This is a genomic window from Pseudomonas migulae NBRC 103157 (assembly GCF_002091715.1).
In the GTDB taxonomy this organism is placed as follows: domain Bacteria; phylum Pseudomonadota; class Gammaproteobacteria; order Pseudomonadales; family Pseudomonadaceae; genus Aquipseudomonas; species Aquipseudomonas migulae_A.
This window is the reverse complement of the sequence record NZ_BDAG01000019.1, coordinates 1-57,181: the sequence shown is the minus strand read 5'-3', so window position 1 is coordinate 57,181 and position 57,181 is coordinate 1. Positions and strand designations below refer to the sequence as shown.

Annotated in this window: 49 protein-coding genes, 1 pseudogene and 1 riboswitch (1 of these 51 cut by a window edge); of the genes and pseudogenes, 38 read left to right on the top strand and 12 right to left on the bottom strand. The window is 60.2% G+C overall.

Annotated elements, in window-relative coordinates:
* The 16 genes and pseudogenes from waaC to PMI01S_RS15955 all read left to right on the top strand — a co-directional run.
* Positions 1 to 909: the 3' portion of a lipopolysaccharide heptosyltransferase I gene (gene waaC, locus PMI01S_RS16030; protein WP_084320958.1), read on the top strand. It extends 153 nt beyond the left edge of the window; the window shows 909 of its 1,062 coding nt (coding positions 154–1,062); the start codon falls outside the window, past its left edge; it ends in the stop codon at positions 907 to 909.
* Complete coding sequence (locus PMI01S_RS16025; RefSeq protein ID WP_084320957.1) at positions 909 to 2,030, top strand: glycosyltransferase family 4 protein; 1,122 nt, start codon at positions 909 to 911, stop codon at positions 2,028 to 2,030. Before waaC ends, PMI01S_RS16025 begins: the two co-directional genes overlap by 1 nt.
* Positions 2,030 to 2,836, top strand: a complete 807-nt coding sequence (gene rfaP, locus PMI01S_RS16020) for a lipopolysaccharide core heptose(I) kinase RfaP (protein WP_084320956.1) — start codon at positions 2,030 to 2,032, stop codon at positions 2,834 to 2,836. Before PMI01S_RS16025 ends, rfaP begins: the two co-directional genes overlap by 1 nt.
* Complete coding sequence (locus PMI01S_RS16015) at positions 2,836 to 3,570, top strand: lipopolysaccharide kinase InaA family protein (protein ID WP_084320955.1); 735 nt, start codon at positions 2,836 to 2,838, stop codon at positions 3,568 to 3,570. The genes rfaP and PMI01S_RS16015 overlap by 1 nt, the downstream gene beginning before the upstream one ends.
* Positions 3,567 to 4,319: a lipopolysaccharide kinase InaA family protein gene (locus PMI01S_RS16010; RefSeq protein WP_084320954.1), complete on the top strand. Its 753-nt coding sequence runs from the start codon at positions 3,567 to 3,569 to the stop codon at positions 4,317 to 4,319. Before PMI01S_RS16015 ends, PMI01S_RS16010 begins: the two co-directional genes overlap by 4 nt.
* On the top strand, positions 4,319 to 5,770 hold the full coding sequence (locus PMI01S_RS16005) for a lipopolysaccharide kinase InaA family protein (RefSeq protein WP_084320953.1): 1,452 nt from the start codon (positions 4,319 to 4,321) through the stop codon (positions 5,768 to 5,770). The genes PMI01S_RS16010 and PMI01S_RS16005 overlap by 1 nt, the downstream gene beginning before the upstream one ends.
* A 237-nt stretch (positions 5,771 to 6,007) precedes the next feature.
* On the top strand, positions 6,008 to 6,343 hold the full coding sequence (locus PMI01S_RS16000) for a YceK/YidQ family lipoprotein (RefSeq protein WP_084321000.1): 336 nt from the start codon (positions 6,008 to 6,010) through the stop codon (positions 6,341 to 6,343).
* Positions 6,344 to 6,347: 4 nt separating this feature from the next.
* Positions 6,348 to 7,212, top strand: a pseudogene (locus PMI01S_RS15995) (DUF3800 domain-containing protein).
* A 227-nt stretch (positions 7,213 to 7,439) separates the two neighbouring features.
* Positions 7,440 to 9,197, top strand: a complete 1,758-nt coding sequence (locus PMI01S_RS15990; RefSeq protein ID WP_008027860.1) for a carbamoyltransferase family protein — start codon at positions 7,440 to 7,442, stop codon at positions 9,195 to 9,197.
* Positions 9,181 to 10,311: a glycosyltransferase gene (locus PMI01S_RS15985; RefSeq protein WP_084320952.1), complete on the top strand. Its 1,131-nt coding sequence runs from the start codon at positions 9,181 to 9,183 to the stop codon at positions 10,309 to 10,311. Before PMI01S_RS15990 ends, PMI01S_RS15985 begins: the two co-directional genes overlap by 17 nt.
* Positions 10,311 to 11,207, top strand: coding sequence for an antimicrobial resistance protein Mig-14 (locus PMI01S_RS15980; RefSeq protein WP_084320951.1), 897 nt, complete (start codon positions 10,311 to 10,313; stop codon positions 11,205 to 11,207). Before PMI01S_RS15985 ends, PMI01S_RS15980 begins: the two co-directional genes overlap by 1 nt.
* Positions 11,208 to 11,215: 8 nt before the next feature.
* Positions 11,216 to 12,649 (top strand): PIG-L deacetylase family protein, encoded by a 1,434-nt coding sequence (locus PMI01S_RS15975; protein WP_084320950.1) that lies wholly within the window; start codon positions 11,216 to 11,218, stop codon positions 12,647 to 12,649.
* 53 nt (positions 12,650 to 12,702) lie between these two features.
* Positions 12,703 to 13,587 (top strand): DUF6625 family protein, encoded by an 885-nt coding sequence (locus PMI01S_RS15970; protein ID WP_084320949.1) that lies wholly within the window; start codon positions 12,703 to 12,705, stop codon positions 13,585 to 13,587.
* Complete coding sequence (locus tag PMI01S_RS15965; RefSeq protein WP_084320948.1) at positions 13,584 to 14,738, top strand: glycosyltransferase family 4 protein; 1,155 nt, start codon at positions 13,584 to 13,586, stop codon at positions 14,736 to 14,738. The genes PMI01S_RS15970 and PMI01S_RS15965 overlap by 4 nt, the downstream gene beginning before the upstream one ends.
* Entirely contained in the window at positions 14,735 to 15,616 is an 882-nt protein-coding gene (locus tag PMI01S_RS15960) for a glycosyltransferase (RefSeq protein WP_084320947.1), read from the top strand. The genes PMI01S_RS15965 and PMI01S_RS15960 overlap by 4 nt, the downstream gene beginning before the upstream one ends.
* A gap of 3 nt (positions 15,617 to 15,619) precedes the next feature.
* Positions 15,620 to 16,243 carry a CatB-related O-acetyltransferase gene (locus PMI01S_RS15955; RefSeq protein ID WP_084320946.1) on the top strand — a complete coding sequence of 208 codons (624 nt, stop codon included), beginning with the start codon at positions 15,620 to 15,622 and terminating at the stop codon, positions 16,241 to 16,243.
* A 39-nt stretch (positions 16,244 to 16,282) separates the two neighbouring features.
* On the opposite strand, the gene PMI01S_RS15950 is transcribed toward PMI01S_RS15955, so the two are convergent.
* A complete protein-coding gene (locus PMI01S_RS15950) occupies positions 16,283 to 18,148 on the bottom strand; it encodes a bifunctional O-antigen ligase/aminoglycoside phosphotransferase family protein (RefSeq protein WP_084320945.1) in 1,866 nt (621 codons plus the stop codon).
* Between the two features lie 154 nt (positions 18,149 to 18,302).
* Between PMI01S_RS15950 and msbA the strand changes: the two genes are divergently transcribed.
* From msbA to PMI01S_RS15925, 5 genes are all read left to right on the top strand, one after another.
* On the top strand, positions 18,303 to 20,105 hold the full coding sequence (msbA, locus tag PMI01S_RS15945; RefSeq protein ID WP_084320944.1) for a lipid A export permease/ATP-binding protein MsbA: 1,803 nt from the start codon (positions 18,303 to 18,305) through the stop codon (positions 20,103 to 20,105).
* Between the two features lie 176 nt (positions 20,106 to 20,281).
* Positions 20,282 to 21,703 carry a bifunctional D-glycero-beta-D-manno-heptose-7-phosphate kinase/D-glycero-beta-D-manno-heptose 1-phosphate adenylyltransferase HldE gene (hldE, locus tag PMI01S_RS15940; RefSeq protein WP_084320943.1) on the top strand — a complete coding sequence of 474 codons (1,422 nt, stop codon included), beginning with the start codon at positions 20,282 to 20,284 and terminating at the stop codon, positions 21,701 to 21,703.
* Between the two features lie 127 nt (positions 21,704 to 21,830).
* Positions 21,831 to 22,805, top strand: a complete 975-nt coding sequence (locus PMI01S_RS15935; RefSeq protein ID WP_084320942.1) for a glycosyltransferase family protein — start codon at positions 21,831 to 21,833, stop codon at positions 22,803 to 22,805.
* The gene (locus PMI01S_RS15930) at positions 22,805 to 23,509 is read left to right on the top strand and encodes a hypothetical protein (RefSeq protein WP_084320941.1); all 705 of its coding nucleotides are present in this window, start codon (positions 22,805 to 22,807) and stop codon (positions 23,507 to 23,509) included. The genes PMI01S_RS15935 and PMI01S_RS15930 overlap by 1 nt, the downstream gene beginning before the upstream one ends.
* A 73-nt stretch (positions 23,510 to 23,582) precedes the next feature.
* Complete coding sequence (locus PMI01S_RS15925) at positions 23,583 to 24,389, top strand: hypothetical protein (protein WP_084320940.1); 807 nt, start codon at positions 23,583 to 23,585, stop codon at positions 24,387 to 24,389.
* A 12-nt stretch (positions 24,390 to 24,401) separates the two neighbouring features.
* Here PMI01S_RS15925 and PMI01S_RS15920 read toward each other — a convergent pair whose 3' ends face one another.
* The 4 genes from PMI01S_RS15920 to PMI01S_RS15905 form a co-directional block, all read right to left on the bottom strand.
* Positions 24,402 to 25,367 carry a metal ABC transporter ATPase gene (locus PMI01S_RS15920; protein WP_084320939.1) on the bottom strand — a complete coding sequence of 322 codons (966 nt, stop codon included), beginning with the start codon at positions 25,365 to 25,367 and terminating at the stop codon, positions 24,402 to 24,404.
* 32 nt (positions 25,368 to 25,399) lie between these two features.
* Positions 25,400 to 26,212: an aldo/keto reductase gene (locus tag PMI01S_RS15915; protein ID WP_084320938.1), complete on the bottom strand. Its 813-nt coding sequence runs from the start codon at positions 26,210 to 26,212 to the stop codon at positions 25,400 to 25,402.
* Entirely contained in the window at positions 26,209 to 27,384 is a 1,176-nt protein-coding gene (locus PMI01S_RS15910; protein WP_084320937.1) for an NAD(P)/FAD-dependent oxidoreductase, read from the bottom strand. The genes PMI01S_RS15915 and PMI01S_RS15910 overlap by 4 nt, the downstream gene beginning before the upstream one ends.
* A gap of 197 nt (positions 27,385 to 27,581) precedes the next feature.
* Positions 27,582 to 27,914: a DMT family transporter gene (locus PMI01S_RS15905; RefSeq protein ID WP_084320936.1), complete on the bottom strand. Its 333-nt coding sequence runs from the start codon at positions 27,912 to 27,914 to the stop codon at positions 27,582 to 27,584.
* Positions 27,915 to 28,016: 102 nt separating this feature from the next.
* On the opposite strand from PMI01S_RS15905, the gene PMI01S_RS15900 reads away from it, so the two are divergent.
* Entirely contained in the window at positions 28,017 to 28,919 is a 903-nt protein-coding gene (locus PMI01S_RS15900; protein WP_084320999.1) for a LysR family transcriptional regulator, read from the top strand.
* 11 nt (positions 28,920 to 28,930) lie between these two features.
* A complete protein-coding gene (gene waaA, locus PMI01S_RS15895; RefSeq protein ID WP_084320935.1) occupies positions 28,931 to 30,208 on the top strand; it encodes a lipid IV(A) 3-deoxy-D-manno-octulosonic acid transferase in 1,278 nt (425 codons plus the stop codon).
* Positions 30,209 to 30,396: 188 nt separating this feature from the next.
* Here the strand turns inward: waaA and PMI01S_RS15890 are convergent, their stop codons facing one another.
* Complete coding sequence (locus PMI01S_RS15890; RefSeq protein ID WP_084320934.1) at positions 30,397 to 31,830, bottom strand: TolC family outer membrane protein; 1,434 nt, start codon at positions 31,828 to 31,830, stop codon at positions 30,397 to 30,399.
* A gap of 191 nt (positions 31,831 to 32,021) precedes the next feature.
* A riboswitch (TPP riboswitch) is annotated at positions 32,022 to 32,127 on the top strand.
* A 168-nt stretch (positions 32,128 to 32,295) separates the two neighbouring features.
* Here PMI01S_RS15890 and thiC point away from each other — a divergent pair.
* Together thiC and cytX are read left to right on the top strand one after the other, a co-directional pair.
* Positions 32,296 to 34,185 (top strand): phosphomethylpyrimidine synthase ThiC, encoded by a 1,890-nt coding sequence (thiC, locus tag PMI01S_RS15885; protein ID WP_084320933.1) that lies wholly within the window; start codon positions 32,296 to 32,298, stop codon positions 34,183 to 34,185.
* Between the two features lie 169 nt (positions 34,186 to 34,354).
* Complete coding sequence (gene cytX / locus PMI01S_RS15880; protein ID WP_084320932.1) at positions 34,355 to 35,647, top strand: putative hydroxymethylpyrimidine transporter CytX; 1,293 nt, start codon at positions 34,355 to 34,357, stop codon at positions 35,645 to 35,647.
* Here the strand turns inward: cytX and PMI01S_RS15875 are convergent.
* Complete coding sequence (locus PMI01S_RS15875; RefSeq protein ID WP_084320931.1) at positions 35,616 to 36,362, bottom strand: RsiV family protein; 747 nt, start codon at positions 36,360 to 36,362, stop codon at positions 35,616 to 35,618. The two genes, cytX and PMI01S_RS15875, sit on opposite strands and share 32 nt — an antisense overlap.
* A gap of 206 nt (positions 36,363 to 36,568) precedes the next feature.
* Here PMI01S_RS15875 and PMI01S_RS15870 point away from each other — a divergent pair, with 206 nt between their 5' ends.
* The 9 genes from PMI01S_RS15870 to PMI01S_RS15830 all read left to right on the top strand — a co-directional run bounded on the left by PMI01S_RS15870 (position 36,569) and on the right by PMI01S_RS15830 (position 45,970).
* Entirely contained in the window at positions 36,569 to 37,186 is a 618-nt protein-coding gene (locus PMI01S_RS15870; protein WP_084320930.1) for an NUDIX domain-containing protein, read from the top strand.
* The gene (locus PMI01S_RS15865; RefSeq protein WP_084320929.1) at positions 37,177 to 37,629 is read left to right on the top strand and encodes a DUF1249 domain-containing protein; all 453 of its coding nucleotides are present in this window, start codon (positions 37,177 to 37,179) and stop codon (positions 37,627 to 37,629) included. The genes PMI01S_RS15870 and PMI01S_RS15865 overlap by 10 nt, the downstream gene beginning before the upstream one ends.
* A 98-nt stretch (positions 37,630 to 37,727) precedes the next feature.
* Positions 37,728 to 38,543: a 3',5'-cyclic-AMP phosphodiesterase gene (cpdA, locus tag PMI01S_RS15860; RefSeq protein WP_084320928.1), complete on the top strand. Its 816-nt coding sequence runs from the start codon at positions 37,728 to 37,730 to the stop codon at positions 38,541 to 38,543.
* 195 nt (positions 38,544 to 38,738) lie between these two features.
* Positions 38,739 to 39,347, top strand: a complete 609-nt coding sequence (locus tag PMI01S_RS15855) for a YqiA/YcfP family alpha/beta fold hydrolase (RefSeq protein ID WP_084320927.1) — start codon at positions 38,739 to 38,741, stop codon at positions 39,345 to 39,347.
* A gap of 42 nt (positions 39,348 to 39,389) precedes the next feature.
* Entirely contained in the window at positions 39,390 to 41,294 is a 1,905-nt protein-coding gene (gene parE, locus PMI01S_RS15850) for a DNA topoisomerase IV subunit B (RefSeq protein ID WP_084320926.1), read from the top strand.
* The gene (locus PMI01S_RS15845; RefSeq protein WP_084320925.1) at positions 41,294 to 42,283 is read left to right on the top strand and encodes an esterase-like activity of phytase family protein; all 990 of its coding nucleotides are present in this window, start codon (positions 41,294 to 41,296) and stop codon (positions 42,281 to 42,283) included. Before parE ends, PMI01S_RS15845 begins: the two co-directional genes overlap by 1 nt.
* Positions 42,280 to 42,804 carry a retropepsin-like aspartic protease family protein gene (locus PMI01S_RS15840; RefSeq protein WP_084320924.1) on the top strand — a complete coding sequence of 175 codons (525 nt, stop codon included), beginning with the start codon at positions 42,280 to 42,282 and terminating at the stop codon, positions 42,802 to 42,804. The genes PMI01S_RS15845 and PMI01S_RS15840 overlap by 4 nt, the downstream gene beginning before the upstream one ends.
* Positions 42,805 to 42,811: 7 nt before the next feature.
* Entirely contained in the window at positions 42,812 to 45,079 is a 2,268-nt protein-coding gene (gene parC, locus PMI01S_RS15835; RefSeq protein ID WP_084320923.1) for a DNA topoisomerase IV subunit A, read from the top strand.
* A 177-nt stretch (positions 45,080 to 45,256) separates the two neighbouring features.
* Positions 45,257 to 45,970, top strand: coding sequence for a PqiC family protein (locus PMI01S_RS15830; RefSeq protein WP_084320922.1), 714 nt, complete (start codon positions 45,257 to 45,259; stop codon positions 45,968 to 45,970).
* A gap of 250 nt (positions 45,971 to 46,220) precedes the next feature.
* On the opposite strand, the gene PMI01S_RS15825 is transcribed toward PMI01S_RS15830, so the two are convergent.
* Positions 46,221 to 47,750: an AhpA/YtjB family protein gene (locus tag PMI01S_RS15825; protein WP_084320921.1), complete on the bottom strand. Its 1,530-nt coding sequence runs from the start codon at positions 47,748 to 47,750 to the stop codon at positions 46,221 to 46,223.
* Between the two features lie 135 nt (positions 47,751 to 47,885).
* Between PMI01S_RS15825 and serB the strand changes: the two genes are divergently transcribed.
* On the top strand, positions 47,886 to 49,100 hold the full coding sequence (gene serB, locus PMI01S_RS15820; RefSeq protein WP_084320920.1) for a phosphoserine phosphatase SerB: 1,215 nt from the start codon (positions 47,886 to 47,888) through the stop codon (positions 49,098 to 49,100).
* 137 nt (positions 49,101 to 49,237) lie between these two features.
* Here the strand turns inward: serB and PMI01S_RS15815 are convergent, their stop codons facing one another.
* Positions 49,238 to 51,019, bottom strand: coding sequence for a cyclic-di-GMP receptor FimW-related protein (locus PMI01S_RS15815; protein WP_084320919.1), 1,782 nt, complete (start codon positions 51,017 to 51,019; stop codon positions 49,238 to 49,240).
* A 236-nt stretch (positions 51,020 to 51,255) separates the two neighbouring features.
* On the opposite strand from PMI01S_RS15815, the gene PMI01S_RS15810 reads away from it, so the two are divergent.
* Positions 51,256 to 51,657: a lectin OAA family protein gene (locus tag PMI01S_RS15810; protein WP_084320918.1), complete on the top strand. Its 402-nt coding sequence runs from the start codon at positions 51,256 to 51,258 to the stop codon at positions 51,655 to 51,657.
* A gap of 57 nt (positions 51,658 to 51,714) precedes the next feature.
* On the opposite strand, the gene asd is transcribed toward PMI01S_RS15810, so the two are convergent.
* Genes asd through PMI01S_RS15795 form a run of 3 tightly spaced genes read right to left on the bottom strand, consistent with a single transcriptional unit; the run spans position 51,715 to position 54,987 of the window.
* Positions 51,715 to 52,575 (bottom strand): archaetidylserine decarboxylase, encoded by an 861-nt coding sequence (gene asd / locus PMI01S_RS15805; RefSeq protein WP_008040415.1) that lies wholly within the window; start codon positions 52,573 to 52,575, stop codon positions 51,715 to 51,717.
* Between the two features lie 18 nt (positions 52,576 to 52,593).
* Positions 52,594 to 53,409: a rhodanese-like domain-containing protein gene (locus PMI01S_RS15800; RefSeq protein WP_084320917.1), complete on the bottom strand. Its 816-nt coding sequence runs from the start codon at positions 53,407 to 53,409 to the stop codon at positions 52,594 to 52,596.
* 39 nt (positions 53,410 to 53,448) lie between these two features.
* Positions 53,449 to 54,987 carry an HDOD domain-containing protein gene (locus PMI01S_RS15795; RefSeq protein ID WP_084320916.1) on the bottom strand — a complete coding sequence of 513 codons (1,539 nt, stop codon included), beginning with the start codon at positions 54,985 to 54,987 and terminating at the stop codon, positions 53,449 to 53,451.
* A gap of 166 nt (positions 54,988 to 55,153) precedes the next feature.
* Between PMI01S_RS15795 and motA the strand changes: the two genes are divergently transcribed.
* Entirely contained in the window at positions 55,154 to 56,005 is an 852-nt protein-coding gene (gene motA, locus PMI01S_RS15790; protein ID WP_017336243.1) for a flagellar motor stator protein MotA, read from the top strand.
* A gap of 3 nt (positions 56,006 to 56,008) precedes the next feature.
* A complete protein-coding gene (gene motB / locus PMI01S_RS15785) occupies positions 56,009 to 57,037 on the top strand; it encodes a flagellar motor protein MotB (protein ID WP_084320915.1) in 1,029 nt (342 codons plus the stop codon).
* Positions 57,038 to 57,181 lie beyond the last annotated feature (144 nt).

Genomic DNA, 57,181 nt, shown 5'->3' with positions numbered 1-57,181 from the left:
GGCAAAGTGATCCCGGTGGCGATCCGTCGCTGGCGCAAGAACATCTGGCAGACCATCAAGAGTGGCGAGTGGAAGCGCTTCAAGCAAAGCCTTCGCGCCACGAAATATGATCTGGTGATTGACGCACAGGGCCTGTTGAAAAGCGCCTTGCTGACCCGCTACGTCAAGGCGCCGGTGGCGGGCCTCGATAAAGGTTCGGCACGGGAGCCGATCGCCGCGCGTTTCTACGATCGACGGCTGGCGGTTGCCCGTGGCCAGCACGCGGTCGAGCGAGTGCGCCAGTTGTTCGCCATCGCGTTGGGCTACGACTTGCCCAAAGGCCTGGGCGACTACGGCCTGAACATCGAGCGCCTGGTGGAACTGCCGCGCAAGAACCCTTACGTGCTGTTCCTGCACGGCACCACGTGGGACACCAAACACTGGCCCGAAGCCTATTGGCGCGAGCTGGCCGAGCGTGTCGGCTATCTGGGCGTCGGCGTGAAACTGGCGTGGGGCAATCCGGCGGAGAAAGCCCGGGCCGAGCGCATCGCCAAGGACATGCGGCACGTCGAAGTGCTGCCCAAACTGAATCTGGCGGGCATCGGCAAAGTGCTGGCCGGCGCGCAGGCGTGCGTGGCGGTGGACACCGGTCTTGGTCACCTTGCCGCAGCACTCGACGTGCCGACGCTGTCGCTGTTCGGCCCGACCAACCCGGGCCTGACTGGCGCCTACGGTAAGGCGCAGATCCACATGGCCAGCGATTTCCCCTGTGCACCGTGCCTGCAGAAGAAATGCACCTATCAACCGACGGCCGAAGATGCCCGTCGGTTCGACCTGAAACGCGAGTGGCCGCTGTGCTTCACGCGTCTGAATCCCGAGCGTGTCGCGACCCGACTGAGCACGTTGTTACTGGCTGAGGAGCTGCGCTGATGCAATTGGCATTCGTCTTGTACAAGTACTTTCCATTCGGGGGCTTGCAGCGCGATTTCATGCGCATCGCCCTGGAATGTCAGCGGCGCGGCCATCAGATTCGCGTCTACACGCTGATCTGGGAGGGCGATATTCCGCCGGGTTTCGAAGTGTTGGTGGCGCCGGTCAAGGCGTTCTTCAATCATCGCCGCAACGAGAAGCTCAGCGAGTGGATGGAAGCCGATCTGGCCAAGCGCCCGGTGGATCGTCTGATCGGCTTCAACAAGATGCCGGGTCTGGACGTCTACTACGCTGCTGACGGCTGTTTCGAAGACAAGGCGCAAAACCTGCGCAACTCGCTGTACCGCCGCTGGGGCCGCTACCGCCACTTCGCCGAGTACGAGCGCGCGGTGTTCGCCAGGGACGCCAAGACTGAAGTGTTGATGATCTCCGAAGTCCAGCAGCCGCTGTTCATCAAGCATTACGACACGCCGCTGGAGCGCTTCCATTTGCTGCCTCCGGGCATCTCTCAGGACCGTCGCGCGCCGGCCAATGCCGCCGAGATTCGTGCCGAATTCCGACGTGAGTTCAACCTGAAAGACGATGACCTGTTGCTGGTACAGATCGGCTCCGGGTTCAAGACCAAGGGTGTGGATCGCAGTCTCAAGGCGCTGGCCGCGTTGCCCGCCGATCTGAAGAAACGCACCCGGCTGTTTGTAATTGGCCAGGATGACCCCAAATTGTTCCAGATGCAGAGCGCCACGCTGGGGCTCGGCGATAACGTGACGTTCCTCAAGGGGCGTAGCGATATCCCGCGTTTTCTGCTCGGGGCCGATCTGTTGATCCACCCGGCGTACAACGAAAACACCGGGACCGTGTTGCTCGAAGCGCTGGTGGCCGGGTTGCCGGTGCTGGTGAGCGCGGTCTGCGGTTATGCCCATTACATCGCTGAGGCCGACGCTGGCCTGGTGCTGGATGAACCCTTCGATCAGGCGCAACTGACGCAATACCTGACCGGTATGTTGAACGACGCTCAAGCACGGGCGGCCTGGAGCCGCAACGGTCTGGCCTTCGCCGAGACGGCCGACCTCTACAGCATGCCGCAACACGCGGCCGATGTGATTCTGGCGGAGCACGCTTAATGAAGTTGATGCTGGCTGAACCGTTCAAGAGCCTTTGGGCCGGACGCGATCCATTCGCCGAGGTCGAAGGGCTTCAAGGCGAGGTGTACCGCGAGCTGGAAGCTCGTCGCACGTTGCGCACCGAGGTGAACGGCAACGGGTTTTTCGTGAAGATCCACCGTGGCATTGGCTGGGGCGAGATCTTCAAGAACCTGCTGACCGCCAAGCTGCCGGTGCTTGGCGCGGGTCAGGAATGGAAAGCCATTCAACGCCTGCAGGAAGTCGGCGTGCCGACCATGACGGCGGTGGCCTACGGCGAGAAGGGCAGCAACCCGGCGGACCAGCATTCGTTCATCGTCACCGAAGAACTGGCGCCGACCGTCAGCCTCGAAGACTTCAGCATCGACTGGGTCAAGAATCCGCCGGAACCAACACTCAAGCGTGCGCTGATCGCCGAAGTCGCGCGCATGACCGGCATGATGCACCGCGCCGGGGTCAACCACCGCGACTGCTACATCTGCCACTTTCTGCTGCACACCGACAAGCCGGTGACGGCTGATGACTTCAAGCTCTCGGTGATCGACCTGCACCGCGCCCAGACCCGCCCGGCGATCACCCGTCGCTGGCGCAACAAGGATCTGGCGGCGCTGTACTTTTCGGCGCTGGACATCGGCCTGACCCGACGCGACAAGCTGCGTTTCCTCAAGGGTTATTTCCAGCAACCCCTGCGCCAGATCCTCGGCGAAGAAGCCGGGTTGCTCGCCTGGCTCGAGGGCAAGGCCAACAAACTCTACGACCGTAAACAGCGATACGGGGATGCGCTCTGATGTCGGGCTGGAAACTGGAACCTGCTTACAGCGACCTGGCCGACGATTTCGGCAGCCTTGAAGCAGTGTTTTCCCTCGAGGGCGAGCAGTTGACCCGCGACCCGTTGTCCGAGGTCGTCCGCGTCCAGCGCAATGGCGTCAACTATTACGTCAAGCGCTACGTGGGTGCTGGCAAGGGCTTGCGCCGCTACCTGGGCAAGCCGCGGGTGAAGATGGAATGGCAGAACCTCAAGCGCTTTGCCAAGTGGGGCATTCCCACGGCGCAAGTGGTGGCCTGGGGTCTTGAGCGGCGCGGTGCAGCCTACGCTCGCGGGGCGATGATCACCCGTGAACTGCCCAATACAGAAGACCTCAATGCCCTGGCCGAGCGGCGCGACCCGAAATTGAAGGACCGCGCCTGGGTCGATCACATCAGTCGACAGCTGGCCGGTTACACCCGGACCATGCACGACAATCGCTTCACCCATAATGATTTGAAGTGGCGCAACCTGCTGGTCGACGATCAGGCGCGACTGTTCCTGATCGACTGCCCCAACGGTGATTTCTGGAGCGGCTTCTGGCTCAAGTACCGCATCACCAAGGATCTGGCATGTCTGGACAAGGTCGCCAAGTATCACCTGTCGGCCACCCAGCGCCTGCGCTTTTACCTGCAATACCGCCAACGGACACGGCTCAATGCGGCCGATAAAAAACGGATCCGGCACGTGGTGAGATTTTTCGAGGGGCGCGAATGACTGATTTTCTGGCCGCTGAAGACCGTGCGCTTTTAGAGCGTCATGGCCTCGGCACCTTCGATGCACTGTGGGCCCGGCAGCTTGAGGCTGTGGATGAGCCCAACACCGCGCGCGGTGGCTGGAGCAGCGTGTTTCGGCTGGATCTTGAAGGTCACGGCTTCTACCTCAAGCGCCAAAGCAACTACCAGATGCGCACTCTGCACGCACCCTTTGGCGAGCCGAGTTTTGCCCGCGAGTTTCGCAACATCAGCCGTTATGAAAAGCTCGGCATTCCGGCGTTGAAAGCGGCGTTTTTCGGTGAGCGCAAGGTCGACGGCGAAGTCCGGGCGGTTTTGCTGACCCGCGCGCTGGACGGCTGGGATGACCTGGATTCGCTGTTGCAGCGCTGGTCGGATCTGAGCCCGGCGCAGCACTCGGCGATTTTGCAGGCGTGCGGGCAACTGGCTCGGCGCCTGCACGGCGCGCGTCAGGTTCACGGCTGCTTCTACCCCAAGCACATTTTTCTCCAGGCCACCGGCGACGGTTACATGGCCCAGCTGATCGACCTGGAAAAGACCCGGCCCCTGCTGTTCGGTCAGCGTGATCGAATCAAGGATCTGGAGCCGTTGACGCGGCGTTCGCCCCAGTGGAACGACGCGCAATTGCGCGAGTTGTTGGCCACCTACCTGGATCAACCGCAGGACAGTTCGCTGATCGACAGCTGGCTGACGCGATTGACCGCGCGGCGCAGCTACAAGAGGTCGACCTGATGCGTTTGTCCGAACTGAAAGAGGCGGGTCGCCAACCGCGCCTGCCACTGAGCATCTCGCTGGCCGATGCCGCCGGGCCAGCCGAGTTGCAATTGTTGAGCCTGTTGCGAGTGTTGCCAGGACAGCGCTATGTCGGCGCCGGTGTCTGGCGTGGCCGGCCGGTGTTGGCCAAGTTGTTGGTCGGCAGCAAAGCGGCGCGGCATTTTCAGCGTGAACTGGACGGCGTGCGTTTGCTCGCCGCCCAGGGGCTGACCACACCGCAGCTGTTGGCTGATGGCCTGAAGGACGGCGAGGGTGGCTGGCTGCTGTTCGATTTCCTTGAGGGTGCCGAAAGCCTGGGGGATACCTGGAAACAGGTCGAGCATTTGCCGGTGCTCGCGGATGGGCAAGGGGCTGTGTTGGCCGAGGCGCTGGGCGCGATCGGCCAGATGCACCGCAAAGGGCTGTGGCAGGAAGACCTGCACCTGGATAACCTGCTGCGCCAGGGCGGTCGACTGTATTTGATCGACGGCGCTGGAATCTGCTCTGAAACCCCTGGCCAACCGCTGTCGCGACAGAAAGTCCTGGAAAACCTCGGGGTGTTTTTCGCCCAGTTGCCCAAGTCACTGGAGCCCTTCATCGAAGAGTTGCTGGTGTATTACCTTCTGAGCAATGGCGAACATGCCTTGCCGATGGAAGCATTGCAGAAGCAGATCGACAAGGTGCGCAGTTGGCGCCTCAAGGACTTCCTGATCAAGGTCGGTCGCGAATGCACACTGTTCAGCGTGCAGCGCGGGGCGTTCGGTTTGCGGGCGATTCGCCGCGAGGAAGAAGCGGCGATGCTGCCGGTGCTGGAGCAGGCCGATGCCTTGCTCGATCAGGGCCATCTGTACAAGACCGGCGGCGCGGCGAGTGTCGGCAAAGTCGAGGTGGCGGGTCGTACGCTGGTGATCAAGCGCTACAACATCAAAGGGTTCGCCCACTGGCTCAAACGCTTCTGGCGCCCGAGCCGTGCCTGGCATTCCTGGCGCGAAGGCAATCGATTGGCGTTCCTGGGTATCGCCACGCCGAAACCGTTGGCGGTACTGGAAAAACGTTTCCTCTGGTTGCGCAGCAGGGCTTATCTGGTGACCGAGCATTTGCCGGGGCCGGACATCATCGAACGGTTCGCGCCGTACGTTGACAACGGTGAAGCGCCCGAAGCCGAGCTGGTGGCGCTGGATCATCTGTTTGCGGAGCTGATTCGCGAGCGGATCAGTCACGGCGACTTCAAGGGCCATAACCTGTTCTGGCAAGAGGATCGCTGGGCGCTGATCGATCTGGATGCGATGTGCCAGCACCGCTCGCTCGGCAGCTTTGCCCCGGCGTATGCGCGGGATCGGGCGCGGTTCATGCGTAACTGGCCTGAGAGCAGTGCTTTGTATCAGGTTATTGATCAGCGTTTGCCCAAAGACATCTCTGGCGCTGCCTGAATCGGGTCTTCGACCCTATCGCGAGCAAGCCCGCTCCCACACTGATCCGGGGTGTACGCAGATGATGCGCAAAGCCCGGAAACTGTGGGAGCGGGCTTGCTCGCGAAGAGGCCAAAACAGCCTCCCGAGATTAAGGGACAAGTTCTTATGAAATGTCCTACATGATCTCCAGACCCCATGAACTGTGCCCTGAGTAGTCACGATGCTAGTTTGCCTGACGACCTCGGAGGGCAGATTTTGACTATAAAAGCAGCAGTCATGCTGGGTGTGTGCTCATTGGCGCTCTCCGGCTGCGGAACCGTTCATACGGTCCTGCAAAATGACGAAGACGCGGCGCGCAGCCTGCGAAAGCAGAAAACCTACTGCCAATCCATTCCACGTATCTACAGTGGCCTGGCCTACGATTTCTGTGTATTGAATGCCCCGCCGGATCCCACGGGCTTTCTCGTACCGCTGGTCCTGCTGGATCTGGCGCTGTCGGGTATTGCCGACACGATGTCCTTGCCGTACACGATTTACCGTCAGGCCAGCGACGGCAATCTCACTATTTACTGGCGAGTAGGCCGCGGGTAGCAATTTGCCGTCTCAACAGTTCTTTCTTTTTGAAAACGAAAGTGAATCCGAGGCCGGCATTGGTGCGAAAAAACTGTTACCTCCGACCGGGAAGTTCAGTGACTTCGTCATTTACGTTGACGAGAGCGGCGATCATGGGATGCAAACACTAGATCCAAACTATCCAGTGTTTGTGCTCGCTTTTTTGTGTTTTTCAGAAAAGACACTACTGCGAGAAGGTTATTCCTGCCCTTCAGAAATTTAAATTCAACCATATGGGGCACGATCTGATCGGTCTGCATGAGCTGGAGATTCGAAAAGAGAAAGGAGCGTTCTCAAGCCTGTTCACCTCCCGGCAGCACAAGCATGCCTTTCTCGATGAGTTGACGGGCATCATTGAAGCGAGCAATTTCGTGCTGATCAGTTGTGTGATCGACAAAGCCTCTCTTCGCGAAAAACAAGGTCCTGTTCACAATCCTTATCATGTTGCCCTGGGCTTCTGTCTGGAAACGCTTTATGAATTTTTACAGGAAAAGAATCAGTAAAGTGCGTTGACTCATGTGATTTTCGAGCGTCGAGGGAAACGGGAGGATAACGAGCTTGAATTGGAGTTTCGTCGCATGTGCGATGGCGCGAACAAACTGGGCATTCAGCTGCCGTTCGACATCGTCTTTGCTACCAAACAAGTGAATTCCACGGGGTTACAGCTAGCGGATCTTGTTGCAAGACCCATTGGCATGAGCGTTTTGAGGGCCGGGCAAGAGAATCGTGCCTTTGATGTACTCAAGCGTAAATTCTATTGCAGTGGTGGTCGCTGCCATGTGGGGGAGGGATTCGAAAACTGGGGTTTAAAAATTTTCCCGCCTTCAGAAAGCGAAAAGCCCCGGTGAAACTCACCGAGGCTGCAACGCCGACCGGGATCCCCCAGTCCATTTGCGCAGGAGTCTATGTCGAGAGATCTTCTACTGTCAACGCGCGAGCCGGCTGTATCCGCTAGAGGTTTGCAGCTGCTTTTAAGCTATAATCCCGCCCTTTAGCTGTCTCTCGCCCACTTGCGAGGGCACATTCATTTTGAGGCGCCTTGCGCCTGCATGCAGACTAAAGAGGCTAGACCCCTGTGGCATTGACGATTCTTGGCCTGTCCGGCGCCCTTAGCCATGATCCTTCCGCAGCCTTGTACATCGACGGCAAGCTGGTCGCGGCGGCTGAAGAAGAGCGCTTCGTGCGCGACAAACATGCAAAGAACCGCATGCCTTACGAATCGGCGAAGTTCTGCCTCGAGCAGGCGGGCATCAAGCCGTCCGACGTTGACGTGGTCGCCATTCCGTTCGCGCCGATCAGCCTGTTCGGCAAGGCGCGCTGGCACTACGCCAAGCGTTACTGGTACGCCCCGGACCGCGCACTTGACGCGATCCTGATGGGCAACCGCCGCTACAAGCGCTACCGCAACAAGATCGTCTGGTGCCTCGAGCAACTGGGCTTCGATCCGAAAAAGATCAAGATCGAGCCAGTCGAGCACCATTTGGCTCACGCCTCCAGCGCTTACCACTGCTCCGGTTTCAAAGAGAAAACCGCGATCCTCGGGATCGACGGCAAGGGTGAGTACGCCACGACGTTCTTCGGCTACGGCGAAAACGGCAAGATCCACAAGATCAAGGAATTCTTCGATCCTGACTCCCTCGGCGGCCTGTACGGCGCGATCACCGAGTTCCTCGGTTTCGAGATGCTCGACGGCGAGTTCAAGGTCATGGGCATGGCGCCGTATGGCGATGCCAGCAAGTACGATTTCTCCCGTCTGGCCTCGTTCGAGAACGGCGAGTTGGTGATCAACACCGACTACGCCAACGTCATCGGCCTGCGTCGCTATAAAGAGAAGGGCAAAGGTTTCTACTTCTCGCCGAAGCTGATCGAGTGGCTGGGTCCGAAGCGCGAAGGTGACATCGCCGACGAGCCTTACATCCATTACGCCGCGAGCATGCAAGCGCTGTTCGAGAAGCTGGCGCTTCAGATGATCGACCATTACCTGGGCGACGTGCTCAAGGAAACCGGCAAGCTGGCCTTCGCCGGCGGCTGCGCGTTGAACGTCAAGCTGAACCAGAAAATCATCGCCCGCGACGACGTCAAGGAACTGTTCGTGCAACCTGCGTCCGGCGATGCCGGCACCGCGGTCGGCGCGGCGGCGTATGTGTCTCACGCCCGTGGCGTGCCGGTCGAGAAGATGGAACACGTCTACCTCGGCCCGTCGTACAGCAACGAAGATGTGCTGGCAGCGTGCGCCCGTCACCCGAGCAAACCGGTGTGGCGCAAGCTCGAGAACATGCCGGAAAACATCGCCAAAATCATGGTCGACGGCAATCCGGTGGCCTGGTTCCAGGGCCGCATGGAGTTCGGACCGCGTGCCTTGGGCGGTCGTTCGATCATCGGTTGCCCGAGCGCGACCGGCGTGGCTGACCGCATCAACCACCAGATCAAGTTCCGCGAGCGCTGGAGGCCTTTCTGCCCGTCGATGCTCGACACCGTCGCACCGCAGATGATCAAGATCGATCACCCTGCGCCGTTCATGACCTTCACTTTCGAAGTGGCAGAAGAGTGGAAGACCCGCGTGCCGGAAGTCGTTCATGAAGACGGTACGTCCCGAGCCCAGGTGCTCAAGCGCGAATACAACCCGCGCTACTACGACATGATGAAGGCGCTGGAAGTACTGACAGGCAACGGTGTATCGCTGAACACCTCGCTCAACCGTCGCGGCGAACCGATGATCTGCTCGCCGACGGATGCCCTGAACATGTTCTTCGGTTCCGACCTACAGTATCTGATCATGGAAGATATCCTGGTGGTCAAAGAGGGCGCGGACGCATATGACACGCTCGGCTGAACGCCATGTGCTGCAGTTCTGTCACGGCTATGACGGTCCGTTTCTGGACTGCGCCCGGCAGTACGCCAGTCTGTTCGCGGGGACCGGTTATCGAGTGACCACGGTGTTTCTGACCGGGGTTGCCGATGCCCGAGTCGCCGAGGCCTGTGCCTCCGATGAAGTGCTGTTCATGGAATACAGCTCCAAGGCTATTCGTGGCCTGAAGCTGGGTGCCATCGGCGATCTGCGCAAGATCGCCGCTTCGCGCAATTTCAGTTTTTGCATCGCTCACCGTTTCAAGCCGATCTACATCGCCTTGCTTGGCACGTCGTTACCGGTGATCGGTGTGCATCACGCGTTTGACGACTACAAACGCGGTACTCGCAAACTCTTTGCGAACTTTTTCCGCAAGCGTTTGAGTCTGCTCGGGGTCTCCGATGCCGTGCGCGACGATATGCGCAGCTGCCTGCCGAAATGGCCGGCTGACCGGATTCAGACGCTCTATAACCGCATCAATGTGCAGGCCTTGCAAGACAGTCACGTGTCGGTTCGCGAAGCTCGGGAAACCCTGGGTTTGTCCATGGATGCGTGGATCATCGGCAACGTCGGCAGGCTGCATCCGGACAAGGACCAGACCACGTTGCTGCACGGATTTGCCGCGGCGTTACCGGGTTTGCCGGAGAACAGCCAGTTGGTGATCCTCGGTATCGGTCGGCTGGAGCGCGATCTCAAGGCCATGGCCCGTGAGCTGGGAATCGGCGACCGCGTGCTGTTCCTCGGCCAGGTACCCGAAGCCCGTCGTTATTTCCGTGCCTTCGATGTGTTTGCCTTGAGCTCCGATCACGAACCGTTCGGCATGGTGCTGCTGGAGGCCATGGCCGCCGGCGTGCCATTGCTCGCAACGGCATGCGGCGGTGCGAAGGAAGTGGTCGAGGGTGTGGGCATTCTGTTCCCGCTGGGGGACGCCGAGCGCTTGGCTCAAGGGTTGCAACATCTGGCCGCGATGGATGATCAGCAACGCCGTCAGTGCGCCGAACTGATGCTCGACCGCTTGCGTGAGCGCTTCTCCGACCGCGCGGTGCGCGATGCTTTCTGGCATTTGCCCACCGTCACCGAACTGGCGGCGAGGGGTTGATGCTCAACCGATTTCAAGGATGGCGCGAGCGTGGCTGGTCGGTGATCGACGCCTCGACGTACACCGAGGCCTGGCACCGTTATGGTGGCAGCGTTGCCACTCATCCAATGGTGGTCGAGCGCCTGGCGCAGTTGGCCGATATTCCGGTGCGTTACCTGGCCTGGGCGCCGAATGGCGAAGTCCAGGCTGCGATTGCGACCTGGGGGCGCGACCTTGCCTTGTCCAAGGACGTGCTCAAGCGTAACGGTAAAAAGGGCCTGTTCGACCTCGGCAATGCTGAGTTCATCCTGCCTGCCGCCGCTGATACGCAAGCCCCCCTGCGCCATCGTGCACGTTACTTGTCCGCGCTGAATGAAGGCCGCTTCAGCGGCATCAGGCTGCAGGCAGAACAACTGGCCATGGCGCGCACGCCCGAAGAACTGTCGAAGAAGTTTCGCTATAACCAGCGTCGCGAATTGCGTTTGCTGGAAGAGGCGGGCGGCGCGGTGCGTCCGGTCAGCGAGTTTTCCAGCGGCGAGCTGGCGGCGATCTACTGCGACTTGTTCCAGCGTCGCTGGGGTTTCCCCGCGACCGGTGCCGAGCGCATGGCCGAGGTGATCGAGTTGTTGCGTGACTTGCTGATCGGCTCGGTGATTTTCCTGAACGATGCGCCGATTGCGATTCAACTGGTGTACCGCGTCGAAGCGCCGCAATGGATCAGCGTCGAGTACATCAACGGTGGCGTCGATCCCGAAACCCGTGAATTCAGCCCCGGAAGCGTCTTGAGCTTTCTCAATACTCAAAGCGCCTGGGAGCATGCACGTGCGCTGGACAAGCCGCTGCGCTTTTCCTTCGGTCGCGCCGACCGTGAATACAAGGACCGCTGGTGTAATCCTGTGCCGGTCTTCACCGTATGAGCGAACCCATGAGTCGTAAACAGCAACTGCTCAAGCGCCACCGGCGCAACAAACGCATCGGCCTGCTGATTGCCTTGGTGCTGTTGATTGTCATCGGCGTACTGGTGGCCTGGTGGCTGCCGCTGGTGCTGGCGGTGCTGGGCTGGATCGCTCATGAAGCCTGGTTCGCCGACCATTTGTTTTATTCGCCCAAGGACGATTACGCGTACAGCTTCCCGCCTTATACCCCGCAACCCAAGATTCACCTGGACGGTGAGCGTTTACGCCTGGATGACGGCGTCATGCTGGTGGATGACGCTACGCTGATACTGGCCCTGCGGGTCAAAAGCACCTGGCTGGGACGCTTTATCGACCCGGCTGTCGAGTTGTCCGGTGGTGATAATCCCGATCGGCAAACCTTCGAGCGTGGCGTCAACGGGCTGCGCTACCTCAACCTCAGTGGTCAGGCGCAAGTGCTGTCGCGAGGCGAGTTGCGTCTGCGCGGACGTTTTTGCCGAGTGCTGGGCGAACCCGTGCTCTGGGCGTTCGAACAACCGGATTACCGCCGTCAGCGGGTGATGGTCATCGCCCCTCATGCCGACGACGCCGAACTGGCGGCATACAGTCTGTACAGTCAGGCCGACGAAGCCTGGATCGTCACCCTCACTGCGGGCGAAATCGAAGCAGAACATTATCAGCAGATCGGCTTGAACAAGGTCGAAGCAGCGCGCCTGAAGGGGCGGCTGCGGGCCTGGGACAGCATCGCCGTGCCGCGCTGGGCCGGGGTGCCCGAAGCCCATTGCGTGCAGCTGGGCTATTTCTGCCTGCAGCTCGCGGCGATGCAGGCAACACCGTCCCGGCCAGTGGGTTCGCGGGAAGCGGAGATGGACGACACCCGTTTGTTCCGCCGGTTGAACCCCTTTGCACTGCCGGGTGACGCCGATGGTGCACCGACCTGGAACAACCTGTTGGCCGACCTGCGCGAACTGCTGCTGCGGGCCCGCCCTGAAGTCATTGTGTTGCCGCACCCGACGCTCGATCCGCACCCGGATCACCTATGCGCCCAACAAGCGGTCCTTGAAGCACTGCGGGGCCTGGAGTGGCAGCCGACCACGTTGCTTGGTTATGCCAATCATTTGCATGACAACGATCGCTGGCCCATGGGGGATGCCGGCCATGGCATCGCGCTGCCGCCCGCCTTCGATGCGTCGGTGCCGATGCAGCCTTGCTGCCTTCCGGTTTCCCCGGAACTTCAGCGTGATAAAGCCATGGCGCTGGGGATGATGCATGACCTGCAGCCACGCATGCCATTCAAACGGCGACTGCGTCGGTTGATACAGTGGCTCTTGGCCAGTAGAGTGCCGCCCCTCTATGGCGAGAATGAATTCTTTCGCAAGGCGGTCAGACGCCAGGAACTGTTCTGGCTTCTGAAGCACGGCGAAACACCTGCGAAGCAGAACTGAAGTACAACCCTGCCTAGCATGGCAGCGCTCCCAGCATTGACAGCGAGTAATCCGTGATTAATCCATGCCCGCGTATTTTGTTTCTGATGCCTTATTTCGGCAGCTGGCCTTTCTGGATGCCGTTTTTTCTGGAGAGCTGCCGTTGCAATCCCGACATCGACTGGTTGTTCTTCACGGACTGCGGGGTTCCCGAGAATCTGCCGCCCAACGTGACCATCGAAAGCATGCTGTTCAGCGATTACTGTAGGCTGGTGTCCCAGCGGCTGGGTATCGACTTTGCGCCGACCCAGGCTTACAAACTGTGCGACATCAGGCCTGCGTTCGGACTTATTCATGCCGATCGCCTGGAGGGCTATGATTTCTGGGCATTCGGCGATATCGACCTGGTGTATGGCGACCTGCGCAGTTACTTCACTGCGGATCGGCTCGCCTCATACGACCTGTACTCCACCCACGAGCGGCGAGTGGCCGGGCATCTTTGCCTGATCAGAAACACCGCCCGCAAGCGTGAGTTGTTCAGGCAGATCAAGGACTGGGAAGCGCGGTTCACGGATCAGAAGCATCACGCGCTGGATGAGGGCGCATTCAGTCGAATCTTTCTCTGGCGCAAGAATTTCCCCGATCCCTTGTTCAAGCTGGTGGGCAAGTTCAACCCGTGGCGCCGCCGCAGTGAATTCACCGAGGCCTTCAGTACGCCGGGTGGCTGCATCAAGTGGCATGACGGGACCGATAATTTCCCGCACCAATGGTTTTGGCGCGACGGCCAGCTGACCAATGATCGCGATGGCGATCGCCGGTTTCCGTATTTCCATTTCGTTTGCTGGAAGCGCAACGAGTGGCCACGGTTGCCTCAACCCGATCCGGCGGAGATCAAGCGCCTCGCCGCTGAACCCGCCTGGGTCATCGACGCGACTGGTTTTCACCGGGGAGAGTTATGAGTCAACGGTCAAAGGTTCTGCAGTTGCAGCCTGACTACAATGTCAAAGCCCATGACTTTGCCGACCTGGCAGAGCAGATCGTCAAGGCTTTGCCGGATGATCGCTATGAGGTGACCGCTGCGTTTCTGCGCGGCAAGCCAGGGCCGGGCGAGGCCGTGAGCCGTGCCGCGCGTTCCGTCTATTTCGAGTTTTCCGACAAGTCGCTCAAGGGCATGCGCCTGCGTGCCATGTGGCGGTTGTATCAGTTTTGCCGCAAAGAAAAATTCGATGTGGTGATCTGCAACCGCTTCAAGCCGGTCAACATGATGCTGACGCTCAACCGCTGGTTGAAAGTGCCGCTGTGCATCGGTATCTCCCACGGCTTTGGTGAGTACGACCGGTTCTACCGACGTCGCCAGACCCAGCGCCTGATCGATCGTCACTGGCGTTTTGTCGGGGTGTCGCCGGCGGTCAAACAGTACCTGCTGGACTGTGACTGCGGTTTCACCGATCAAAACACTTACGCCATTACCAATGCGATCGATATCGAACAGGCCGAAGGCTTGCAACACAGCCGCGAACGCGCCCGTGAACTGCTTGGCATCGATCCGTCGGTGCGACTGATCGGCGCGTTGGGCCGGTTGGTGCCGGTCAAGGGGCACACCTATCTGTTGCAGGCGTTCGCAGCTCTCAAGGACAAGTACCCGAACACCCAGTTGGCGATCATCGGTGCCGGCCGCGAAGAGTCGCGCCTGGCCGCCGAGATCGAACGTCTGGGCCTGAGCGGGCGTGCACACCTGCTGGGCTTCAAGGAAAACGCCTTGCAGTACGTTCGCGCCTTTGACATCTGGACCATGCCATCGCTGGCCGAAGGTCTCGGGCTGGCATTGCTCGAAGGCATGAGCGGTCATCTTCCGGTGATCGCCTCCAATGTGCCGGCGATGCTGCCGCTGATCGAGGGCGCAGGTGGTCTGGCGATTACGCCGAAGGATGTGTCGAGCCTGGTCGCAGCGCTGGATACCTACCTCGAGCTACCGGATGACGCGCTCAAGGCCAAGGGCGAACAAGCCTACCGTTATCTCCAGGAACAACACGATATCGAGGTGTTCCGCCAGGAGTACCTGAACCTGATCGACTCCGGCTTGAGCAAGGCCCGCAAGGAACATTCATGAGCGACGCACAACCCATCGTCACGGTCATCATCGCGTCGTATAACCACGGTCGCTATATTGAGGAGAGCATTCTCAGCGTCCTCAACCAGACCTATTCGAACATCGAGTTGCTGGTGGTCGATGATGGCTCCAGCGATGACAGCGTCGAGCGGATCAACGCCTTGCAGGCGCAACACGGCTTTGATTTCCGTGTTCAGCAGAATCAGGGGCTGACCAATACCCTCAACGGTGCCATTGCGCGCGCAAAGGGTAGCCTGATCGTGCCCTTCGGTTCCGATGACATCATGCTGCCCGAGCGCATCGCCACGCAGGTGGCTTACCTGGATGGCAAGCCCGAGGTCGGCATCTGCGCTGGCAACATCGAACTGATCGACGCCGACGGCAAGCCGTACCCGGAGTCGCGTCAGCGCCGCGATGTGCCGTTCCGCCGTCTGGATTTCGATGACATGTTCCTGGAGCGCAAACCCTATCCGCCGGCACCGACCCTGATGATCCGTCGCGAAGCGCTGGATAAGGTCGGCGGATTCGATCCGAACATTCGCCTGGAAGATTTGCTTATCGAGCTGAAGGTGACCCATGCCGGTTACTTCATCGATGGCTTGAACGTGCTGATGGCGCGCTATCGCAAACACGCCACCAACTCCTACAAGAATCACCGCTTCATGATCGACAACATTCTGCGTACCTATGCACTGTTCAGCGATCATCCGCTGTACGAGCACGTGCGCTACAAGTTCCTCAGTTCGATGTTCCTGAAGACCGCCAATCGAGACCGCAAGCTGGCGCGGGAGCTGCTGGCGCAGATACCGTTCAAGGCGTGGAACAAGAAGACCTGGCGTGGCCTGGGACGCTTGTTCTTGCCGTTGGAGAAAGATTGAGCCATGGGCTGGATTCAACGCTATCGGGAAAAACGCGCAAAACGAGCGATCAGAAAGCTACCGAAGTTTGAGCGGGGCATGGCGCGTTTCAAGGCGCAATATCCGGACTACGCCTTTGGCCGTGGCAGCTATGGCTTGCCACAGGTCCATGACTGGAAGGAAGGCTCGACGCTGAGCATTGGTGCGTATTGCTCGATTGCTGAAGGCGTGCAGATTTTTCTCGGTGGCCACCATCGTGCCGATTGGGTCACCACGTTCCCGTTTCCGGTAATGGTTGCACAGGCCGCCCATATCAGCGGTTACAGCGGCACCCACGGCGATGTGAACATCGGCAACGATGTGTGGCTGTGCTCCAACAGCACGATACTTTCAGGTGTGACGGTGGGGGATGGTGCAATCGTTGCCGCGGGTGCGTTGGTGACTCGCGATGTCGAGCCCTACGCGGTCGTCGGTGGCAATCCGGCGCGTTTCCTGCGTTGGCGCTTCCCTGAGGAGCAGCGTCTGCTGCTGCTTCAGAGTGCCTGGTGGAACTGGCCGCAAGCCGAGTTGCACAGTCTGGGTGACAAACTCTGCAGCGATGACATCGAAGGCTTCCTTGCCTACGTGCGTCAGCGTACGCCCGTCTGATCGTTCAAGTTTGACGAGCCGAGCGGGCGAGGGTTTCGGTCATACATGAGCCCGCTCGGGCTGATTGGCTGCCAGTACTTGCCTGTGCAGGTTATCCACCGCGGATTTCGATGCCGTCACGGCGTAACCCTGAAGCAGCGCCTGAAAATGATCTTCGAACAACCAGCGATGATCGACGGTGTAGCGCTGCATATGGCGCAGGTTGCGCTGACGCAGGGACAGGCTCAGTGACGAAGGGTAAAGGCGCAGGTCCGCTACGTCGATAAGGCCGAACTCGCCGTCCTCCAGCACCAGCACGTTACCCAGATGCAGAGACCGGAAATACACCCCCTGCTCGTGCAGTTGCGCCATGAATTTGCCGAATCGCTCGACCAGCGCCTGTCGCACGTCCGGAGCCGTGATCGCTTGCAGGACCTGGCGCAGGGTATTGCCCGGCAGAGGCGTGTAGTGCACGGCGCTGCTGCCGTCCTTGAGGCGGTACAGAGCCAGGATCTGCGGCGTCGGGATGCCCATTCGGCGCAGCCGCTCGCTGTTGATGGCAAAGCGTTCGGAATACGGATCGAAGCTGCCCGAGGTGTACCAGCGGCGACGACGGAACAGCTTGAGGAAACTGCCATCGACCAGGCGCAGGACCTTGGGGCCCAGACCATCTTCCTCGATCACCTGGGCGTTGGCCGTCAGTTTTTCCAGGGCTGCTTGCGCCAGTTGCTTGATCGGCATGGCCAGCAGGCGGCCAGCGCGCTGGTTGATACTCAACGCGGCGATCAGTGCCAGGGGAATCCAAAGCAGGAACCAGTGTTCCTTGGGGCGTGAAATGATCCCGCCGCCTTCGGTCAGGCCCGCACCGATACCGAACACCAGCCAGGTCGAGGCGATGATGAACAGCGGTTGCACTCGATGGCGCCAGCTGCTCAGCAGGCTCCAGGCCTGGAAGAACAGCCACGGGATAAAACCGAAAATACCGACATAGTAGAGAACGCCCAGGGCGAAACTGTGGGGTTCTGCCAGCGTGTAGCCCACGCCAGGATCGACGTTCAGGCTGGCGTCATAGCCATGGCCGATCCAGGGGTGTTCGGCGATTTTTTGCAGGACCATCTTCCAGATTTCGAAACGATAGGAATCGCCTCGTCCGAAAATCATGTTCGAGAAAAGCGCAATCACAGACGCTCCGCCGACGAGCATGATGCCCAGCAAAACGATGGACCGACGGTTCCAGCAGATGAAGCCCAGCCACAGCGCTGCCAGCGTCAGGGCAACCAGCGGTGTCCGGGAGCCGGTGGCGATCACGGCAATGAACATGATCGCCATTGCCGGAATGCTCAACCAGAGTATCTGCGGGCGCTTGCAGGTCATGCTCAGGCTCAGCCAATAGGCGCAGAAGAAACCGAACAAGTGCGAGCTCAACAAGGGATTGTCGAACGCGCCGCCACCAATCAGGCGCCGGCCCGGCTCATAGACGTGGGCAAACGTGTACAGGTTGTAGATCGACGCGATCAGCCCGACTATCGCGGCGCTGAACAGCAGGGGCTGGACGACTTCACTGCGGTAGCGCACCAACAGGTAGCACCCGACAAACAGCATCAGCGTGTGGAGCGGTGGCTTGAACTTGCCGGAAAATCCTTCATCGCCCGGGCTCCAGCTCAGACTCAAGAGCGCCCACCCGGCAAACAGCAGCACCGCAATGAAGATCGGCTCGCGCAGCAACTCTTTGAGTTCGCGCGGACGCAAGCAAAGCGCTATCAGCGCTGGAATGCTGAACAAACCGTAGTAGAGCTTGTGAAGCAGGCTACGGTCCGGCAGGAAGAACAGCGAGCACAGAAGCAAAAGATAGCCGAGTGGAAGCATCCACAGGCAAATGAAATCGAAGACTCGATTGGACGTACTGTTGAAACCACTGAGTTGCATGCTGAGAAATTCAATCCTGAAGTTGATCGGCCATTCCGGTGATGGCTATATGATACCGTTTGCGTCGTCTAACAATAACAGCCTTTATGCGATTGCCAGAACCCTGAGGAAGCTGTGCTAAAGTCAGCGTCCTTTTTATCGACATTCGCGTGATATGACCGACTCCAGTCTCTCCGCAAGCCCCTCGAGCTTGAAAATCTACTTCCGCCTGCTCGGTTATGTCCGGCCGTACATCAGCCTGTTCCTGATCAGCATCGTCGGTTTTCTGATTTTCGCTTCGACGCAGCCAATGCTCGGCTACATCCTCAAGTACTTCGTCGATGGCCTGTCCAATCCCGAGGCGGTGCTGTTTCCCAGCGTCCCCTATCTGCGAGACCTGCAACTGCTGCAAGCCGTGCCGTTGCTGATCATCCTGATCGCTGCCTGGCAGGGGTTGGGATCTTATCTGGGCAACTACTTCCTGGCCAAGGTTTCTCTCGGGCTGGTCCACGACCTGCGAGTACAGCTGTTCAATAACCTGCTGGTTCTGCCCAACCGCTATTTCGACAAGCATAACTCCGGTCACCTGATTTCCCGTATCACCTTTAACGTGACCATGGTCACGGGGGCGGCCACAGATGCGATCAAGGTCGTAATCCGTGAAGGCATGACAGTCATCTTCCTGTTCGCCTCGCTGCTGTTCATGAACTGGCGCCTGACCCTGGTCATGGTCGCGATCCTGCCGCTGATCGCCTTGATGGTCCGTACCGCGAGCAAGAAATTCCGCAAGCAGAGCAAGAAAATCCAGGCGGCCATGGGCGACGTGACGCATGTGGCGTCGGAAACCATCCAGGGCTATCGCGTGGTGCGCAGCTTCGGTGGCGAAGTCTACGAAGAGAAGCGCTTCTTCAATGCCAGCCAGGGCAACACCGACAAGCAATTGCGCATGACCCGTACCGGCGCTATCTATACGCCGTTGCTGCAGTTGGTGATCTACAGCGCCATGGCCGTGCTGATGTTCCTGGTGCTTTTCCTGCGTGGCGATGCGTCCGCCGGTGACATGGTGGCTTACATCACTCTGGCAGGCCTGTTGCCCAAGCCGATCCGTCAATTGTCCGAAGTCAGCTCGACCATCCAAAAAGGCGTGGCGGGTGCCGAAAGTATTTTCGAGCAACTGGACGTTGAGCCGGAAGTCGATACCGGAACCGTCGAGCGCGATGCCGTGACCGGGCGCCTGGATGTGCGGCATCTGAGTTTCACCTACCCTGGCACCGAGCGCCTGGTACTCGACGACATCAGTTTCTCGGTCGAACCCGGGCAAATGGTGGCGCTGGTGGGGCGTTCGGGCAGTGGCAAGTCGACCCTGGCCAACCTGATTCCGCGCTTCTATCACCACGACAAGGGCGAGATCCTGATCGATGGCGTCGAGGTGGAACAGTACAAACTGCTGAACCTGCGCAAGCACATCGCCCAAGTCACCCAGCACGTGACGTTGTTCAGCGATACCGTGGCCAACAACATTGCGTACGGCGATCTGGCCGGGGCGCCCCGTGAAGACATCGAAAAAGCGGCGAAAGACGCTTATGCGATGGACTTTATCGCACAACTGCCCGAGGGCCTGGACACTCAGGTCGGCGAGAACGGCGTATTGCTGTCCGGTGGCCAGCGTCAGCGTCTGGCGATTGCCCGCGCGCTGTTGAAGAATGCGCCTTTGCTGATTCTCGACGAAGCCACCTCGGCCCTCGACACCGAATCGGAGCGGCATATCCAGGCAGCTCTGGATCAGGTGATGAAAGGCCGGACAACCCTGGTGATTGCTCACCGTCTGTCGACTATCGAGAAGGCCGACCTGATTCTGGTCATGGATCAGGGGCGTATCGTCGAGCGCGGCACGCATGCCGAGCTTCTGGCGCAAAACGGCTATTACGCCCGCCTGAACGCCATGGGCCTTGATGCCCCGGCTGAAGATATCGCCTGATCCCTGTCGACGTTCATTTCACATGAACGACTGAAAAAAGTCGCAGTCTGAAGTTTTCGAATTTGCACAGGCTGCGATTTTTTTGCTTTTGGCACCCTCGTTCATGCCATGCGCAAGCCCTGCGCCAACCCTGTGCTAATATCCCGCCCTTGTTCATTTTGTATGTGGGTTGCTCCATGAAGTTGTCCATGCCGCGATTCGATCAAGCCCCTGTATTGGTGGTCGGCGATGTCATGCTCGACCGCTACTGGCATGGCGGTACCTCACGGATTTCCCCTGAGGCGCCGGTACCGGTGGTCAAGGTCGAGCAAATCGAGGACCGCCCGGGCGGTGCCGCTAACGTTGCCCTGAACATTGCCGCCCTCGGTGCGCCGGCCTCGCTGGTCGGTGTGACCGGCGACGACGAAGCTGCCGACAGCCTGGCCAATAGTCTCCAGGGCGCAGGTGTGCGCGCATTGTTTCAGCGCATTGCGCACCAGCCGACCATCGTCAAGTTGCGGGTCATGAGTCGTCACCAGCAGTTGCTGCGTATCGACTTCGAAGAACCCTTTGCCACCGACGCCCTGGCGCTGGGTGAGCAAGTTGACGAGTTGCTTGAAGGCATCAAGGTGCTGGTGCTCTCCGACTACGGCAAAGGCGCGCTGAAAAATCATCAGGTACTGATCCAGGCCGCCCGTGCCCGTGGCATTCCGGTGCTGGCCGATCCCAAGGGCAAGGATTTCTCGATCTACCGGGGAGCGAGCCTGATTACCCCGAACCTCAGCGAATTCGAAACGATCGTCGGCGGTTGTGCCGATGAGCACGAGCTGGTGAGCAAGGGCGCGCAGTTGATGCACGATCTTGACCTCGGCGCGTTGCTGGTGACCCGTGGCGAACACGGTATGACCCTGTTGCGCCCGGATCATCCTGCATTGCACTTGCCCGCCCGTGCGCGGGAAGTGTTCGACGTGACCGGCGCCGGCGACACGGTAATTTCCACCCTGGCGGCTGCGATCGCGGCTGGCGAAGAGTTGCCCCACGCGGTGGCGTTGGCCAACCTGGCGGCGGGTATCGTGGTCGGCAAGCTCGGTACGGCGGCCATCAGCGCTCCGGAGTTGAGGCGTGCCATTCAGCGTGAGGAAGGCTCCGAACGCGGTGTGTTGGGCCTGGAGCAGTTGCTGCTGGCGGTTGACGATGCGCGTGCACACAAAGAGAAGATCGTCTTCACTAACGGTTGTTTCGACATCCTGCATGCGGGTCATGTGACCTACCTCGAGCAGGCACGGGCCCAGGGGGATCGTTTGATCGTCGCGGTCAACGACGATGCATCGGTAAGCCGCCTGAAAGGGCCGGGGCGTCCGATCAACAGCGTTGACCGTCGCATGGCTGTGCTGGCAGGCCTGGGTGCTGTGGATTGGGTGATCAGCTTCCCTGAAGGCACTCCTGAAAACCTGCTGCGCGAGGTCAAGCCGGATGTGCTGGTGAAGGGGGGCGATTACGGGATCGATCAAGTGGTCGGTGCCGATATCGTGACAGCCTACGGCGGTACCGTGAAAGTGCTGGGGCTGGTGGAAAACAGCTCGACAACAGCGATTGTCGAGAAGATCCGCAGCCATTGATGAAATTAGTGATTCCCGTTTCATACTGCGTATGAGCGGGTTTTATCGTGAGGATATAACCGTTCCCGAGGATTTTGGCGGGTATGACCCGATGCGCTTGCCTGCTTTGTCTCGTGGTAAATGATCTATGAAAGTCATGCTCCTGGTGATGGACGAGCAACGTGTGATTCTGGATCGATTGTATGAAATCGTGCAGCAGAACTGCGACGAGTGTGTCGTTTATCGCCTGAGCAAAAAGCAGCAAATGAAGTTGGGTCCATTTCTCGCCTCCGTCAATTACCAGAACTTTGATAGGGTCGTGATTTTCTCCAGGGTCAAACGCCTCGTCCCTCAACTAAGGGTTCTGAAATGTATTCCGGGCCTGGTGTTTCTCGAGCATGACGCTTATCAAAATTACATGCCCGAGAGTAAATACCTGCGGGTTTACTCGCGTCTATACAGTCGTCTTCCAAGCTCGCGCGCGCTGGTTTCCGGGGCTGTCGTTGCGCGTCGGATGCAGGCGGAAAACATTGATGCAGTGTTCGTCTCGAAGGGATATGACGAACAAATGCTGCATAACACCAACAGTGTCCGGGACATTCCGGTGGCTTTTCTGGGCAGTCTGAAAAGTACTGAATACGCGCAGCGCAGGGCGCTACTTGAGTCCCTTTCCCAGCGTACCGGCATGTTGGTGGGCCGCACCAAGTCGGGCGCCGAATATCTCGAAATGCTCAATCGCATCAAGATTTTTGTGAGTGCCGATATCGGCATGAATGAATTCATGATCAAGAACTTTGAAGCGATGGCGTGCGGCTGTGTATTGCTGGCCTGGAGTCAGGGTGAAGAAGACCAATTGCTGGGCTTCCGTGATATGCACAATACGGTTTTCTATCGCTCTGAAGATGAGGCCGTGGAAAAACTCCAGCTGTTGCAGAGTGATCCGTTGCTGACCGCTCGCATTGCCAGTAACGGCCAGGCGTTCGCCGAGAGCCAGTATTCCTTTGCTCGTGTGGGGCGCACACTCGCTGCCGAGATTCAGCGTGAAATGCGTCCCTGGCAGCCGCCTTCAGTATTCACTCGCCTGTGGGTAAAGCTGCGTTACGGTATGCAGGTTCCAGAATAATGGAAAACCAACCGACTCAAGCCCATGAGCCAATGGCGCTGGACGCACTGCCCGGTGGTCATCAGTCTGTTTCTGACGGGCTGCCGCAGGCGCTGAAGGAGTGCCTGCGCAGGGCGCCCCGGGTGCTGCTGGTTGCCAATAATCCAGCCATTACCCGGGACGATTTCCAGGCGCTGAATATCGGCACCGATGATGTCGTCGTCAGCTTCAACAACTGTGTGCTGGCGACGCTGCTTTCCCCACAAAGCGTTAATCTTTTCGTACATGGTTTCAATTCGCCGGACGCCTACTTCTTTGGCCTTCCCTACGGGCCTGAAGTGCAGCGACTTTCCAGACAGAGTGGCGCGCGGTGTTTCACGATGCTGGTGGGATGCACCGGGGCCATGTGCCCCTTGCCAGAGGTGGCGCTCTACTGGGAGCGTATTCCGTTGCCGGCATTGTGGAACTACCCGGTCGATCGGCCAGACGGTAAACGCTATGTCGGACCTTCCACCGGTTTCAATGCGCTGGTGTTGTTTGACTGGCTGCGTGGACAAGCAGGATATGACTACCAACTGCTGACACTGGGTTTCTCCAACGAGGCGGGTAAACGCTGGAGCGGACATGCCTGGGATTATGAGCGGGACTGGTTGCATAAATCAGACGTCATCGTGATACCTCTGCGGCGTCGCCGCTGGTGGCAGAAGTTGTTTCGACACAAGTGAATGTTGACTTGTCGCCGGTTGCCAGCGGGGCGCCGCAAGATGAGCCCGATTATTTTTCAAGGGGTGCTGTCGAGTGTTGAATATTGCGGTGGCTTTTTTTGGTATCCCGAGAAATTCGCAGATCTGCTTTCCTTCCATTCAAGAAAACGTTCTGGCGCTGCTTCCGTCCGACAGCAACGTGAAGTGCTTTTACCACCTGTATAAAATCGACGAAGTGCAGAACTCGCGCTCGGGCGAACAAGGTGAGTTGAAGGCTAACAACTACGAGCCCTTCGAAACCATGACCGGTCGACTGACTTCGACCGAGGGTGTACTGGAGCGCTGGAACTTTGAACAAGTCAAAGCGCTGGGCGATACCTGGGCTGATGATTACGCCTCACTCAGAAACCTGATCTATCAACTCAATTCGCTGCACACCGTCACGACCATGATGGAGTCGTTCAATCCCGATTTCGTCGTCTTCGTGCGGCCGGACATTTGCTTTCACTCACCGCTTCCCGCGTATGTATTCAAGCGTGCCGAAGCCCGACGGCTGATTACCTACATTCCCGACTGGCAGTGGTGGGGCGGGTTGAATGATCGTTTTGCCATTTGTGGTCGTGACACATACGTCGCGTACGGCAAAAGGATCGAGCGCATTTTTGACTTCAGTAAAGCGACGGGAAGGAAGTTGCACTCCGAGCGGCTGCTCAAATTCTCACTGCAACAGGCCGGGGCGAAAATCTGCACTCTGGACACCAAGGCTTCGCGTGTTCGTATCAACGGAGCCTTTGCCGAAGAGTCGTTCTCACCCAAGCGCGGCATGGGCAAGCGCGAGAATCGCTATTTCCATTTTTTTGCGCAGTTGCGCACCTTGATGGACAAGCAACGAGCCGGTTAGGTCGCTCCTGGCTTATTTGCGCAAACTTCCACTGACCAACCGAACCAGGCGCAGGGCCTTGACGCTCAGTTTCTTCAGTCCCCGTCGCGGGGCTTTCGGTGCTTGCAGCCCTTGTTGTGCAACCCAGTCCTTCCAGCGAATGCGTTCCTCGCGGACAGTCCAGCCTTCCTGGATAGCAAAGCTCTCCGCCAGATAAAGTCCACGGGTGCTGGCGGGTAGAAGTTTGTCGCGCTTGAGTGTGTACAACTCGGGGCGCGGGACGCCCTCTTCCAGAGGCATCAAGTACAGGTCCGGCCGCTTGCGGTCCAGGCGGGCCACCAGTTGGTCACCTTCCAGTCGTTCGTCGACATGAAACAGACTCAGGGACTTGGCTTCCTTGGGCACGTCCAGGCGCAAGTCATAGATCAATTGCAGCGACGCTGTCGGCAAATGCACGTAAGCCCGCGGACGCTCGATCAGTTGCATGTTGGCGCAACGCACCGGCCGCGCCGAGCCGGAAAAAGGGGTGAGGCGAAACGGCAAGGCCTCGCGATAGTGCAGCGCAGACGAGTAGGGTGCTGGCAGCCAAGTGTCGTTGAAACGTCCGCCGAGCCAGCCTTCCGGGGTTTCCAGCAGGCACTCTTCGGCAATTTCCTGAATTGCCGTGTGCAGCGGCAGGTTCAGCTCGTGGGCCGGCACGTATCCGGAAATCAGTTTGAGCACCACGTCGCCACGGTCCTGCCGACGCTGGCGTACCAGCACCCAGTAGTCGCGATTCTGCCAATGCAGGGTCAGGCGCACCGAGACCCCGAGGTTGGCCAGCTCAAGTGCGAACCGCTCGTTGTCAGCCACCATCACCGGACGGCGACGCTGCAGGGTCTGGGAAAAATTGAGCGGCATCCCGACGCTCTGGTAGCTCAAGCCTTCGGGAGTCGCTTCGACGAATAACGGCAGGGTCTTGAAGTTGCTCGGGTTCTTTCTAATGAGCGTACGCGGCATGTCGACTCCTGCTTAAGGCCGCGTGGGCGGCATCAGTTGCTACGTAGGACCTGGGCAACGGTCGCGACGTTGTGGGCGAGGTGCAGCGGATTGATGGTCCCGACAATAGCACTGGCCACGCCCGGATGTTCAAACAACAACTCGAAGCTGGCGCGCACCGGGTCCACGCCCGGGCTCAGGCAGACATGACCGCTGGCCAGGGCTTTTTTGACCAGGATGGCTTTGCCGTGTGCAGCAGCATAGTCAATGACCGGCTTCTCGTTCTGTTCGTTCAGATTGTAGGTGACCATCGCGCAATCACCTTGCTCCAGAGCCTTCAAACCACCTTCGACCGTTTTACCGGAGAAACCATAGCCGCGAATCTTGCCTTCGGCCTTGAGCGCGGCGAGGGTCGCGTAGACCTCGCTGTCGTTAAGGATCGCCAGGTCGTTGCCGTCGGAATGCACCAGCACCAGATCGATGAAATCCGTTTCCAGGCGTTGCAGGCTGCGTTCCACCGACAGGCGAGTATGCGCGGCAGTGAAATCATGGCGGGACTGACCGTCGGCAAACTCTTCGCCGACCTTGCTGACAATCACCCAATCCTGACGTTGGCCCCGCAGCAACGGGCCGAGGCGTTCTTCGCTGCGGCCATAGGCCGGCGCGGTGTCGATCAGGTTGATGCCCAGGTCGCGGGCAAGTTTGAGCAGCATGCGCGCTTCGTCATCGTCGGGAATCTGGAAGCCATTGGGGTACTTCACCCCTTGATCGCGACCGAGTTTGACCGTGCCCAGGCCCAGCGGTGAAACCATCAGGCCAGTGCTGCCCAATGGGCGATGCAGATCGTGCAGGGTGGGTTGGCTCATGGCAGCAGTTGCTCCCAGACCGGGACGCCCATCGACGGTTTTGGCAATTCGGGTAGCGGCGCCGGATGGCCCGGCTGGATGCCGTCACGTTGCAAGGCGTTGATGACGCGATCGGCGAAGTCCGGCGCCAAGGCCAGTTTGGTGGGCCAGCCGACCAACAGTCGACCTTCTTCGGCGAGGAACGCGTTGTCCGGACGGGTCAGGCCTGACTGCAGCGGCTCGGCGCGGTCCACGCGCAAGGTCGCCCATTGCACAGTGCTCAGGTCGATCCATGGCAGCAACTGGCCGAGTTCTTTCTGCGCGGTGGCGATTTGCTCGGCGGGCTCGCGGGCAACCCCTTCGGCTTCGGCAATGTCGCCACCCATGTACCAGACCCATTGGCCATCGGCGGCCGGATGGGTAGTGACCGTGATGCGCGGTTTAGTGCCGCCGCCCAGGCAGTGGGCGTACAGTGGTTTGAGGCTCGGGCCTTTGGCGATGATCATGTGCAACGGTCGGCGTTGCATGGCAGGCTGGCTCAGGCCCAATGCTTCTAGCAGCGCCGCGGTGCCGGCACCGGCGCTCAGGACGATGCGCTGGGCGCGGATCTCGCGCCCGTCGATCTTCAGGCCCACCAGAACGCCACCGTCCAGCAGCGGCTCGATGTTCTGACCGGCGAGCAAGCCATCACCCGCCAGATCGGCCAGGCGCTGGATCAGGCTCGGCACGTCGATCACCAGTTCCGCCAGGCGATAGACCTTGCCCTTGAAGCGTTTGTTCTGCAGGGCCGGCGGCAATTGGTCGCCCTTGACCTGGTCGACGCGACCACGCACGGCTTTGCTGGCGAAGAAACTGGTGAGGTTGCCGGCGATCGTGCCGGGAGACCAGAGGTAGTGGGCCTCGGACAGCAGACGCACACCGGACAGGTCCAGTTCGCCGTCGCCGGCCAAGGCTTCACGCCAGCGACGCGGCATGTCGGCGATGGCTTCCGAAGCGCCGGTCAGGGCACCATGCAGCGCGTATTTGGCGCCGCCATGGATGATGCCCTGGGATTTCACGCTCTGCCCGCCACCGAGCGTGGCGTTTTCCACCAGCACGGTCGAAAAACCCTGGCGACGCAGGCGCGCATTCAGCCAGAGGCCGGCGACACCAGCGCCGACAATCAGAACGTCGGTGGAAATAACGGATGGCATGCAGCGACCTCAGTGTTCAAGACGAGGGCGCAGTATACAGACTCGAAGAAGAGGGGATTTGTTGGATCAATCAGGGTGTACGCAAAACCTGTGGGAGCGGGCTTGCTCGCGAAAGCGGTGTGTCAGGCCACAAAGATGTCGACTGACACGGCCTCTTCGCGAGCAAGCCCGCTCCCACAATGAATCGTGTTTCGGCTTCAGTGCCCCGCGGTTTTGGAGAAGAGCTGGATCACCACGACGCCCAGCACAATCAACGCCATCCCCAGCATCGCCGGCACATCCAGCTTCTGCCCGTAGATAAACAGCGCCGCAACGCTGACCATCACGATCCCCATGCCGGCCCACACCGCGTAAGCCACACCCACCGGAACGCTGCGCACCACCAGCGTCAGCATCCAGAAGGCGATGCCGTAACCTACGATCACCAGAATGAGTGGCAGCGGCGTACTGATGCCTTTAACCGCTTTCATCGAAACAGTCGCGATCACTTCGGCGCAGATGGCGATGGCCAGGTAGTAGTAAGCGGTCATGGGTGCATCCTCGTGTGAAGTGTTGCTTTCTGAGGTCGGCATTCTAGTGATTCCCCAGATGCGGTAAAGTCATTACCTATCTGTTTGGGAGATGGGATGGTCATGAACGTTCAATGGAATCTGGAGCAGCTGCGTTTGTTCGTCAGCGTCGCCGAGCAGCGATCGTTTTCTGCCGTGGCGCGGGACCAGCGCAAGGCGCAATCGGCGGTCAGCAGTTCGATTGCGCTGTTGGAAGAGGACTTGGGCGTGAGCCTGTTCGACCGCAGCAGCGGCCGTCAGCCAAAACTCACTGAGGCCGGCAATGCCTTGCTGGATGAGGCGCGAGAAGTGCTGCGTCAATGCGAACGGCTCAATGGTCGGGCGCTGGCCATGATGCGCGGCCAGGAGGCCCGTCTGCGCGTGGCTCAGGATGAGGCGATGCCCTATCAACCGATCATCGAAAGCTTCGAAGCACTTGCCAAGCAATTCCCCAGCCTCGAAGTGCAATTGACCAGCGCAGCCCAGGGCGATGTGGCGCGCAAGCTGGTGGAGCGCCGGGCCGATCTCGGTTTGTTGTTCTATCACGATCAGATTCCCGAGGCGCTCGAACGGCGCGTTCTGGGCAGCGTCGAAATGGTCACGGTGTGCGGTGTCGGGCATCCATTGGCGACGCAGGCTCACGTCGATTGCCAGCAACTGGCGCAGCATCGGCAACTGCTGATGTCGACTCAGTCCAGTGTTTATCCCGGCAGCGAGCCGGCCAGCCCACAGGTCTGGCGTGCCGACAGTTTCTATGTGATGGCCGAATGGCTGATTCGCGGTCTCGGCTGGGCCTGGCTGCCACGGCACGTGGTGCAGTATCCGGCGTATCAGGGGCAGATGATCGAACTGGTCAGCGAATGGACACCGCCGGCGCTGGTAGTGGAACTGGTCTGGCGCCGCGACGAGCCCCTTGGCCCGGCAGCCCGTTGGCTGGCGGAACGTTTTGCCGTGCACTTGCAGGCGATCGGCGAGAAAAGCCGATAAACTCCGCCGCCATGAATAGAACTCTCTACACCGCGCTGTTTTACCTGGGGCTGCCACTGGTAGCGATTCGGCTGTGGCTGCGCTCGCGCAAGGCGCCGGCGTATGCCAAACGCATCGGCGAGCGTTTCTCCCTCGGGCTGCCGGCGATGAAGCCGGGCGGCATCTGGGTGCACGCGGTGTCCGTGGGCGAAAGCATCGCGGCGGCGCCGATGATTCGCGCGTTGCTGCAACGCTATCCGGCGCTGCCGATCACCGTGACCTGCATGACGCCGACTGGGTCTGAACGCATCCAGGCGTTGTTCGCCAGCGAGCCGCGCATCCAGCACTGTTATTTGCCTTACGACTTGCCGTGCGCAGCGGCTCGATTTCTGGATCGGGTCAAGCCAACACTGGCGGTGATCATGGAAACCGAACTCTGGCCCAACCATATTCATCAATGCGCCAAACGTGGGATTCCCGTGGCGCTGGCCAATGCGCGGCTGTCCGAGCGTTCGGCCAAAGGCTATGGCCGCTTCGGCAAGCTGACCCAACCGATGCTCGCCGAGATGAGTCTGTTCGCGGTGCAGACCGAAGCCGAGGCCCAGCGCTTCCGTGATTTGGGTGCCCGTGCAGAAACCGTTGAAGTGACCGGTTCGATCAAGTTCGACCTGACCATCGACCCGCAACTGCTCCAGCGTGCCACCGAGCTGCGCGGGCAATGGCAGGCTCAGGAGCGTCCGGTGTGGATCGCCGCCAGTACTCACGACGGTGAAGATGAAGTGGTGCTGGCGGCGCATCGTCAGTTGCTTGCCGGTCATCCCGATGCGTTGCTGATTCTGGTGCCGCGTCATCCGGAGCGATTCAATTCGGTGTTCGAGTTGTGCAAGCAAGAGGGCTTCGCCACAGTGCGACGTTCCACGGGTGAGCCGGTGACCGCAGGGACTTCAGTGTTGCTCGGCGACACCATGGGCGAGTTGCTGTTTCTGTACGCCCTGGCTGATAGCGCGTTTGTCGGCGGTAGTCTGGTGCCGAACGGTGGCCATAATTTGCTGGAGCCCGCCGCTCTGGCGAAACCGGTACTCAGTGGGCCGCACTTGTTCAACTTCCTCGAGATCGCCGCGCAGTTGCGCAGCGCCGGGGCGTTGCAGGAAGTGGAAGATGCCGAGGGGCTGGCGCTGGCGGTGCAGCGATTGTTCGAATTGCCGCGCGATGCGCAGCGAATGGCGGAGGCGGGGTTGAAAGTGATGCGCACCAATCAGGGCGCGTTGCAGCGTTTGCTGGATGGGTTGGGGCGGTTGCTCAACCGCTAATCTGTAGGCGCCCGGCTTGCCGGCGATAGCGTCTTCGGAATCGCCATCGCCGGCAAGCCGGCTCCTACAATGAATCGCGTCGAGCGGTTTAGTGTGCCGATATCCAATCCCTGTAGGCGCCCGGCTTGCCGGCGAAAGCGTCTTTGAAATCGGCATCGCCGGCAAACCGTGCTCCTACAAGTTTTGCGTCAAGGGCGGGCTTTTAGTTGCTCCGCCGCAGCCTTGGCCAGGTCCGGCGGCAAGAAGTCCTTGTCCGGGTTGTAGTCAGCCTTGAGATAGCGCTTCAGATCCTGCAAATCCCCCGGGTTCAACGTGCCGGCGGCCTGCTTCAGGCGCAGGTTGTCGAGGATGTAGTCGTAGCGGGTGTTGTTGTAATTGCGCACCGAGGTGTACAGCTGACGCTGGGCATCGAGTACATCGACGATGTTGCGCGTGCCCACCTGATAACCGATTTCGGTCGCTTCCACCGCGCTCTGGTTGGAGATGATCGACTGCTTGCGCGCCTGCACCTGTTCCACATCGGTGTTCACCGCGCGGTGCAGGTTGCGGGTGTTTTCCACCACTTGCCGGCGCAGGCCTTCACGCTGTTGTTCAGTCTGGTCCAGGCGTGAGTACGACTCGCGAACCTGGGAGCTGGTCAGGCCGCCGCTGTAGATCGGGATGTTCAGCTGCAAGGCCAGGGTGCGCTGCTCGACAGGGCCGCCATAAGACTGGCCGAAGGCATTCGGGTTGCTGAAACCAAAGGCGTCGTTGTCGCCTTTCTCATATTTGGCGACCGCATCCACCGTTGGCGCGTGGCCAGCCTTGCGCTGCTTGAGGGTTTCTTCAGCGGCGCTGACCGCGTAGTTGCTGGCCAGCAGATTCAGGTTCTGTTTGGCGGCGGTGTCGACCCAGGCCTTGGCATCGTTCGGCGCCGGCGGCAGGATCGGCAAGGTGTGGACGATGCCCTGAATCGAGTTGTACTGACGGTTGGTCAGGGTGATCAACGCTTCAAACGCATCATCCACCTGGCGCTGGGCAACGATCCGGTTGGCCCGTGCCGTGTCGTAACTGGCCTGCGATTGCAGCACGTCGGTCTTGTCCGACAGGCCGACGTCGAAGCGTTCATTGGATTGATCGAGCTGGCGTTTGAACGCCGCTTCCTCTGCCTTGGTCGAGGCCAGGTTGTCCTGGCTGCGCAGCACGTTGAAGTAGTTTTCAGCGGTTTGCAGAATCAGGTTTTGCTCGGTCGCGGAGAGTTGCAGCGCGGCCTGCTCGTTGACGTCCTTGGCGGCCTGATACTGGAACCAGCGATCAGCGCGAAACAGCGGCTGGGCCAGCGTTGCCTGGTAAGAGTTGGCGCTGCGGTTGGCAATGGCCGCTGGTTGATCGATGTCGGTGCGTACATTGGCCACCTGGGCGCCACCCGAGATATTCGGCAGCAGGCCGGCGCGGGCCTGGGGCACGACTTCTTTCTGGGCGCCGTATTGGGCGCGGGCAGCGGCCAGGTCGGCGTTGTTGTCCACCGCTTCCTGATAAACGCTGACCAGATCGGTCTTGGTCGATAAGGGCGCTTCTGCTGCCCAGGCCATTCCATTGGACGCACAAGACACGGCAACGGCCAGTGAGAGTTTGCGCAGCATGAGGCGATCCCTAAAATTACACTGATAATTTGAGCGCCAAAGGTACGGCGCAGCCCGCGTAGCGTCAATGCGCGACATGGCCGTTGCGAGTGTAGTTGCGCATACGTGCGGCAACAATCGTCTGATTACGCCATTCATCATGGTGTTTACTGCGGTGTTGGCGTTCTTTGCCAGTTGTGTCTAGACTGGCCGGGTTCTTGTCGGGGTGCCTTGCTATGAGGCTGAGATCGAATAATTTCGGATCCCGTTGAACCTGATCAGGTTAGCGCCTGCGTAGGGAACAAGATTTCTCGTCACCCGGCGAGTCCTCTTGTGCTTCGTCCGGGATGTTGTTCGACAATCGAACACCCCTCGAGCACTGAGCACAGCACCAACAGCGTTGTCATGGCTGATTGGTCGCGTCCATTCGTTACAGGTTCGCTCCGACAAAATTCCACTGCCTGGATGCTGTCTGGAGAGCCCGTGATGACGATAAAATTAAAAAACACTACGAACCTGAGTGACTCGGCCCAAGTCGATCAACAGTCGGTTCAGCCGTTTACCCGCTCGCAAAAAATCTATGTCCAGGGCTCTCGTCCGGACATCCTCGTGCCGATGCGCGAAATCAGCCTCGACGTGACCCCGACCGACTTCGGCGGCGAGATCAACGCGCCGGTTGTGGTGTACGACACCTCGGGTCCTTACACCGATCCCAATGTCATCATCGACGTACGCAAAGGCCTGGCCGATGTGCGCTCCCCGTGGATCGAATCTCGTGGCGACACCGAGCGTCTGCCAGGCCTGAGCTCCAACTTCGGCCAGGAACGCTTGGCCGATGCCGAGCTGAACAAGCTGCGTTTCGCTCACGTCAACAACCCGCGCCGCGCCAAGGCCGGGGCCAACGTCAGCCAGATGCACTACGCGCGCAAAGGCATCATCACCGCCGAGATGGAATACGTCGCCATCCGCGAAAACATGAAACTCGAAGTGGCCCGCGCCGCCGGCTTGCTGGATCAGCAACATGCCGGTCACAGCTTCGGCGCCAGCGTGCCGAAAATCATCACCCCCGAATTCGTCCGTGACGAGATCGCCCGCGGTCGCGCAATCATTCCGGCCAACATCAACCACACCGAACTGGAACCGATGATCATCGGCCGTAACTTCCTGGTGAAGATCAACGGCAACATCGGCAACAGCGCACTGGGTTCGTCCATCGAAGAAGAAGTGGCCAAACTGACCTGGGGCATTCGCTGGGGTTCGGACACGGTCATGGACCTGTCCACCGGCAAGCACATTCACGAAACCCGCGAGTGGATCATCCGCAACTCGCCGGTGCCGATCGGTACCGTGCCGATTTATCAGGCACTGGAAAAAGTCGGCGGCGCGGCCGAGGACCTGACCTGGGAGCTGTTCCGCGACACGCTGATCGAACAGGCCGAGCAGGGCGTCGACTATTTCACCATCCACGCCGGCGTATTGCTGCGCTACGTGCCGCTGACCGCCAAACGCGTGACGGGCATCGTTTCCCGCGGCGGCTCGATCATGGCCAAGTGGTGTCTGGCGCACCACAAAGAGAACTTCCTCTACACTCATTTCGAAGACATCTGCGAGATCATGAAGGCCTACGACGTCAGCTTCTCGCTGGGCGACGGCCTGCGTCCTGGCTCGATTGCCGATGCCAACGACGCCGCGCAATTCGGTGAGCTGGAAACCCTCGGCGAGCTGACCAAGATTGCCTGGAAGCACGACGTGCAATGCATGATCGAAGGCCCGGGCCACGTGCCGATGCAGTTGATCAAAGAGAACATGGACAAGCAGCTCGAGTGCTGCGACGAGGCGCCGTTCTACACCCTCGGCCCGCTGACCACCGACATCGCGCCGGGCTATGACCACATCACCTCCGGCATCGGTGCGGCGATGATCGGCTGGTTCGGTTGCGCCATGCTTTGCTACGTGACGCCGAAGGAACACTTGGGCCTGCCGAACAAGGATGACGTGAAGACCGGGATCATCACCTACAAGATCGCCGCGCATGCCGCCGATCTGGCGAAGGGACATCCGGGCGCGCAGATTCGTGACAATGCCTTGAGCAAGGCGCGATTCGAATTCCGCTGGGAAGACCAGTTCAACCTCGGCCTCGATCCGGACACCGCCCGTTCGTATCACGATGAAACCCTGCCGAAGGATTCGGCCAAGGTCGCGCATTTCTGCTCCATGTGCGGGCCGAAATTCTGCTCGATGAAAATCACCCAGGAAGTCCGTGAATACGCGGCCAACCAGCGGATCGACACCGTCGACGCCGAAGTCGCCCAGGGATTGGCGGAACAGGCCGAGCGGTTCAAGCAGGAAGGCAGTCAGCTGTACAAGAAGGTTTGATCTGACCTGTGATTGACGGCGCCTGTGCTGCCGTCTTCGCGAGCAAGCCCGCTCCCGCATTGGATCTGTGTCGTTCACAAATCCAATGCGGGAGCGGGCTTGCTCGCGAAGGCGTCAGACCCGGCGCCGAATTTCTCGATGACACACTTATCCCTCTGAGATAACACCCTTGAGCATTCAACCCAGCACCTACTCTCCAGACATCGCGGTGCCGACCGAAAAACGTGTCTTCGGCGGCCGCGATCTGTTTTCCCTGTGGTTTTCCCTCGGCATCGGCCTGATGGTTTTGCAGACCGGCGCTCTGCTCGCGCCAGGCCTGGGCCTGTCCGGCTCGCTGCTGGCGATTTTCCTCGGCACGCTGGTTGGCGTTCTGCTGCTGGCCGCTGTCGGCGTGATCGGCAGCGACACCGGCCTGTCATCCATGGCCGCGCTCAAACTCAGCCTCGGCAAGCGTGGCGCGAGCCTGCCGGCGGTGCTGAACCTGCTGCAACTGATCGGTTGGGGCTCGTTCGAAATCATCGTGATGCGCGACGCTGCCAGCCTGCTCGGCGCCCGCGCGTTCAGCGAAGGCAGTCTGTTCACCAGTCCGCTGCTCTGGACTTTTTTCTTCGGCGCCTTGGCGACCTTGCTGGCCGTCAGCGGTCCGTTGACCTTCGTACGGCAGATCCTGCGCAAGTGGGGCATCTGGCTGTTGCTGGCCGCGTGCATCTGGCTGACCTGGAACCTGTTCGCCAAGGCCGACCTTGCCGCGTTGTGGGCGCAGGCCGGTGACGGTTCGATGCCATTCGCGGTCGGCTTCGACATTGCTATCGCGATGCCGCTGTCGTGGCTGCCGCTGATTGCCGACTACTCGCGTTTCGGCAAGCGTGCGAAGAATGTCTTCGGCGGTACGGCGATTGGCTTCTTTATCGGTAATTTCTGGCTGATGAGCCTGGGCGTGGCCTACACCCTGGCGTTCGCGCCAAGCGGTGAAGTGAATGCCTTGCTGTTGGCATTGGCGGGTGCGGGTCTGGGGATTCCGCTGTTGCTGATTCTGCTCGATGAATCGGAAAATGCGTTTGCCGACATTCACTCGGCGGCCGTTTCCAGCGGGATTCTGTTGCGCTTGAAAGTCGAGCACCTGGCATTGGCCATCGGCGTGGTCTGCACCCTGATCGCCTTGCTGGCGCCACTGGCTCAGTACCAGAACTTCCTGTTGTTGATCGGTTCGGTGTTTGCGCCGCTGTTCGGCGTGGTGCTGGTGGATCACTTCATCTTGCGCAAGCGTTCTGCTCAAGTGGCGTCAGCCGCGTTGCGCTGGCCGGCGTTGCTCGCCTGGTTGGGCGGGGTGAGCACCTATCACTTGCTGGCCAATCTGTATCCGGACATCGGCGCAACCCTGCCGTCGTTGATTCTGGCAGGGCTGCTGCAGCTGGTGCTGGGCCGGGCCTTCAGTTACGGCCGGGAAACAGCTCGGGCTTGAGAATGCCATTGAGGCGTGGGTAAGGGATCTTCAGTTCGACGTGGCCCAGCGCGTAAGGCGCGATGGTGCTCACTTCGTACTTGAGGATCACCCCGCCGTAGGTCAGCGCCACGTTCTGGGTTTTCTGGAACGGCCACTGCTTCACGAACTCCGGTTCCTGATCGAGCTTGGTGCTGATCAGCCAGCTGTTGTGCGCCACCTGCGCCGCTTTCCAGAACGCCTCTTCCTGCCCCGGCACCAGCATGTCGGACAAGGTCAGCACTTTATGCTGCTGGCGCGAGTAGTTGATGAAACTGCGGCCTGGCGTGCCATGCGCGCCGCCGGTGTCCAGGTAGCTGGAAAATTCCACGATCACCAAGCCGTCATGCTGCTCACGTACTTTCGCTTGCAGGTAACTGCTGTAGCGTGGGCCGGCGGTGCGCAAAAACTCATCGCGATAGGCCGCCAGCGTTGGTGCTGCCGGGGCGTCGGGCGAGGTGCGGGTCATTTGCAGCAGGCGTTTTTCGACGATGCCGTCCAGCTGGGGTTCGGCGGGGAAACGCAGGGTATCGATGTTCACCAGCGGGCAGTCGGGAGTTGTGCAGCCCGGCTTCAGCGTTTCTGCGGCATCGCGGGTGGTTTCCAGCGGCGCCCGGTAGTTGGGCTGAAACAGACTCTGGCAAGCGCCCAGGGTCAGGGCGATTGCGGCCACGGAGGCGATTTTAAAAAGCGACATGGGCGTCCTTCATAAAACAGGGAAAGGCGAAAAGTTACCCGCTTCGACTCTCAACGAAGCAGTCAGTTCGCCACTAAGCTAATTAGAGTTGGTTTAGCCGTCACCGTCTATCCCGCTGACGGGAAAGGGGCTGCATCAAACAGCGCGGGCGCGTTAGGATGGCGCGAAGTCGAGGCAGGAGCCTCGGAGCAGATACGAGGATTGCCATGACTGATTTTGCCAACGCCATTCCGACCGCCGTTGAGATCGTTCGGCGCGAAAAGTGCTACGAGGGCTTTTACAAGCTCGACCGTGTGCACTTGCGCCACGAGTTGTTCGCCGGGGGCATGAGCCGCGAAATCAATCGTGAACTGTTTGTTCGTCACGATGCGGTCTGCGTACTGCCGTACGATCCGCAGCGCGATGAAGTGGTGCTGATCGAGCAGTTTCGCGTCGGTGCTATGGGCAAGTTCGATAACCCGTGGCTGGTCGAACTGGTCGCCGGTCTGATCGATAAGGATGAAGTGCCGGAAGAAGTTGCTCACCGCGAGGCGCAGGAGGAAGCTGGGCTTGTATTCGGGGCGCTTTGGCCGATCACCAAATATTTTCCATCGCCGGGCGGCAGCAATGAATTCGTGCACTTGTACCTGGGGCGTTGCGAGACAGCCGGGGTCGGCGGCCTGCATGGGCTGGAGGAAGAAGCAGAAGATATCCGCGTTACGGTCTGGGCGTTCGAAGACGCGCTACAAGCCGTACGCGACGGACGAATTGCCAACGCGCCCAGCATCATTGCATTGCAATGGCTGGCATTGAACCGCGTTGAAGTGAGGGGGTTATGGTCGTAAACAAGTTGCGCGATCGTTATAGGGTGGACCTCGCGGGGCTGCAAGCCTCTTGCGAGGCCAACTACGCGCGCCTGATGCGACTGCTGCCGGACATGCGCAACGAACCGGCGGCGCGGCGCATAGCCGTGACCCACGGCAACCAGATGCTCGGCGTGCTGGCCCTCGAAGTGCTGCAGGTCTGTCCGTACACCACCACCCTGCAAGTGCGTCAGGAACACAGTTTGCCGTGGCTGCCGGTGCCGCAACTGGAAGTTCAGGTCTATCACGACGCCTGCATGGCCGAAGTCGTCAGCGCCGAACATGCTCGACGCTTTCGCGGCATCTATCCTTACCCCAACGCTTCGATGCACCAGCCGGACGAAAAGGCCCAGTTGAATATGTTCCTGGGTGAATGGCTGAGCCACTGTCTGGCGTGTGGACACGAATACGCCGTTGTGCGCTGAGTGTGAACTGCGTCAGGTTCTCGGATTTCCTCTTTCGTTCGTCCCCCAGCATAATCGCGGCATTCCCCTTATCCCGTGTTCAGCCCTGGGAGAACGCCTTGCCGAGCGTATCCACATTGACCACCGCCGATTCGGCGTTGCTGGTGCAACTGTCCGACAGCCATCTGTTTGCCGAGGCCGACGGTACATTGCTGGGCATGAATACGCGCGACAGCCTGCAAAAGGTTATCGAGCTGGTCAGGCTTCAGCACCCCCAGATCGATCTGATCATTGCCAGCGGCGACCTGTCCCAGGATGGGACGCTGGAGTCGTACCAGCAGTTTCGTGACCTGACCCGCCAGCTCGATGCGCCGGCACGCTGGATCCCCGGTAATCACGATGAACCGCGGATCATGGCCGAGGCCGCAGTGCATAGCGCGCTGCTGGAGCCGATGGTGGACATCGGGAACTGGCGCATCACCTTGCTCGACTCGGCGGTACCGGGGTCGGTGCCGGGGTATTTGCAGGATGAGCAGCTGCAACTGCTGGTGCGCTCGCTGAGTGAGGCACCGGAGCGGCATCATCTGGTGTGCTTCCACCATCATCCGGTGTCGATCGGGTGTGCATGGATGGAGCCGATCGGGTTACGTAATCCCGAAGGACTGTTCGCCGTGCTGGATCGATTCCCGCAGGTGCGCGCCGTGCTTTGGGGGCATGTGCATCAGGAAATCGATCAAGCGCGTAATGGTGTGCGCCTGATTGCCTCGCCTTCGACCTGCATTCAGTTCGAGCCGGGCAGTGAGGATTTCAAGGTGGGTGAGCAGGCTCCGGGGTATCGCTGGTTGCGGCTGTTGCCGGATGGGCAGATTGAAACTGGGGTGGAGCGCGTCACCGGGTTCGACTTTCAGATCGATTACGGTTCCAACGGCTACTGACTTATTTGTCTTTCAGTAAGACCGAGTCGTGGCCTTCGCGAGCAAGCCCGATCCCACATTAGATCTTCTGTGGACACAGGATGAGTGTACGGCCGAGATCAAATGTGGGAGCGGGCTTGCTCGCGAAGGCGTCCGCACAGACACCCCAACTCCCTGTAAACTCCGCCTTCTTTACCCGACGCACAGGGAGTTCAAATGTCCGGTTCGATCCTATATATCCACGGTTTCAACAGCGCGCCTTCGTCGAAAAAGGCGACGCAGTTGATCGAAGTGATGGAGCGCCTGGGCTTGAGCGATCACCTGCGCGTTCCGGCCTTGCATCACCATCCGCGAGAGGCCATCGGTCAGCTGGAGCAGGCGATTGCCGAGCTGGGGCGGCCACTGCTGGTCGGCAGCTCACTCGGCGGCTACTATGCGACTCACCTGGCCGAGCGCCATGGCCTCAAGGCCCTGTTGATCAACCCTGCCGTCAGTCCGCACCGGATGTTCGACGGGCACCTGGGGACGCAGAAAAACCTGTATACCGATGAGGCCTGGGAATTGACCCACGACCACGTGACGGCCCTGGCCGAGCTGGAAGTGCCGGCGCCCCGGGACCCGCAGCGTTATCAGGTGTGGTTGCAGACCGGTGATGAAACACTGGATTATCGCCTCGCCCAGCAGTATTACCGGGCCTGTGCCTTGCGCATCCAGGCCGGCGGCGACCATGGCTTCCAGGGTTTTGCCGGGCAATTGCCGGCAATGCTGAGTTTTGCCGGCATCGGCGCAGATTTGTATCAGGCGATTGATTTCACAGCACTGTGATCCATCACCTCTATTTCATAGAACATTTGACGACGAGACCCCATGGCCACTCCCAGCGCTAGCTCTTATAACGCAGACGCCATCGAAGTCCTCTCGGGCCTCGACCCGGTGCGCAAACGCCCCGGCATGTACACCGACACCAGTCGGCCGAACCACCTCGCCCAGGAAGTCATCGACAACAGCGTCGACGAAGCCTTGGCCGGGCACGCGACCTCGGTGCAGGTCATCCTGCACGCCGACCACTCCCTGGAAGTCAGCGATGACGGCCGTGGCATGCCGGTGGACATTCACCCGGAAGAGGGTGTGTCGGGCGTCGAGCTGATCCTCACCAAACTCCACGCGGGCGGCAAGTTTTCCAACAAGAACTACCAGTTCTCCGGCGGTCTGCACGGGGTGGGTATTTCCGTGGTCAACGCCTTGTCGACCGAAGTCCGGGTGCGCGTGAAGCGCGACGGCAACGAATACCAGATGACTTTCGCTGACGGTTACAAGAAAACCGAACTGGAAGTGGTCGGCACCGTCGGCAAGCGCAACACCGGCACCAGCGTATTCTTCGCACCGGACCCGAAGTACTTCGATTCACCAAAATTCTCCATCAGCCGCCTCAAGCACGTGCTCAAGGCCAAGGCCGTTCTGTGCCCGGGGCTGCTGGTCAGTTTTGAAGACAAGGCCACCGGCGAGAAAGTCGAATGGCATTACGAAGACGGTCTGCGCTCCTATCTGGTCGACGCGGTCAGCGAATTCGAACGCCTGCCGGATGAGCCATTCTGCGGCAGCCTGGCCGGTAACAAGGAAGCGGTCGACTGGGCGCTGCTGTGGTTGCCGGAAGGTGGCGACAGCGTGCAGGAAAGCTATGTCAACCTGATCCCGACGGCCCAGGGCGGTACTCACGTCAATGGCTTGCGCCAGGGCTTGCTCGACGCCATGCGCGAATTCTGCGAGTTCCGCAGCCTGCTGCCACGCGGCGTGAAGCTGGCGCCGGAAGACGTCTGGGAGCGTATCGCCTTCGTTCTGTCGATGAAAATGCAGGAACCGCAATTCTCCGGCCAGACCAAAGAGCGTTTGTCGTCCCGTGAAGCGGCCGCGTTCGTGTCCGGTGTGGTCAAAGATGCCTTCAGCCTGTGGCTCAATGCCAATCCGGAAACCGGCATGCTCCTGGCGGAACTGGCGATCAACAACGCCGGCCGTCGCCTGAAGGCCAGCAAGAAGGTCGAGCGCAAACGCATCACCCAAGGTCCGGCGCTGCCGGGCAAGCTCGCCGACTGCGCCGGGCAGGACCCGATGCGTTCCGAGCTGTTCCTGGTGGAAGGTGACTCCGCCGGCGGTTCCGCCAAACAAGCGCGGGACAAAGAGTTTCAAGCGATCCTGCCGTTGCGCGGGAAAATTCTGAACACCTGGGAAGTCGACGGCAGCGAAGTGCTGGCCAGCCAGGAAGTGCACAACATTGCCGTGGCGATCGGTGTCGATCCGGGCGCGGCGGACATGAGCCAGCTGCGTTACGGCAAGATCTGCATCCTCGCCGACGCCGACTCCGACGGTCTGCACATCGCCACGCTGCTGTGCGCTTTGTTCGTCCAGCATTTCCGTCCGTTGGTGGATGCCGGGCACGTTTACGTCGCCATGCCGCCGCTGTACCGCATCGACCTGGGCAAAGAGATTTACTACGCACTCGACGAAGCCGAGCGCGACGGGATCCTCGATCGTCTGGTAGCCGAGAAGAAACGCGGCAAACCGCAGGTCACCCGATTCAAGGGCCTGGGTGAAATGAACCCGCCACAGTTGCGCGAAACCACCATGGACCCGAACACCCGGCGTCTGGTGCAGCTGACCCTCGACGATTTCGAAGCGACTTCGGAAATGATGGACATGTTGCTGGCGAAGAAACGCGCCGGTGATCGCAAATCCTGGCTCGAATCCAAAGGCAACCTGGCCGAGGTTCTTGGCTGATGCGGGTTGGCTTTGCCCTGGCGTGTGCGTTACTTCTGGCCTCTGTTTCGGCGTTTGCCGAACCGGCACCGGAGTTGCGCCTGTTGTCCGAGCATCCCGTGGAGGGCATGCGCGGCGGCAACCTGTCGGGGCTGGCCCTGTGTGGCAAGGATTTGTGGACCATTTCCGATCGCGACGACGATCAGATCTACCGACTCGAGACCGGTGCCACGGTCTGGCAGGCTGAAACCGTGCGCATCGGTGTGCCGCCAGTGCCGGACAGCGGTTTGCCGTGGGGGCTGCGTTCGCGGACCTGGGCTGCATCTTTCATGCGGGGCGGGGATCTGGACTTCGAAGGCATCACCTGTGACAGCGCCGGTAATCGTTACATCGTCAGCGAGTCCCATGCCGCGGTGCTGCAAGTGCCGCCCGTTGGGCCGACGTCCTGGCTGAAGATTTCGCCGATGCTGGTTCGCGAAGCCCGGGCCAGCGGCATGTTGTTGCACTTCAACGCATTGTTCGAAGGCCTGGCGATCAATCCGGCCGGCGATCAGTTGTGGTTGGCCGCCGAACGTGAGCGCCGTGGTCTTCTGTTGATCAAACGTCAGCAAACGGTCTGGGATTGCGACGGCGGCTGTGTGCTGCTGAGTGAGGCCGGGATGGAAATGCAACCGGCGAAATTTCCCAAGGCCAGAGCGGTGTCGCGGGATTTTGCCGATCTGTCATTGTTCAACGGCAAGCTGTTTACCCTTGAGCGCAATGCGTTCGAGATTTGCCGCCGTGATGCGTTGACCGCGAAGGTCGAGCGTTGCTGGTCGTTTGCCGACGAGGCATTGCAGGAGAACCGTCGTTATCCACAGGGTTATGGCCTGACGGAAGCGCTGATCGTCGACGCCGATGGCGCCTGGGTCGGCATCGACAACAACGACGGTGCCCGTTCCGATGGCGAGTACCGCCCGATCGTCTGGCGCTTCGCCGCGCCTGAAGGTGGCTGGAGTGCCAAACCATGACGCCACAAACGCCGGGAAAACGCGCCGGTCGGGTGTTCATGGTGCTGGCCTGGTGCGCAGCGCTATTTCTGGCGACACGGTTTTTCGGTCAATGGGAGGAGCGTCAGCAAAATCCCAATGTCGTCGTCAGCTCGGAACAGGGCGAAGGTTTTATTGAAGTGAAACTGGCCAGCAACACCCAGGGGCACTTCGTCGCCAGCGGCCAGATCAACGGCCAGCCGGTGGATTTCATGCTGGATACCGGGGCAACCGATGTAGCGATCCCGGCAGAAATGGCCGAACGGCTGAAACTTGAACAAGGCTTCGGGGTGACCCTGAGCACCGCCAACGGTCGTACCGAGGGTTATCGAACCCGCGTCGACCGGCTGCAACTGGGCGACATCGTGCTGCGTGATGTGCGCGCCATCGTCGTACCAGGCCTGGATGGCAAGCAAGTGCTGCTCGGTATGAGCGCGCTGAACAAACTTGAATTTACCCAGCGCGGTGGCACCATGCTGCTGCGCCAGACAACGAACCGATGAGGCCCGCATGAGCGACTCCCTTGATCTCAGCCTGGACGGTGTAGAACGCCGGTCACTGGCTGACTTCACCGAAAATGCCTACCTCAACTACTCCATGTACGTGATCATGGACCGTGCCTTGCCGCATATCGGCGACGGCCTGAAACCGGTACAGCGTCGCATCATTTATGCGATGAGCGAGTTGGGGCTGGACGCCGATTCCAAGCACAAGAAATCGGCGCGTACCGTCGGTGACGTGCTCGGCAAGTTCCACCCGCATGGCGATTCGGCCTGCTACGAAGCCATGGTCCTGATGGCCCAGCCGTTCAGCTACCGCTACACGCTGGTCGACGGCCAGGGTAACTGGGGGGCGCCGGATGATCCCAAGTCCTTCGCCGCCATGCGTTACACCGAAGCGCGGCTGTCGCGTTATTCCGAAGTGCTGCTCAGCGAGCTGGGCCAGGGCACAGCGGACTGGGGCCCGAACTTCGACGGCACCCTCGACGAGCCGCTGGTATTGCCGGCACGTTTGCCGAACATCCTGCTCAACGGCACCACCGGCATCGCCGTGGGCATGGCCACCGACGTACCGCCGCACAATCTGCGCGAAGTCGCGACCGCCTGCGTGCGTTTGCTCGATGAGCCGAAAGCCACGGTCGAACAGCTCTGTGAACATATCCAGGGCCCGGATTATCCGACCGAAGCGGAAATCATCACCCCGCGCGCCGACCTGCTGAAAATCTACGAAACCGGTCGCGGTTCGGTGCGCATGCGCGCCGTTTACCATATCGAAGACGGCGACATCATCGTCACCGCGCTGCCGCATCAGGTATCTGGCGCCAAGGTGCTGGAACAGATCGCGGCCATGATGCAGGCCAAGCCGTCGAAGGCCCCGCAGATCGCGGACCTGCGCGACGAGTCCGACCACGAAAACCCGTGCCGGATCGTAATCATTCCGGGCGCGCGCAAGAATTTTGACCACGACGCGCTGATGCAGCACCTGTTCGCCAGTACCGAGCTGGAGTCGAGCTACCGGGTCAACATCAATATCATCGGCCTGGACGGCAAGCCGCAGCTGAAAAACCTGCGAGCATTGCTGGTCGAATGGTTGGAATTCCGCGTACAGACCGTGCGTCGTCGCCTGCAATTCCGCCTCGACAAGGTCGAGCGTCGCCTGCACCTGTTGGACGGTTTGTTGATTGCCTACCTCAACCTGGATGAAGTGATTCATATCATCCGCACTGAGGAACACCCGAAAGCTGCCCTGATCGCGCGTTACGCTCTGAGCGAAATCCAGGCCGAGTACATTCTCGACACCCGTTTGCGTCAGTTGGCGCGACTGGAAGAAATGAAGCTGCGTGCCGAGCAGGATGAACTGCTCAAGGAACAAGCCAAGCTGCAAGCCCTGCTGGGCAGCGAAGCCAAGTTGAAAAAGCTGGTGCGCACCGAGCTGATCAAAGACGCCGAAACCTACGGCGATGACCGTCGTTCGCCAATCGTCGAGCGCGCCGAAGCCAAGGCCCTGACCGAACACGATCTGCTGCCGAACGAGAAAGTCAGCGTCGTGTTGTCGGAAAAAGGCTGGGTACGCTCCGCCAAGGGGCACGAAATTGACGCCACCGGGCTTTCCTACAAGGCCGGGGACGGTTTCAAGGCTTTGGCGGCTGGGCGTTCCAACCAGTTTGCGGTGTTTATCGATTCCACCGGCCGCAGCTATTCGGTGGCCGCGCACACGTTGCCATCGGCCCGCGGTCAGGGCGAACCGTTGACCGGTCGTCTGACGCCGCCGCCAGGGGCGAGTTTCGAATGCGTGCTGATGCCGGAAGACGATTCGCTCTACGTGATCGCCTCCGACGCGGGTTACGGTTTCGTGGTCAAGGGTGAGGATTTCCAGGCCAAGAACAAGGCGGGTAAGGCGCTGCTGAGCTTGCCGAACAACTCGAAGGTCATTCTGCCGCGCCCGGTGGCGGATCGTGAGAACAACTGGCTGGCCTCGGTGACCACCGAAGGTCGCCTGCTGATCTTTAAGATCAGCGATCTGCCACAATTAGGTAAAGGTAAAGGTAATAAGATCATCGGTATTTCCGGTGAGCGTGTTGCCAGTCGCGAAGAATATGTCACGGACATCGCTGTACTGCCGGAAGGCGCCACCTTGGTGTTGCAGGCAGGAAAACGTACCTTGTCACTGAAAGCGGACGACCTCGAACACTACAAAGGTGAGCGTGGGCGTCGTGGTAACAAGCTTCCACGAGGCTTCCAGAGGGTAGATGCGCTGCTCGTCGAAAACCTCAATTAGGCGTCCTAGAGCGCTCGATCTGCGATTTAACGCGTAGATCGACGCTTTGCCGCTGGAGTCGGAACGCATATTCACGGATGATATGGCCTTTCCAAGCGCCGGCGTGGCCGAGCGTTCTTCATATTTATTGAGTATCTTCACTGTGGTTAGCCTTGTGGCAACCACCTGGATGGGACGATGACTGCTCTGCGCCTTCCTTTTATTTTGATGCTCGCCGGCGTTCTTGGCCTGGCGGGCTGCAGCACTCACCAACCGGTGTCGCTGTATCAGCTGGACAGCGGAAGTCCGGCTCAGCCTGCGCAAAGCGCGGGCATGGCGGTATTGCTCGGCCCGGTGACGGTCGCCGACTATCTGCAACGTGAAACATTGCTGCAGCGTCAGCCGGATGGCAGCTTGCAGGCTTCGACCGATGGTCGTTGGGCTGGAAGCCTGTCCTCCGACATCGATCAGCTGTTGCTGCGCCAGGTCGCGGGTCATCTGGACAGTCAGCGTGTGGTGCTGGCACCGGCAACGGTCGGCTTCACGCCGGACGTGCAGGTGTTGCTCACCATCACACGCCTGGACTCGGGTGAATCGCAACCGGCGATCCTTGATGCTCAATGGCGTTTGATCGACCGCCGTGGTCAGGTTCGCGATAACCGCATCATTCACTTGCAGGAACAACACACCGGCGGCACTGCCGCGCAGGTTCAGGCTCAGGGGGTGTTGTTGCAGAAACTCGCCGAACAGCTGTCGACCGCGCTCAAGCCACTGGCTAACCAGCCACCGATTGCGGAAGCGCCAAAGAAACCGGCTGCCAAGCCTGCGGCACCGGCGGCCGAACAGGAAAAGCAGCCGAAGATCCCGATGGCTTCGCCGATCCGCACCGATATGGAAGTGTTTCGCTTCTAAGCCCGCACCGATACAACATAAAGCCCGCGATGATGCGGGCTTTGTTGTTTCTGCAGGTTAGAGAGATCCAGTGCTACTGATGGCCCCTTCGCGGGCAAGCCCGCTCCCACAGGTCCCGCGTCGTTCGCGCGATAGGTGTATGACACTAAAACTGTGGGAGCGGGCTTGCCCGCGATGGGGCCGCGACAGGCAACAAAAAAGCCCGCAGACGATCACTCATCTGCGGGCTTCTTCACATCAGGCTTAAGGCTTACGCCCGACGCTCATGCATCCGCGCCAGTTGCCGTTCCAGCATCGACGGATAAGGCTCCATCAACCGCTCTACACAGCACGCACCCTCAGGGCTGGCAATCGGACGGATCCGCGCACGCTGGCGAATCAGCGCGTCGTCACTGATCTTGCGCTCCACCAGCAGCAGATTGCGGCTGTGTTGCGACAGGGCCAGGGCGTCCTGGGCGGTTTCGGTCAGCAGCAGGTCGATCTGGCTCAGGCCGAACAACTCGTCGCCCAGGGTCAGGCCCAGTTGCAATTGCAGGGTGATGCCGCTGTCCGCGACTTCGATCTGCAACTGATGGCCCAGCGCACGCAGCAACTCGCCGCAGCAGATGGCGTTGGTCAGGTAGTCGTCGCCACTGTCTTCGGTGTGGAACACCATCAGCGTGCTGCCATCGTTCAGGCTGTGCAGCTCGCCCTCATAGAGCGACGCGGCCTGGTCGAGGCAGTCGCGATAGCGTTTGAGCAGTTCTTCCAGGCGCGCCCGCGGCAGACGGCGCAGCTGATCCTGAGCACCCAGTTGCACGGCCAGCACCGCGCTGTGTTGCGGCACGTTCGATACCTGCGGTTTGACCACTGGCTTCGGTGCACTCGTTACCGAATCGTCACGCAGGTCGGCAAACGCATCATCGTCATCCTCATCTTCTACGGTGCTGACGATGTGCCGTGGCGCAGGCTTGAGGCCAGCAACAGGCTTGGTTTCATCAAAGCTCGGGTCCCGCAGATTGCGCACTTCGAAGGACGGCTCGTCGGCGGCGTCTTCGTAATCGCTTTCGTCGTACTCGGGTTCCGGCTCAGGTTCTGGCTCGGCCGGCTCCGGCGCAAAGTTGGCGTGCAGCTGGCGAGCCAGGTCGCCGATTTCGTCCTGACGTCCGGTTGCCGGGGTGTATTCATCGATATTGCGCAGCCACACACGCAATTGCAGCAGCGGCGTGGAGATGTGCCGACCCAGGCGCAGGCTCAAGGCCAGCGACAAGGCCAACAGAATCGCACTCAAAATGCCCATGCTCTGCAGGCTGATGGTCATCGGCTGCTGGAACTGATCCATGTCCAGGCTGATGCGCAGTTGCCCGGCGGTCACGTCCTGGAAGGTGATCTTGCTCTGGTACATGCCCTCGGCTTCGCCCAACAGGCTGTGCTTGGGACGCTGACCGGCTTCGGCGAGGATGCGGTTATCCACGCTGTAGATGGCGGCGTGGGCCACCAGCTTGTTCTTGGTCAGGTTGTTGAGCAACACGTTGAGGCTGAGGATGTCGTTGGACACCAACAGCTCCGTGGCGGACGTGGCGGTCTGCGTGGTCAGGCTTTCGCCCAGGGCATCCGCCTGTTCGTGCATGGCCTGCTTGAACTGCAAACCCATCACGCAGGCGTAGATCACCAGGGCCAGAGCGACCAGGATCACGTTATGGCTGGCGATGCGCAATGCAATCGGTACACGGCGGTGGCGCAGTGCACGGAAGATCAGCAGAAAGAAGTTATCGGTTTTAACTGGCGTGGGCCGGTTCACTTGAGCTCGGCTCTTTTGTCCGTGAAGTTGACGCGCAGTATAGCGACAGGCCCTAGACCGTCAAAGCGCTCACGGTGCCCGATGGTCACTGAAAGTGGGTAGAATGCGGTTTTTTTCCACCTGCGGGGGTGCGCCTTGCGCGAAATCGTCCTGATAAACATCACTGGTGAGGACCGTCCAGGTCTGACCGCGGCCATTACCGGCGTTCTGGCCCAGGGTGGTGTGAACATTCTCGACATCGGTCAGGCGGTGATCCACGACACCCTGTCGTTCGGCATCCTGGTTGAAATTCCTGACACCGAGCAAGGCAAGTCCGTGCTCAAGGACATTCTGTTCACGGCTTACAAACTCGACCAGCAGGTGCGTTTCACGCCGGTGTCCGAAGATGATTACCAGCAGTGGGTCGGCAATCAAGGTAAAAAACGCCACATCGTGACGCTATTGACCCGCAAAGTGACTGCCGGGCAATTGCAGGCCGTGAGCTCGATCACCGCCAAATATGGCCTGAACATCGACCACATCGATCGTCTGTCCGGGCGCATGCCACTGGACACGCCGGCCGACAAAGGCAAGGGCTGCATCGAGTTTTCCGTGCGTGGCGAAGCGGCTGATCCGCAAGCGCTGCGGGCCGAATTCCTCAGCGTCGCCCAGGAACTGAACGTCGATATCGCCTTCCAGGAAGATTCGCTGTTCCGCCGCAACCGCCGTCTGGCGGTGTTCGACATGGACTCGACGCTGATTGAAGCCGAAGTCATCGACGAACTGGCCAAGGCCGCGGGTGTGGGTGACCAGGTTTCGGAAATCACCGAGCGGGCGATGGCCGGTGAGCTCGACTTCCGCGCCAGCTTCAAGGAGCGTCTGGCCTTGCTCAAAGGTCTGGACGTCAGCGTGCTGGATTCGATCGGCGCTTCCCTGCGCCTGACCGAAGGCGCCGAAACCCTGTTCGCCGAACTCAAGCGCCTGGGCTACAAGACCGCGATTCTGTCGGGTGGCTTCACTTACTTCGCCAAGCAATTGCAGGCGAAATTGGGTATCGACTACGTGTTCGCCAATGAGCTGGAAGTGGTTGATGGCAAAGTGACTGGCGTGGCGGTCGAGCCGATCGTCGATGCGCAGCGCAAGGCGGATCTGTTGAAGGAGCTGGCGCACAAGGAAGGCTTGCGTCTGGAGCAGACCATTGCGGTCGGCGACGGTGCCAACGATTTGCCGATGCTGGCGATTGCCGGGCTGGGTGTGGCGTTCCGCGCCAAGCCGCTGGTCAAGCAGTCGGCGAAGCAGGCGATTTCCACTCTGGGGCTGGATGGCGTGCTGTACCTGCTGGGCTTTCGGGATCGTGACGGGCAGCTCTGAAATCCCGGTTGTTTGAGCAGGCCTCTTCGCGAGCAAGCCCGCTCCCACATTCGAGCGAGTTCTTCCAGAAGGATTACAGTCGAATGTGGGAGCGGGCTTGCTCGCGATGGGCGCGACACGGTCTTAAGGGGTCACCCTCAAAGCGTCTTCCACAACGAATCAAATTCCTCCTCGTTTCCGACCACGCCGCTCCCCGCGGCGTTTTCGTTTCTGGCAGCCTCCAGCGAGCGATAGGCAAACTGATTGAAACTGTTGGTGCTCGCCACCCGTCGATCCAGCCCGGCCCGGCGCTCCTCGCCGTTGGTGTTGATCAGCACCTTGTTGCCTTCCTCAAAGGGCAGGCGCGGCGCGAGCAAGGTGGCAGGCAGGTCTATCGCACTGATCGCGGGTAGCAGCAGGCCACGCAAGTATTGGCTGTGGTCGTCACGGGTGCGCACCAGTTGCAGGCCGCAAGGCTCAGCGTAGGGCGCGACTTGCTCGATACCCATTTGCGTACCGCCGCCGCGAACCTGGCGGATCCATCGCACCACGGCGATGCTCCAGCCCGACCCCGCCGTATCCTCGATGCCGACCATCTCGCCAGCCTGCAACTCCGCGGGCACTGCACCGGGCCAGGCCAGGCAGTAACCGCCCGGGCTGTGATTGATCACCGGCAAGGCGTAGGTCGGGAAGTGACGGTTACGGTCGGAGTCTTTTTGACTGTCGTCGTTCTGAAGTTGCGGGTATTCGATTTCTTCGTAAGGCAGCAACGCGTCAGCGGTGCCGAGTGGCGCCGCGTCGAAGGCATGGTGCCATTGGTCTTTTTCCCGAAGGGAAATCGCCGTGAACTGCGCGCGGCCGGCACCGGGATGTTTCAGGATCTCGCTGAACGGGCGTTGCCCGCCCAGATAGAAGTGCAGCGCGCTCATGCCTACGCACAAGGTCAAGGTGCCTTGACTGGCCGTGCGCTGGAAACTGCGTTCGACCGCCTGGCCCCAGGCGGCACTCAGGTGTTGCAGCGTATCCAGGCTCAATCCTGCCGGCACGGGCAGTGGCACCGGGCTGTCGGTTTTTTGCAGATGGGCTTCGATGGCTGCGACCAGTGGCAGCGGATCGAGCGCCAGCAGGTTCTTCTGCTGCTCAGGTCGGAATTTCGAGCGGTAACGCGGCCCGATGTCGAGCTCCGGTGCGACGCCAAACAGTCCGTCGGCCGCAGATACCGGCTGCAGCTTGATCAACTTGCTCCACGGCTCCAGCACTTCGGCGAGCCGCGCGATCTGGTTCTGGCGCAGTTGGTTGCATCGCGCAGCGCCCAGCAACAATGCGGCCACGTACGTCTGTTCGATGCTCAGGGTTTGCGTCTGGCTGGCCAGCTCATCGCGCAGGTTCAGGTGCTGGAGCCGATGGGAGCAGGCGATCCGATACAGCAGATGCAGTTCCAGCCACACGCCTTCCGGCACCGGGCAATAGAGCTCGGTGGCGCGGATCAGTGATCCGTTGAGGCAATGGATCGCCCGCTGTAATGCCTGGGCCAGCAGCGGTGCGCGGTCTTTGCTGAAGCGCGGCGAGATGCGCGCGACGATCTGTTTATAGCCAATCGCCAAATGACTTTGCAGCGCCTGGCAGAGGTTGGCGATCTTGCGCGAGCGCTCGTCGAGGACAATCGATTGGTGCAGGAAATGCCGCTCCAGGTGCTTGCAGACGTAATACACCTCGGGCCGTAGTAACTCGAGCAGTTGCAGGCGATTGTCGCTGGGCGTCAGCAGTTGGTTCAGCTCGCTCAAGCCTTGATAGAGCTGGCGAGCGGTTTCGCCGATATTGGCTTTGGGCAGATCGGCGATCCAGCGCTTGAGGTCGCGCGGGGTGGCTTCGCAGAACGACAGGCGCAACTGTGCAGGGATCGGGGCGCGTAGCAGAAGGTGGGGACTGGTCTCATTCATGCCGTGAACAAACTCCAACCGGGAAAATGGGCAGTGAATGACCTGACTGTAGCAGCAATAGCCTGTCGAGGAACCCCTGTCGCCGGCAGCTCCTACGGAAATCTACCGTTTGTCTGTCAGCCGAGTGAGGTTCGGGCGTGCTACTAATCTGACAGACGTGCGACTGGATACGCACGGTCGTACGGCCTGCTGCCTGTGCCGGGCAGGTCTCTCGTAACTTCAAGGAGATGAAGTTTATGTCTAGATACGTAGTGGCAAATCAATGGGGCGGTAGTTCTGCACCCTGGCATCCGGGCGGAGACTGGACGCTAGGCGCGCGGGACAACCAGAAGGTTGTCGCGATCGAGATAAAGTCGAGCGATGGCGGCAAGAGCTTCACCGGCACCATGACGTACTCAGGTGAAGGTCCCATTGGCTTCAAGGCTCAGCGCACGGGCCAGAACCAGTACAACGTTGAAAATCAGTGGGGCGGCAACGACGCTCCATGGCATCCGGGTGGCAAATGGGTCATCGGAGGCCGGGACAATCAGAACGTTGTCGCGTTGAGCGTGACCTCCAGTGATGGAGGGAAAAACCTCAGTGGCACCAATACCTACGCCAACGAAGGACCGATCGGCTTTCGCGGGCAGATAGAGTAGCGGCACCACCGAAATGTCCGACCCCACGAAGACGTTCGTGGGGTTCGGATCAGGGGATCAGGCTTTTGGCAGGCCCATGCCCTGGCCCATCTGCACCGGCGAACCGGCCGCCAGTTCTTCGGCCCACTGCACTTGATCAGGGCCGAACAGCACAACAGCCGTCGAACCCAGCTTGAAACGACCCAGTTCCGCACCTTTTTCCAGATGGATCGGCGCACGGGCCGCTTCGTCGTAGCGGAAGGTTTTCAGCTCGCGCTTCGGTGGCGTCACCAGGCCAGCCCAAACGGTTTCGATCGATGCGACGATCATCGCGCCCACCAGCACCACGGCCATCGGGCCGCGCTCGGTGTCGAAAATGCATGCCACTCGCTCGTTGCGGGCAAACAATTCCGGAACGTTTTCCGCGGTGGTCTGGTTGACCGAGAAAATCCGCCCCGGAATGTAGACCATCTCGCGCAATGTGCCGGCCAGCGGCATGTGCACGCGGTGGTAGTCCTTCGGCGACAGGTAAATGGTCGCGAAATCACCGCCCATGAACGGCGCTGCGTTGGCCGCGTCACCGCCCAGCAACTCCAGCACGCTGAAGCTGTGGCCCTTGGCCTGGAACACGCGACCGTGTTCGATCGGGCCGAGCTGGCTGACCGCGCCGTCGGCCGGGCTGAGGATCGCGCCCGGGGTTTCGTCCAGCGGACGAGCGCCGTCTTTCAACGCTCGGGTGAAGAATGCGTTGAAGTGCTCGTAGGCGGTCAGGTCTTCGACCAGGGCCTGGGACATGTCCACCTGATAACGCTTGGCGAACCACGCGGTGAACGCATTCTTGAACCAGCGCACGCGGCATTCGGCGATGCAGCCGGCCAGTCGCGAGAGCAAGTGGTGGGGCAGCAGGTATTGGCTGAGGATAAACAAACGCTTATTCATTAACTGTCCTTAAAAACCTTAAATCTCTACAGGCGTATCGGGGTGGTTGCCCCATTCGCCCCAGGAGCCGGCGTAGCCTTTGACCCGCGGATAACCGAGGGACTTGGCCACCAGATAGGTGAAGCCAGAACGGTGGTGAGTCTGGCAGTGGGTAATCACTTCTTTGTCTTTGCTGATCCCGAGTTTTTCCAGGATCTGCGGCATGTCGGTGCGGATGCGCAGGTTGCGAGCCGGGTCCATGCCTGCAGTCCATTCGAAATTGACCGCGCCGGGAATGTGCCCGCCCTTGGCCGCGAGGACTTTCTCGCCGGAGTATTCCAGCGGCCCGCGCGCGTCCCAGATCGCCAGGTCGGCGGCGCCGAGACGGCTTTGCAGGTATTCGCGGGTGGCGGTGGGCTCGTCATGCAGAGTCAGCGAAACCGGACCGCCAACCGCGGGCGGGACCTGGATCGACATGGGCGAGCCTTCTGCCAGCCACGCCGTCAGGCCACCGTCGACGTAGTGGTACTTGCTGTGGCCAATGACGTCCAGCAACCAGATAAAGCGCCCGGCCCAACCGCCGCCTTCATCGTCATACACGACGTAGACCGCATCGGGGTTGTGTCCCAGCTCACCGAACAACGCTTCGAGTGCCGCGTGCGGCGGCATCAAGCCTGGTGCAGGCGGCTGGCCGAGTTGCGTGCGTTTCGGATCGACAAAACGCGCGCCGGGAATATGCCCTTCGGCATAGCGGGCGCTGCTGGTCAGGTCCACCAGAATCAGATCGCGGGCGTCGAGACGAGAGAGCAAGTCGCTCGGTTCGATCACCAGCGGCAAGCCAGAGAAGTCAGACATGTGAGGTCTCCAGAGCACAAAGGGGAGGATTGTAGCGGGTCATTGGCCGCGATGGCTAAAGCTGTGCAGGGCTTTCTCGATGCACTGCGCGGTTTTGCCAAAGGCCTGCACGGTGATTTCAGAGAACGGCCCGCCGCCCTGATCGGCCACCACGATCATGATCACGCGGCCGTTGTTGACCAGCGAGCGCAACAGCAGGTGTTCGCCACCGAACTGCGAGCGCAGGCTGGCCGGGAGCAGCGCCGAAAATTGCGCGTTGTTGGCCGGGGTCAGGCGCACCTGCGCCTGTTGCGAAAGCAGGCGTTGCAGCACGGTGCTTTGGCTGACCACGAAATTCAGGCCGGCGGCTTCTTTCGGCAGCCCGGCGATCTGGTGCACGCGCAGATTGGCGTGCGTGCGGTCGGCCATCAGGATCATCACTCGACGCATGCCGCACGCGACCAACGCGTCACGGGCCGAGTTGGTCAGGTGCATGGCATTGGTGAAGCGACTCGGCTCTACCAGCAGCTCGGCGCATTGTTTGCGCCATTTGGCCAGGTCCTCGGCGGTCGGCGCCGGGGCGGGCAGCAGACCGGCGTGAACGCGGTTCATGCCCCAAGGCCAGAGCAGTGCAACCGCCGGGTGCCAGAGGTCTGGCATGGCATGCTGACGCGCACTGTTGGCGGCCTGCTGGTGCAATTGCTGTTGCACCTCCTCCATCGGCATTTGCAGGTAAAGGCTGGTCAGGTACTGCCAGCGTTCACTGTGCGGACTGTCCCAGGCCTGTTGCGCCGACAGCGCCAGACCGTTGGCCAGCAACACGGTATTGGCCGGTTGATTGAGCCAGCGGCGCAATGTCGGATCGTCATCAAGACGGTTCTGCTGGCGCAATGGATGATCGCTGTCGCGCGCGATGCGCAGGACTTTCACCAGTTCCCGTTGCTCGTTGAGCAGCAGCTTGTAACCTTGCTGCACCCAGATCGGCAGGTGCCAGATCTCCACCAGCGCCTGAGCGATTTCCAGCAGGCGAGCGCCAAACAATTGTTTCTCGACGTTGCGCGCCGACTCGCCTTTATGGATGACCCGCAGTTCCCATTCTTCAAGCAACTGCGGATGGGTCAACGCCATGGGCCACAGCGGCGAAAGAAACAGCAGGCTGCCCCAGTGGATGTCCTGCCACAGCCGCGCCAGGCGCGCGGCGAAAAAGCCGTTGGCCTGTTGCGTCGCGTGCAGGCTGATCATCTGCAACTGTCGAAGGGCCACGGGGATTTGCGATTCAGGTACCGCGGGCAGTCGCGCAAGCAGTTCTTCCGTGCGTTTCAACCCGAGGCGATTGATCGCCACCTCAAGGTTTTCCGCAGGCTCGGTCATGCTGCCGTGGGTGTGCCGGTTGGCTTCGCGGATCACGCTCAAGGCCAGGGCGGGGCTGTCCTGCATCAACTCGGCGATATCGCGCAGGGAGCTGCGGTCGTCGCGGATGGCCTTGCAGACACGGTCATGACTGGCTTGCGGAACCGGCAGGCGCACACCATCGAGAAGCTTGACCCAGCCTTCGAGTGTGGTCGGTTTTGGAGTTGGGACGTTCGTTTCGTTAGCCATGTCTGGACGCGATCATCGTCTGCATTACCTATGCCTGGAGCGGGCCAAATTGGCTTTTCGCCTGAACTGGCTATAGTCTGGCGCAGTTTTGCCGATAAGTAGAAGAAGAGATTTTTTAACTTCCGAATATGACCTTGAACCCGACTCAGTAAGTGCTCTCCTACCTATGGCTAAAATAATCGGCATCATCGTCGTATTCGCGAGCGTGCTCGGCGGATACGTGCTTTCCCACGGCAAGATTGCCGCCCTGATTCAACCCTTCGAGGTGTTGATCATCGGTGGCGCGGCCCTTGGTGCATTCCTCCAGGCCAACCCCGGTTACATGACACTGCACGTGCTCAAGAAGTCCTTGAGCATGTTCGGGTCGCGCTTCAATCACGGCTACTATCTTGAAGTGTTGGGGCTGATCTACGAGATCCTCAACAAGAGTCGCCGCGAAGGCATGATGGCCATCGAAGGCGACATCGAAGATGCCGCCGCGAGTCCCATCTTCGCCAAGTACCCATCGGTGCTCAAAGATGAGCGCATGACCGCGTTTATCTGCGATTACCTGCGCATCATGTCCTCCGGCAACATGGCTCCCCATGAGCTGGAAGGCCTGTTCGACATGGAACTCTACAACCTCAAGGAAGACCTCGAACACCCGTCCCACGCGGTGAACGGCATCGCCGACGCCATGCCCGGTTTCGGTATCGTCGCGGCGGTATTGGGTATCGTGGTGACCATGGCATCCCTGGGTGAAGGCGACCAGAAATCCATCGGTCTGCACGTAGGTGCGGCACTGGTCGGTACCTTCTTCGGTATTCTCGCGGCGTACGGTTTCTTCGGTCCGCTGGCGCACTCCCTGGCCCACGATGCCAAGGAAGAACTGAACGTCTACGAAGCCATCAAGGCCTCGCTGGTGGCTTCGGCCTCCGGCATGCCGCCATCGCTGGCGGTAGAGTTCGGGCGCAAGGTTCTGTACCCGGCGCACCGTCCTAGCTTCGCTGAGCTGGAACAAGCGGTTCGTGGTCGTTAAGTCATGGAAAACAACCAGCCGATAATCATCAAGCGCGTCAAGCGCATCGCCGGCGGGCATCACGGGGGCGCCTGGAAAATCGCCTTCGCCGACTTTGCGACGGCGATGATGGCGTTCTTTCTGGTGTTGTGGCTGCTGTCCACCGCAACACCGGAACAGAAACTCGCCATCGCCGGTTACTTCAAGGACCCGGTCGGCTTTTCCGAAAGTGGCACACCTTTCATCATCGACTTGGGCGGCACGCCGACCCTGGCGCCGGAAAACACCCTCAACCCCGAAGTGAAATCCCAGCCGCAGCCGGACAAGGTGACCGTCGACGTCGAGCAGGTCGAAGGCATGGCCGAAATGGTCGAGAAGGAACGCCTTGAACTGTTGCTGCAAGAATTGCAGAACAAGGTTGAAGAGAACCCGCAACTGAAGAAATTCAAGGACCAGATTCTGTTCGAAATCACCCCGGACGGCTTGCGCATCCAGATCGTGGACGCTGAAAACCGCCCGATGTTCGATTCCGGCAGCGCTCGTCTGAAACCGTATTTCGAAGACATCCTGTTGGCCATGGCCGACACCATCAAAGCGGTGCCGAACAAGATCAGCATCAGCGGTCACACCGATGCCAAGCCGTATTCGGGCACTGGCGACTTCGGTAACTGGGAGCTCTCGGCCAACCGTGCCAACGCCGCACGCCGTGCACTGGTGGCCGGCAGCTATCCGGAGCAGCAGATTGCACGAGTGGTCGGTTATGCCTCGTCGGCGTTGTTCGATCGCGAGAACCCGCTCAACCCGGTGAACCGTCGAATCGACATTGTCGTGCTGACCAAGAAAGCCCAGCGTGCCATCGAAGGTTCGCAAGGCGCGGAACCGACTCCGGAGCCGACGCAAGGGCAGGGCGGCCCGGGTGAAGTGCCGACCACGCCAGCTGATCCGAACGCATTGCCAGCCGATAAAGAACCATTGCCGGCCCATGAGCTTCGCGAGCGTTTGAATCTCTTCGATGACCCGGCACCGAAACCGGCTGAACCGCCGAAGCAGTGACCCACAAAAAAGCCGACAGTGATGTCGGCTTTTTTGCTTTGGTTTGCACGGCCCCTTGTAGGAGCCGGCTTGCTGGCGATGGTCGTCAACGATAACGCGTGCTGTCTGAATCAACGCGACGCACTTGCGTCCATCGCCAGCAAG

Excerpts from the sequence above, each read along its gene's own strand:
- PMI01S_RS15950 (WP_084320945.1), bottom strand. The coding sequence starts at position 18,148 with ATGCAACTCAGTGGTTTCAACAGTACGTCCAATCGAGTCTTCGATTTC.
- PMI01S_RS15795 (WP_084320916.1), bottom strand. The coding sequence starts at position 54,987 with ATGGCTAACGAAACGAACGTCCCAACTCCAAAACCGACCACACTCGAA.
- parE (WP_084320926.1), top strand. The coding sequence starts at position 39,390 with ATGGCCACTCCCAGCGCTAGCTCTTATAACGCAGACGCCATCGAAGTC.
- PMI01S_RS15930 (WP_084320941.1), top strand. The coding sequence starts at position 22,805 with ATGGAAAACCAACCGACTCAAGCCCATGAGCCAATGGCGCTGGACGCA.
- PMI01S_RS15865 (WP_084320929.1), top strand. The coding sequence starts at position 37,177 with ATGGTCGTAAACAAGTTGCGCGATCGTTATAGGGTGGACCTCGCGGGG.
- PMI01S_RS15840 (WP_084320924.1), top strand. The coding sequence starts at position 42,280 with ATGACGCCACAAACGCCGGGAAAACGCGCCGGTCGGGTGTTCATGGTG.
- PMI01S_RS15810 (WP_084320918.1), top strand. The coding sequence starts at position 51,256 with ATGTCTAGATACGTAGTGGCAAATCAATGGGGCGGTAGTTCTGCACCC.
- PMI01S_RS15935 (WP_084320942.1), top strand. The coding sequence starts at position 21,831 with ATGAAAGTCATGCTCCTGGTGATGGACGAGCAACGTGTGATTCTGGAT.
- PMI01S_RS15900 (WP_084320999.1), top strand. The coding sequence starts at position 28,017 with ATGAACGTTCAATGGAATCTGGAGCAGCTGCGTTTGTTCGTCAGCGTC.
- PMI01S_RS15845 (WP_084320925.1), top strand. The coding sequence starts at position 41,294 with ATGCGGGTTGGCTTTGCCCTGGCGTGTGCGTTACTTCTGGCCTCTGTT.
- PMI01S_RS15905 (WP_084320936.1), bottom strand. The coding sequence starts at position 27,914 with ATGACCGCTTACTACTACCTGGCCATCGCCATCTGCGCCGAAGTGATC.
- PMI01S_RS15875 (WP_084320931.1), bottom strand. The coding sequence starts at position 36,362 with ATGTCGCTTTTTAAAATCGCCTCCGTGGCCGCAATCGCCCTGACCCTG.
- PMI01S_RS15955 (WP_084320946.1), top strand. The coding sequence starts at position 15,620 with ATGGGCTGGATTCAACGCTATCGGGAAAAACGCGCAAAACGAGCGATC.
- PMI01S_RS15980 (WP_084320951.1), top strand. The coding sequence starts at position 10,311 with ATGCTCAACCGATTTCAAGGATGGCGCGAGCGTGGCTGGTCGGTGATC.
- motB (WP_084320915.1), top strand. The coding sequence starts at position 56,009 with ATGGAAAACAACCAGCCGATAATCATCAAGCGCGTCAAGCGCATCGCC.
- msbA (WP_084320944.1), top strand. The coding sequence starts at position 18,303 with ATGACCGACTCCAGTCTCTCCGCAAGCCCCTCGAGCTTGAAAATCTAC.
- rfaP (WP_084320956.1), top strand. The coding sequence starts at position 2,030 with ATGAAGTTGATGCTGGCTGAACCGTTCAAGAGCCTTTGGGCCGGACGC.
- PMI01S_RS15815 (WP_084320919.1), bottom strand. The coding sequence starts at position 51,019 with ATGAATGAGACCAGTCCCCACCTTCTGCTACGCGCCCCGATCCCTGCA.
- PMI01S_RS15855 (WP_084320927.1), top strand. The coding sequence starts at position 38,739 with ATGTCCGGTTCGATCCTATATATCCACGGTTTCAACAGCGCGCCTTCG.
- PMI01S_RS15890 (WP_084320934.1), bottom strand. The coding sequence starts at position 31,830 with ATGCTGCGCAAACTCTCACTGGCCGTTGCCGTGTCTTGTGCGTCCAAT.
- PMI01S_RS15960 (WP_084320947.1), top strand. The coding sequence starts at position 14,735 with ATGAGCGACGCACAACCCATCGTCACGGTCATCATCGCGTCGTATAAC.
- PMI01S_RS15975 (WP_084320950.1), top strand. The coding sequence starts at position 11,216 with ATGAGTCGTAAACAGCAACTGCTCAAGCGCCACCGGCGCAACAAACGC.
- PMI01S_RS15985 (WP_084320952.1), top strand. The coding sequence starts at position 9,181 with ATGACACGCTCGGCTGAACGCCATGTGCTGCAGTTCTGTCACGGCTAT.
- thiC (WP_084320933.1), top strand. The coding sequence starts at position 32,296 with ATGACGATAAAATTAAAAAACACTACGAACCTGAGTGACTCGGCCCAA.
- PMI01S_RS15920 (WP_084320939.1), bottom strand. The coding sequence starts at position 25,367 with ATGCCGCGTACGCTCATTAGAAAGAACCCGAGCAACTTCAAGACCCTG.
- waaA (WP_084320935.1), top strand. The coding sequence starts at position 28,931 with ATGAATAGAACTCTCTACACCGCGCTGTTTTACCTGGGGCTGCCACTG.
- PMI01S_RS15915 (WP_084320938.1), bottom strand. The coding sequence starts at position 26,212 with ATGAGCCAACCCACCCTGCACGATCTGCATCGCCCATTGGGCAGCACT.
- PMI01S_RS15830 (WP_084320922.1), top strand. The coding sequence starts at position 45,257 with ATGACTGCTCTGCGCCTTCCTTTTATTTTGATGCTCGCCGGCGTTCTT.
- PMI01S_RS16010 (WP_084320954.1), top strand. The coding sequence starts at position 3,567 with ATGACTGATTTTCTGGCCGCTGAAGACCGTGCGCTTTTAGAGCGTCAT.
- PMI01S_RS15965 (WP_084320948.1), top strand. The coding sequence starts at position 13,584 with ATGAGTCAACGGTCAAAGGTTCTGCAGTTGCAGCCTGACTACAATGTC.
- asd (WP_008040415.1), bottom strand. The coding sequence starts at position 52,575 with ATGAATAAGCGTTTGTTTATCCTCAGCCAATACCTGCTGCCCCACCAC.
- PMI01S_RS15800 (WP_084320917.1), bottom strand. The coding sequence starts at position 53,409 with ATGTCTGACTTCTCTGGCTTGCCGCTGGTGATCGAACCGAGCGACTTG.
- PMI01S_RS16005 (WP_084320953.1), top strand. The coding sequence starts at position 4,319 with ATGCGTTTGTCCGAACTGAAAGAGGCGGGTCGCCAACCGCGCCTGCCA.
- motA (WP_017336243.1), top strand. The coding sequence starts at position 55,154 with ATGGCTAAAATAATCGGCATCATCGTCGTATTCGCGAGCGTGCTCGGC.
- parC (WP_084320923.1), top strand. The coding sequence starts at position 42,812 with ATGAGCGACTCCCTTGATCTCAGCCTGGACGGTGTAGAACGCCGGTCA.
- hldE (WP_084320943.1), top strand. The coding sequence starts at position 20,282 with ATGAAGTTGTCCATGCCGCGATTCGATCAAGCCCCTGTATTGGTGGTC.
- PMI01S_RS16015 (WP_084320955.1), top strand. The coding sequence starts at position 2,836 with ATGTCGGGCTGGAAACTGGAACCTGCTTACAGCGACCTGGCCGACGAT.
- PMI01S_RS15870 (WP_084320930.1), top strand. The coding sequence starts at position 36,569 with ATGACTGATTTTGCCAACGCCATTCCGACCGCCGTTGAGATCGTTCGG.
- PMI01S_RS16025 (WP_084320957.1), top strand. The coding sequence starts at position 909 with ATGCAATTGGCATTCGTCTTGTACAAGTACTTTCCATTCGGGGGCTTG.
- PMI01S_RS15910 (WP_084320937.1), bottom strand. The coding sequence starts at position 27,384 with ATGCCATCCGTTATTTCCACCGACGTTCTGATTGTCGGCGCTGGTGTC.